We start from the raw sequence: 56,442 nt of genomic DNA, 5'->3' as shown, positions 1-56,442 counted from the left end.
AGCCATTAAATGAGCAACCGCCAAAAATAGCAACCATCAAAGCAAAAAATAAAATTTTAACCTTCATAAACAACCTTTTTTATGCTTTTATTTAAAATTTAACAGCAAATTTTATTCCAAAAGCCCCATATCTTCGCTTGGTGCTTCGTCCTCGTCCTCGCCGTCTTCAGCTTTAGGGCAGCTTGCGATACTTACAACATCATCGCCATCGACGTTTACGACGATCACGCCGCTTGTGTTACGTCCTGCTTTGCGGATGCTTTGCATATCAACTCTTATCATCTTGCCGCTTGATGTTAGAGCCATAAGGTCTTGCTCCTCATCAACCATCACAACGCCCACAAGATCGCCTGTTCTGTTTGTTAGCTTCATGCAGATGACGCCTTTGCCACCGCGGTTTGTCAAGCGGTACTCATCAGCGGTTGTGCGCTTGCCGATACCTTTTTGAGATATGCTTAAAATTTCTTGGTCATTGCTTTCGATGACCGCAGCACCTACGACCTCATCGCCTGGCTCTTTAAATTTGATACCAGTTACGCCGCGTGCAGTTCTTCCCATTTGGCGAACCTTGCTGATCTTAAATTTAAGACACATACCCTTTTTGGTAACTACAAACAGCATTGTCTCATCGCCTGAGTTTGCGTCCTCTTCGGCGTTTGCACTATCTTCATCGATCTCGTTTTGTATCTCTTCTATCTCAAGCACTTCGCTCTCTACGCTTAGCTCATTTTCAGGGTCGGTTACTGGCATATCATCGTATGTTTGAGCGATGAGTGCAGTTACTAGCTCGTCGTTCTCATCAAGACTGATCGCTCTTACGCCAACTGAGCGGATGTTTTTAAACTCGCTTAAATTTGTGCGTTTTACGATGCCGTTTTTAGTGAAAAACGCTAGCGATTTGCTCTCGTCAAAGTCAGTCGTTGGTATGATCGCTTTGATCTTCTCATCAGGCTGCAACTGGATCAAATTTACAACCGCCTTGCCCTTTGCCGTGCGGCTTCCCTCTGGGATCTTATAGACTTTTAGCCAGTAGAGCTGTCCGCGGTCAGTCACAAACATAAGTGTATCGTGAGTATTTGAAGTAAAGAAGCTCTCGATAAAGTCATCATCGTATGTTGTGACCGCTACTTTGCCCTTGCCGCCACGTTTTTGCTTCTCATACTGCTTGCTTGGCACACGCTTGATGTAGCCTCGGTGAGTTATGGTTACGACCATATTTTCATTTGGTATGAGGTCTTCGATGTCGATATCATCGTAGTCATCAACGATCTCAGTAACTCTTGGTACTTTAAATTTATTTTTGATCTCTAAAAGCTCTTCTTTGATCAAATTTTCAAGTAATGTTTCGCTCTTTAAAATTTCATCAAGTCTTGCGATCTCAGCCATAAGCTCGGCTAGCTCAGCCTCTAGTTTTTCTCTCTCTAGGCCTGTAAGCTTGCTTAGACGCATATCAAGGATAGCGTTTGCCTGAAGCTCTGAGAGGTTAAATTTACTCATCAAGCCTTCTCTAGCAACGGCTGTATCGGCACTATTTCTAATAAGCTCGATCACCTCGTCGATATTATCAAGTGCGATCTTTAGACCCTCTAAGATGTGGGCCCTTGCGCGCGCTTTTTCAAGCTCAAATATCGTTCTTCTAATGATAACTGTTTTTCTGTGATTTAAAAATAGCTTAAGTAGCTCGATAAGGTTAAATACCTTTGGCTCTTTGTTATTAATAGCAAGCATAATAACGCCAAAAGTACTCTCCATCGTGGTTGATTTAAATAGGTTATTTAGCACGATGTCGCTCATAGCGTCGCGTTTTAGCTCAATGACTACGCGAATGCCGTCCTTGTCAGACTCATCTCTAACCTCGCTAATGCCATCTATCTGCTTATCTTTTACAAGCTCAGCGATCTGCTCGATAAGCCTTGCTTTGTTTGTTTGATAAGGCAGCTCGTCGATAACGATGACATCTTTGTTTGGCTTTTTTTCTATGTGAGTTTTGGCTCTTAGTTTGACCCTGCCACGACCTGTGCGGTAGGCCTCTATGATGCCCTTTTTACCAAAGATGATACCACCTGTCGGGAAGTCTGGACCTTTTATAAATTCCATCACCTCTTCAAGTGTTGCTTCTTTGTTTTCAAGAAGGAGCAAAAGACCGTCTATTAGCTCATCAAGGCTGTGTGGCGGGATATTTGTCGCCATACCGACAGCGATACCGCTTGAGCCATTTAATAATAAATTTGGCACACGGCTAGGCAAAACATCTGGCTCGACCTCTCTATCATCGTAGTTTGGTACAAAATCAACCGTGTCTTTGTCGATATCTTTTAAAAGCTCTTCAGTAAGCATGGTCATTCTAGCTTCGGTATAACGCATCGCAGCTGCGCTGTCGCCATCAATAGAGCCAAAGTTTCCTTGTCCGTCAACGACTGGATAACGCATAGAAAATTTCTGAGCCATACGAACAAGTGCGTCATAAACCGCTGTGTCGCCGTGTGGGTGGTACTTACCGATGACTTCACCGACGATACGAGCTGACTTCATATAAGCACTTCTGCTGCCAACGCCTAGGTTATCCATAGCGTATAAAATTCTTCTATGAACTGGCTTTAGTCCGTCTCTAGCGTCAGGCAAAGCACGTCCAACGATGACGCTCATAGAGTAGTCAAGATAGCTATTTTTTATAGAATCTTCGATATCAACTGAAGCGATATCTTGAGTTAATTCAAGTAGATTGTCTTTCATTTTTATCCTTAAATTTAGCTTGAGGGATTTTAGCCAAAAATTGATAAAAACTTGCTAAGGGCAAAGCGGCCTGGGTTAAATTTAACCCTTAAGCACGCTCATAATATGTAGCTCCGTTTGAAAAACGCTTTGTATAAAGTGGGGTGTATGGCACAAGATCAGCGTGTCCTGCGTAGAGCCTGCCCTCTGGTTTAAGCATCCTATGCAGCCTCTCGACGCATTTTAGTCTAAATTCGTCGTCAAAATATATCATCATATTTCTTGAAAGGACGATGTCAAATTTACCAAGATTAAACATCGCATCGTCAAAGACATTTAAAATTTTAAACTCACACCTTGGCAAAATTTCTTTTTTGATGAAAAATTTGTCATCTTTTTTTGTAAAAAATCTCTCCTTTTGAAACTCGCTTAGCCTATGTAAGCTCCTCTTGCCATAGCTTCCCACACTACAAGCTTGTATGGCTTCTGAGTTTATGTCGATGCCAGTTAGCTGGATATCACTTTGTCTAAGGCCAAATTCATAAGCAAGCATAGCAAGCGAATAGGTCTCATCGCCAGTTGAGCAAGGCGCGCATAAAATTCTAGCCTCCCCAAGCTCTTTTGCGTAGTAGATCACGTCTTTTAGCTGTGCTAGCTCTCTATAAAAATATGTCTCATTCACGGTGACTAAATTTAAAAGATCTTGCCTAAGCAGCGTATCAAATCTTATCATCGAAACTAGATCTTTAAAGCTTTTTATCTGGCGATTTTTGGCAAATATACTAACTCTTTGCAGAGTGATGTCTCTCTTTGGCTCCAGATCAACCCCGCAAAGCGTCTTTATAGTGCTCATAAATTCGTTAAATCCATCCATGTCGCTTGGTGCTTTTGCCTCTAAAACTTCGCTTTGTTTATCCACTTTGTTAAAAAGCATTTAAAAACTCCTCAAGCTCTTTTCTTATCATCATTAAATTTAACGATTTTAAATTTTGATTTAGCTCTTTAGCACGCTTTGGCATGCCATAAACTATCGCGCTCTCTTCGTTTTCAGCTATGCATTTTGCACCTGCTTTATAGAGCTTATCAAGCCCAGCTGCGCCATCATCACCGATGCCAGTTAGCAAGATCGCAAGTAAATTTACATTTTTAGCGATCTGCGTGCCTGAGTTAAAAAGCACATCAACATTTGGCGTATATATCGTTTTTATCTCAGGTTGTGGCTTTGCACTAACTGGCAAAGTCGCTGAAATTTCAAAATTTTGATCACAGATATAGACGATATTTTCTCTTAAATTTGTCTTTTCGCTTAGAATTTCAACATTTATATTGCACTCCCTGCCCATTTGCGTGACAAATGAGTTTATAAACATCTTATTCATATGCTGAGCGATGACGACCATCGCACCATTTAAATTTATATCTTTTAATAGTTTTTTTATATGACCTGGGCCTCCTGTTGAAGCCCCTATTAAGACCAGTTTTTGAGCCACTAATTGCCTTTAAATTTAAAATTTACCACACAAATCAAGTTCTAAATTCGCCAAGTTTTGCATTTAGCGTATCTGTCATCTTGTTTAGATGCTCAGCAGCTGAAGCTATCTCTTCTACGCTTCTTGCACTTTGAGACGAAATTTGACTTATGCCCTCCATGCTTTTTACTATATCGTCAATATCCTTACCAGTCTTTATATAGTCCTCGATAGTTTTATCAGATAGTCCTATGGCTGATCTCATGATACCACTCATATCTCTTATGGTGTTTTGCGCGTTGTTTGCCACGCCTGTTAGCTCGCTTATTTGCCTTGAGTTTATACTCATTTGCTCGCTACTTTCATTTATCGCTTGAACGATGACGTTGATAGTTGCGTTTATCTCAGTGAGGCTCTTTTGAGTGCGCTCAGCTAGCTTTCTAACCTCATCTGCAACGACTGCAAAGCCACGTCCATGCTCACCTGCACGTGCTGCTTCGATGGCTGCATTAAGGGCTAGTAAATTTGTCTGATCTGCTATGTCATTGATAACCACAAGGACTGATTTTACCTGCTCGGCATCACGGCTAAGCTGCTCGATCTTGCCAGCCATTTGGTTTTCTATATCTGATGTCTGAGCGATCTCTGAAGATAAATTTGAGATGGTATTTAAGGTCTCATCAACGTAGGTTAGCGCCTTTTGAAGGTCATCTTTGCCGCCTTTTGCAACTTCGATTGACTCTTTCATATATGATTGTATCTCAGTGCAATCCTTCCCAGCGGCCTCAACTATCTTGCTTGAGTTTTCTACCCCGCGACCAGTTTGGACTGAGGTTGAGCTAAGCTCATTTGCGATGGAGCTATTTTCATTTGAGATATCTTTTGCCTCCGAGATTAAAACCCTTACTTTTTCTATAAATTTATTTATAGCTTCGCTTGCCTTTGCTATCTCATCTTTGCCTACAACTTCTAGTTTTCTTGTTAGATCGCCATCGCCGCTTGAGAGGTTTGTAGCTCGCAAGATTAGCTCATTTAGCGGTTTTGTGATAGAAATTTTAGAATAAAGCATGGCAACTATTAGTGAGATGATTAAAACTACTACGGCTATGACGATGAAATTTGTAGTGTTTGCATTGGCATCATTTTGCATAGTGGCTGAAATTTTATCTATCTCTTTATGCATACCCTCAAGATTAACAACAGACATCAGCACTACATCTTCATGAAAGAGGTTTAGTTTTAGCCCTTTTCCTATCTTTCTAGTCGTTGAGCCATCTTTTGCTTTAGCTACAAAATTTACAAAAGCGCCCTCGCTATTTTCTGAGGCTTTTTGCATAAGATCTTTTATGTATTTATAGCCATCTGCGTCAGTTGCTTCAAGTCTATCAAGACCGTTATACTCAGGCACCCCAGGACTAGAGATAACCACACCTTTTGTAGTGTAGATACTAAAGTATCCCTTTTTATCATCGCCAAATCTAGCCTTTGAGAGATAGTCGATGATATCTTCTTTTTGATCTTCTATAGTCTCGTTTGCGTCGTCATAGACCTCTTGAATTTTTAGCAAAATGTTTGAAACAATATCCATCTCTTCACTTAAAGCTGCCCTTTTGTCGGCCAAGATCGTTTCAGTCAGCTGTTTGGTGGAAAATTCTATCGCTTTGTTTTGCTCGTAAATGTTTAGAAATACTAAGATGGCTCCAAGCACCAGTAGGGACGAGACGATCATCATCGTCACTTTTGATGAAATTTTCATAATACCTCCTTTTTAATGTTTAAATTTCCTTAATTTTGAGATTATAGCACCATTAAAGTGCAATATTTACTTTTTATTTGTGATCTTATATAAAAAGCTAAATATCTCGGCCACCGCTTTATATAAATTTGGCGGTATCTCTTGATCGACCTCGACCTTGCTTAAAATTTCAATGAGATCAGGATCCTCTTTGATCGGTATGTCATGCTCTTTTGCAAGGCTTATTATCTTGTTTGCTATCTCGCCAGCGCCGCTTGCAAGCACCTTTGGAGCGTTATCTTGCGATCTGTTGTAGCCAAGAGCGACGGCTTTTTTCTTATTTACTTGCATCAAATTTTCTTATCAAAGCCCACATCAAGGCCGCCAAAATTTTTAAATCTATCGTTTAGCTTCACCTTTGGCAAGGTTTTGATGTTAAAATTTGAAACGATTAGTCCAAGCTTTGAGATCGCTTGCTTTAGCTCGCTTGAGCTAGATAAAATGAGCTCTTTAAACTCATTTGTCTGCGTTGCCACCGATAGATCGATATAACGTTTATCCACAAGCCCCACCATCACATTTATCTGGCCAAATTTCTTAAAATTTAGATCGATCTGGGCATAAAATTTATCCTTTTTGCCCTGTTTAAATGCGACATTTCCGCCCTCCACGCCGTCCCAGATGTATGGCATATAAGTTTGTATGCCTCCTTGCAAGCTTGAGACCATCTGATGCATCTCGATCTGCGAGATCATCTTGTTTGCAGCATTTACGGTTTGGGCGTTTTGGCTCTTTTCACTTATGTTTAAAAGCGTGCTTTTTACATCTTGATTTAGCACCTTTGAAATTTCACTCTGGCTCTTTGTCGTGATGTTATTTATATCATTTGTGGCTAGTTTTAGCTGCTTTAAAAGCGCCTTACTTTCGGCTAGATCACTTTTAGCTGTGCTTGCTTCTGGATCTGCTAGACTTAGGCTGTGAGCTAGGCGTCTAGCTGCACTTTGGAGCTTATCTTGCAAACTGCCCTCTTTTGAGACGTCGCTAACCTCATTAAACGCCTTTACAAGCCCAGCCTCATCGCCTATGTTATTTAGCATTTTTAGATCGTTTTTTAGGTTTTCAAGGATAGCTTTTAACTCTTTGTGGTTTGAGCTAAAAGCCACACTTTGATTTAGCTTTTCACTCGCTAAATTTGCTACCTTTTCGCTTAAATTTGAGATGAAATTCTCCATCTTGCCGATCTGGTTTTTTATCATATCTCCGCTTTGATCTTTTGAGAAGTTTTTATCTAGAAATTTAGCCACATTATCAAGCTTATCCACATCTTTCAAAAGCGTTTTTATGCTTGAGTTATCAAGGATGTTTTTAGCATCACCGCTCGCTTTTTCAAGCATCGAAGTAAGCTTCATAAATGAGTTTTGATTATCCAAGCTCTCATCATTTAGAGTTAAAATTTGACTAAGTAAATTTTGATTTGAGAGATTTTTTATATCGCTTAGTAGCTTTTGTATCGAGCTTGGCAGCTTCTCTGGAGTAAGCGCATCTTTTAAATTTGCTTCAAGCATGACGCCAGAGTTTTTGATCTGATCATTTAGCGAGCCAGCTTTGAGATCTGCTATTGGCTTTAGAAATTCTTTTAGTTTTAGCGCAAGGCTCTTTATCTCAGGGCTTTCATTTTGCGCAGCTTCTACCTCTAGGCTTTTTGCAAGGTCTGAGAGCTCGCTAGCTAAATTTGGAGCGATCTTAGTATCTTTTGCCTGAGATAAAATTTGCTCTGCTTTACTAAGGCTTGAAGCGCTTTTTAGATCATCAAGCACCCTTGCAACTAGCTTACCAACGTTATCAAGGGCGTTTGAAACGGTCTGCTCACTTGGCGTCCCAGCTGGCTGGTTTTTAAAAAGCGAGCCTTCATTTTTGCGGACAGGTGCGTTTTGGGCGGCATTTTGCCCAGTTTGAACCGAGGTGTTTGATATATTTAGAGAATTTGCTACGTCCATTTTCTACTTTTTATTTTCTCTATCGGCAAAATTGCCATTTTGCTGAATAGTCGCGATACCAGCCGTCCTTGCGACAAGCCTGTCGTTGTAGTCTTTTCTCATGTGCTGCGGTATAGTCTTTTGCGTTAGTGCAAATAAAATGAGCCCAACATAAAGCACCAAATAGACATAGATAAAGCCAAATGCACCAAAAATTTTCATCGCATAGCTCATAAGAAGCGGCGAGAAAAGCGATGCAAAAGAGTAGCTAAAAAGCAGCGCGCGTGCCACTTGGACGCTCTTTGTCTTGTCTGTGATCTCATCATTTGCCCTAGCAAGCGAAAGTCCGTATGTACAAAAAATGCCGCCGCCAAAGAAAAATGAAAGTATGTATTGAACGATCAAATTTGAGCCATTTAGCAAAAATAAAACCGCACTGATTAAAGATACAACGCTACAAAGCAAGAGCGCTGGGCGTCTGCCATATTTATCTGAAAAGCCTCCGATAAATGTTTGAGCCAAAAAGCCTCCAGCCATCGCTATAGTCATAAAAAATGACGCCTCTTTTGCGCTATATCCTTGAAGCAAGACAAAGAGGCTTGCCATAGAAAAAAAGCCATTTATCGCAAGCCCTGCAACGAGCGCTCCCACGAGTGCTAGCGGGACGATACCAAAAATTTTTGGGATGTTTATGGGTTGGCGCTGCGGGATTTGAGGCTGGTTGATGCGGATTAAATTTAAAGGTATGCTTGAGAGCATGATAAAGGCTGCACTGATGATGAAAATTTCAAATGCGCTAAGATCAAGCGCTAAGATCAAAATTCCAAGTCCAAAACTTGTGTAGAAAACGCACTCGTAAAAGGCGATGACGCGCGATCTTATCTTGTTTGGAATTTTAGCGTTTAGCCAGCTTTCTATAACCATCAAAAGTGCGTAGTAGCAATATCCCAAAAATGCTCGCAAAATCGCCCAAAAGATCAAATTTTCACTTATGGCGTGAAGCATGGCTGAGACTGCAAATATAGCTGAAAAGATAGCAAAAGCTCTGATGTGACCAGTGGTTGAGATGATCCTGTGCGCTGTGATCGTGCTAATTAACGCTCCTATAAAAAATCCAGTGTTAATTAGTCCAATCGCAAGCTCGCCTACGCCATTTTGCTTAAGAAGCGCACTACAAGATGCGATGACTAGGCCATTGCCTATAAAAAGCAGGCTCATGCCCAAAAATAGCGGCCCCATCGAGCGAATGATCCTAAAACTACTTGCCATCTGCGTCCTTTCTTAAATTATTTTGCATTATCCCAAAGATAAAAGCTCCAATAGGCATCGGAGCAAGCCCCACTAAAAAGCCAGGCACGTTTAGTAAATTTTCATTTTTTAAAAATATAAATCCAAAAAAAAGTATCGCATACGCAACCAAGCGATAAGGCATAAAAGCTGCTGCAAAGCTTCTATCTTTAAATGAAAATTTCTGCTTTTTTAGCCTTGCCTTTTCATCTTTTAGGCTAAACTCTTTTGCCTCATTTTGGGGCAAAATTTCATCATCCTCTTCGTCCTCTTCTTCTATATTGGCTAAAATTTCATCTCTTGCATTTTCTAGCCTTGAGTTTATGCGATTTTTATAGGCAAAAAAGCTAGCCGTTAGGATGATAAGCGAGGCAAAAAATGAAATTTGCGAGCTTATAAAAAATTGATTTGATATAAATTTGCCAACGACGCTAAGGGCTATCCAAAGCGCAAAGTAGCAAATAAAAAGCCTGCTAATCGTCCTCGTCATCATCGTCTTTTGTGTAGCCTTTATATCTAGCCTCGTCTTTTAGCTCATCTAAGCTTTTAACCTGCGCTTTGTAGGCTTTATAGACATTTAAAATGGCAGCTGCGATGCCAAAGGCAAGCCCTATCCAAAGCGCTGGCGTGAAATTTGTAGCCTTTTTTACAAGATATCCTAGCCCAGTGCCGATCACCACAGCCACGACCATAGATATACCAAGACTTAGCTGCTCAGCACCTGCTACGATATCTTTTATCTTAAATTTTGACATTAAGCTTTTATCTCCATAAATGCCTCTTTAGCTGCATTTACCGCTAGATCGATATCCGCTTCACTCATCGCATCGCAGATAAATCCCGTCTCAAACTGACTAGGTGCAAGATAAATTCCGCGTCTAAGCATCGCTTGGTGAAATTTAGCAAAGAGTTTTGTGTCGCTCTTTAGCGCATCGTCGTAGTTTTTCACAACGTGATCTGTAAAAAAGTAGCCAAACATCGAGCCACGAACCTCGGTTTGTATAGCGATACCAGCGCTCTTTGCTGCCTCTTTAAAGCCGTCCATTAGTTTTTTAGCTAATTTTTCAAGTCTAGCGTATAAATTTACATCGCTATTTATCTTAGAAATAGCCGCTATACCAGCGCTCATCGCCACTGGGTTGCCACTTAGCGTGCCCGCTTGATATACAGCGCCCTCTGGGCTTAGGCAGTCCATGATCTTAGCCTTACCGCCAAATGCAGCGACGTTCATGCCTCCGCCTATAACTTTGCCAAATGTGACAAGATCGGCATCCACTTCGTGAAATGGATATGAGCCAAGGCGAGAAGCCCTAAAACCGCTCATAACCTCATCAAGTATAAGCACTGCGCCAAATTTATCGCAAAGCGCCCTAAGCTCCTGCAAGAATTTCTTATCAGCTGGCACAAGCCCCATATTTCCAGCGATAGGCTCGATTATGACGACACCTATCTTATCTTTATTGTTCTCAAAGATGGCTTTTACACTCTCTATATCGTTGTAGATAGCTAAAAATGTGTTTTTCACAACATCTTGTGGCACGCCGCCGCTTGAAGCGTTGCCGTATGTCGTAGCGCCACTTCCTGCTTTGATAAGAAGTGCGTCGCTGTGTCCGTGGTAGCAGCCTTCAAATTTGATAAGTCCGTCTTTTTTAGCATATCCTCTAGCCACTCTGATAGCGCTCATGGTAGCCTCAGTGCCAGAGCTAACGAAGCGAATTTTATCTATTTGTTTAAACTCATCGCATATTAGCTTTGCTAGAGCGGTCTCTTTTGGAGAGGGAGCGCCGTAAGAAACGCCTTGTTTTACAGCAGAGATGATCGCTTCTTCTATGTCTTTGTCGCAGTGACCAAAGATGAGCGGACCCCAGCTTTGGATGAAGTCAAGGTACTTTTTGCCCTCGACGTCGTATAGATAAGCTCCCCTAGCATGATCTATCATCACAGGCTCGCCTCCAACACTGCCAAATGCACGAACAGGTGAATTTACGCCACCTGGGATATATTTTTTAGCTTCGCTAAATGCCTCTTTATTTGTCATTTTTTATCCTTTTGATTTTGTGTTTTTAAATTTGTCTTTTGATTATCTTTTTGATTTGTTACTGGCTTTGCTGGTGACTTTGGTGCCTGCGTGTTAGCTGGCTTTACAGGCTCAGCTGGTTTTGCAGGAGCGCTCTTGGCTGGCTCTGCAGTTTGTGCGCTTGGGGCAGCTTTGGCAGGTTCTGGCTGTTTTTGCGTAGTAGCAGGAGCGACTGGCTTAGCTAAATTTTTAGGTGCTACTTTTGCCGCTTTTGCAGGAGGTTTCATCTGATTTGTGATGTATTCATAAAGGATTGTTGTCTCCTCGTCTGTCAAAAAGTAGCTTGGCATGACGCCTTTTGGCTTTGTTAGAGCTGCTTTAAAGCTTTCAAAGTCTATATCATTTATCTTTGGCGCCCTAAGCTCATCATCGACCGTTTTGTTTGCTTTTTTGTCAAAGTGCTTGTATTTAGAGATTAGGCTGCCCTCGCCCTTTGCGCCGTGACATTTATCACAGCCTATGCCACGCGGATTTAGGTAGAGCATCTTGGCGTACTCGGTCTTTGTGATAAAATCAGCACCAAAAATCGCCACGCAAAAAAGCAAAATCAAAAAAACAGACCTCATAAACCTCTCTTTTAAAAATTTAATTTATTTTTAGGTATGATACCACCCTTGTGATTAAAAAAGCTTTTAAGTAAGGATCGAATATGAAAATTTTAGACGGAAAAGCCGTATCTTTAAAGGTCAAAGAAAGCGTAAAAGTAAGAGCTGATGAGCTAAAGAAATTTGGTGTCGAGCCAACCTTGGCCGTCGTCTTGGTCGGTGAAGATAAGGCATCTCAAACATACGTTAGAGCCAAAGAGAAAGCCTGCAACGAATACGGCATAAAAAGCGTGGCTCACCGTCTAAGTGAAAATACAACTCAAAACGAGCTACTTGCCCTTATAAACGTGCTAAATTTAGACGATAGCATCCATGGCATCTTGGTTCAGCTACCACTGCCAAAGCACATCGATACAAACGTCGTGCTCGCAGCGATCGATCCACGAAAAGATGTAGATGGTTTTCACGCTGTAAATGTTGGCAAACTTGTTAGCGGGCTTGATGGCTTCGTGCCTTGCACACCCCTTGGCGTGATGGAGATTTTAAAAGAGTATGGCATAGATGTAGCTGGGCTAAATTCAGTGGTGATTGGCAGAAGCAACATCGTTGGCAAACCTATGGCAAATTTGCTCCTAAATGCCTCTGCAACGGTTACAGTGACACATAGCAAGACTAAAAATTTAAAAGAAATTTGCAAAAATGCTGACCTCATCGTTGCTGCCATTGGCAAGCCATTTTTCTTAAAGGCTGATATGGTAAAAGATGGCGCAGTAGTCGTTGATGTGGGCATAAACAGACTTGATGATGGCAGGCTTGTGGGCGATGTGGATTTTGAAGAGATCGCACCAAAATGCTCATACATCACGCCTGTTCCTGGCGGCGTTGGTCCGATGACCATAGCCATGCTTTTAAACAACACCATCCTTGCTGCACAAGCAAAGATAGCTAAAAATTAAAGAGTGAGATAATGAAGAGAGCTTTTACTAAATTTTATGACTTTTGCTCGAGCTGGACAGGCACGGTTATCATCGTTTTGCTTGTCATTTTCTTTGTAGCTCAAGCCTTTGTGATCCCGTCTGGTTCGATGAAAAACACGCTTTTGGTTGGGGATTTTTTATTTGCTAAAAAGTATGTTTATGGCATACCAACACCAAGAATTCCATGGCTTGAGGTGAAAATTTTACCTGAGCTAAATGGCAATGGTCACCTCATCACAGGCGATGGTCCTGCAAGGGGCGATATAGTCGTATTTCGCTATCCAAACGATGAAAAAACTCACTTTGTAAAGCGCTGCTTTGCAACCAGCGAGGACGAGATCGTCTTTACTGAAAAAGCCCTCTATCTACGCCCAAAAGAGGGAGATAGCTTTATAAAGGCAAACTGCCGTGAAAATTTAAACGGCAAAGAGAGTAAATTTGGCTACTCATGTAGCGATGTTGTCGAGCTTGATGGCAAGCTTTTCATAAAAGAGCCATATAGATTTAGCGGCATCCACTACGATGAAAATGTAAATTTATTTGAGCAGATGGTTTTCATGCTAAATACAAACAAATCAAACGTTTTTATGAAGCCAGCGCTCATTAGCTCACTACCGCAAAATCCAAATTTTAACTTTAACGCTTTTTACGTCAAAGTGCCAAAAGATGAGTACTTTATGATAGGCGACAACCGCGACCACTCAAACGATAGCCGTTTTTGGGGAAGCGTGGCTTACAAAGATATAGTTGGACAGCCTTGGTTTATATATTTTAGCTGGGATAATAACTACAATGTTCGCTGGGAGCGTATCGGACGCTTTGTAGATACGATAGAAAATGATGAGTTTTTCACAAAACAAGCTTTAAAAGAAGGAGAAGTTGATGGACTTCACTAATTTTGACCCCATAAAAGTCGCCACTATCGTCATCTCTTTAATAATCGCCATCGTCGGTCACGAGATCGCGCACGGATATGTCGCTTATAAATTTGGCGACAACACAGCAAAAAATCTTGGCAGACTTAGCATAAATCCCATAAAACACATCGACCTTGTTGGCACTATCATCGTGCCACTGGTGCTTTATCTAAGCACTGGTATGATGTTTGGCTGGGCAAAACCAGTGCCTGTAAATACCTACACAGTCGTGCGAAATGGTGGCTACAAGGCAGCTATCTACGTAAGTCTAGCTGGCATTTGCTATAACATCATCCTAGGCATCTTGTCGCTTTTTGTGCTAAAGGCTCTATTAAATATAGAAACCTTTGAAATTTTACTTCAGTTTTTATTTACGCTTGCGCTTTTAAATTTGATGTTAGCTATATTTAACCTCTATCCGATCCCGCCACTTGATGGCTTTCACGCGACCCAGTACACGCTTAGAAATTTTGGCTTTCACGCACTAGCTGAGAAGCTTGAGGGCATCTCGCGATATGGCTTTGTCATCCTTATCATCATCCTCGTCTCGCCTTTAAAAGATACTATCTTTTATCCGACAAGATACGTTTTAGATATCGCAAGCGCCTTTATAAATGGCTAAATTTAGAGCAAATTTGCTCTAAATTTTTGGCTTTGTGATCTTATAAGAGTACTCTTTTTTAAATTCCTCTTTTGGTGCGAGGCTAAATTTAAGCTCCACCTTGCCATCCTTGCTGATATCTTTTTTATCAAATCCCTTTATCTCGACCTTTACAGCCTCATCAGCAGATACTGGCACGCGATCAACCAAAGTGACATCGACACTTTTACTTGAGTTATTTTTGACACTTATCTCATAGCCCTCTTCGCTTATTCGCTCTTTGCCAAGAAGCGAGCTCTTTTTAAATTTATTTAATCGCTCTTTTTTAAGCTCGATTAGCTCGTTTTGTCCCAAAAATAGCTGCACTGGCTCATCTTTAGCTTTCATCTCAAACTCACTTGGACTGCCAACACTCACACCATTAACGTAAAACTGCGTTTTAGCTGGCGTTAGATCATCATTTAGCTTAAAGCTAGCTACGTTATATGCCTTTAGCGAGCCGTAAAAATCAGCAAAAACGCTAAAATTTGCATCCATTTTTTGCGTGTCGTAAGTTATATATTTACTCTCGCCTTTTGCTAAATTTATCCCATCTATCTTCCAAATTTTGGCAAACTCATTCTCATCTCTTTGCACACGCATATCAGCGACCTCAGCGGTGACTTTTGCGGCTCTTAGCATATTTTTTGAAGCGCCGTAACCATCAGCCTCTGCCTCACTCTCCTCATACCAAGGGTAAAACTTGCTTGGAGCAAGCGCCTTTTGATATCTGGTTGGATAGATAGCGAGCTTTAAATTTTTAACATCACTGGCAAATGGGTTGGTGAGTAAAATTTCTTGTTTTATCAAGATATTTTTGTTTTTTGTATCTGCATAAATTTCATTTAGCGTCTTTGGTGCCTCATCATCCATGTATGATAGCGTCGCCTCTTTTGGACTGCAAGCAAATTTCATATCAAGCTGCAAAAATCCAGCCATCTCGCTCTTTGGCTCGTTTTCCTTAAGCGCTTCAAGCTCACTTTTAGCAGCTGAAATTTTCTCGATATTTTCTAGGCTAAATTTATAAAACTCATCAGCTCTTTTTGTCACATCGTTACTTTTGTTTTCTTCTACTAAAGCTTGCTCTATAAACCTACCTCTTGCATTTAGCGCCTCAAGCTTGTTATTTAAATTTGCAACTTCTTGCTTCCATTTTATGTAACTTGGGCTATTTTCTTCGCTGATCTTTTTTAGATAAGCATTCGCGTCACAATCTCCATTTATAGTGATGTTCTCACTCTGCACACCCTCTGGCACAAAGGCGCTAAAAGAGCTATTTGCGTCACTAAATTTTTGAGTGATGATGGTTTGATCTGTGTATATCTCTATCAAATTTTCATTTGCAAAGGCTAGCGTAGAAGCCACTAAAAAGAGTGCTTTTTTCATATTTTCTCCTTTAAATTTTTGGTAAATTATAGCTTCATTTTGGCTGAGAGTAAAATTTTATTTTAATGCAACTTTGACTATAATCAACAAAAAATTTAACGGACTTTTCATGAAGATAGACAAAGTTTTCTTAGCTAGCGATCACGCTGGTTTTGAGCTAAAAAACGAGCTTAAAGAGGCCATTAAAGGGCTTGGATACGAAGTGGTTGATCTTGGTACAAACGATAAAAATAGCGTTGATTACCCTGATTATGCGCATTTGTTAGCGAGCAAGCTTGAGCCTAACTGCTACGGCGTGCTAGTTTGTGGCACAGGCATTGGCATCTCAATCGCTGCAAACAGGCATGAAAACGTAAGGTGTGCCCTTTGTCACGACGAATTTACCGCAAGGCTTGCCAGAGAGCACAACGACGCAAATGTCATCGCTTTTGGCGCAAGGGTTATCGGCGCAGGCGTTGCTATCTCGGCGGCTGAAGCCTTTTTAAAGACTGAGTTTGCAGGTGGCAGACACGAAAGACGAGTCAAAAAAATAGAGCTTGAGGCAGGCAAATGATAGGCGAGTGGATCGTTTTTACTGCTCTTGTTTGTGCTGCGATCTACCTAACCGTCATGGTTTTTTACTTTAAAACGCTTCTAAAAAAAGAGCGTGCGACAAAAGATTTTATGAAAAACAACCTCCAAGACACCGAGGTCGTCATAAGAAAATTTCAGATCCAACTCCAACGAAGTCTAGGCAACATCGACATCTTGACAGACGAGCTAAACAAAACTAAAAACGACGTAACCTCACTTCGCACAAGAAATTCCCAGTACCGCCTAGAAAACGACAAGCTAAGACAACGCATTCGTGAGCTTGAAGGCAAGATCGAAGCGCTACTATAACCTCAAATTTAAGGAAATTTATGAAAATTTTAGATCAAAAAGGCAAAGAATTTTTACTAAACTCTATTCGCTGCATAAACGATTTTCCAAAGCCTGGCATAGTTTTTCGCGACATCACGACGCTACTAAATAACAAAGAGGCATTTAACTTTTTGATAGATCATTTGGTGGCTAGATATGAGGATGCAAATATCGACTATATCGCTGGTATCGAGTCACGAGGCTTTATCTTTGGCGCGGCGCTTGCAGCAAGACTAAGGCTACCTTTTGTGCCTATTCGCAAGCCAAAAAAACTACCTTTTATCACGCTTTCTCAAAAATATAGCCTAGAATACGGCGTAGATGAAGTGCAAATTCACATCGACGCCTTTGGCGAAAAAGTGGGTGCAAGAGTGCTTTTGATGGACGATCTCATAGCCACTGGAGGCACTGCAAAGGCTTCAGTTGAGCTTATCAATCAAACTAATGCAACCTGCGTAGAAGCGTGCTTTATAATAGATCTAGTCGATCTAAAAGGTAGCGAAAAGCTAAAGTCGCTTACTAAAATTTACAGTGTTTTAGAGGTTTAGAATGGAAGAGTTTTTTATAGAGCTGCTTAAAGAGTACGGCTACATCATACTTTTTGTCTGGTGTATCATGGAGGGCGAGATGGCCTTAATAATGGCTGGAATTCTCGCTCACACCACGCACATGCATATCGCGCTTGCTATCTTTGTGGCTGGACTTGGAGGCTTTGTCGGGGATCAAATTTACTTTTATTTAGGGCGTTACAATAAAAAATACATCGCAAAAAGGCTTCACACGCAGCGGAGAAAATTTGCAGTGGCGCACATAATGCTGAAAAAATACGGCTGGCCGATCATCTTTTTGCAACGCTATATGTATGGCTTTCGTGTCATCCTACCGCTTTGCATAGGACTTACTGGCTATGATGCTAAAAAATATGCCTTTATAAATTTGATCAGCGCTTGGTGCTGGGCGGCGATCACCACCATACCTGCTTGGATACTTGGCGAGCATATACTTGTGCTTTTGCAAAAAGCAAAAGAGCACTGGTATGTCGCTATCCCAGTGGTTGCCATATTTATGGGGCTTTTGATTTATACATTTAAGCGCATCGAAAATAAAATTTTAAACGAAAGGAGAGACAGAAGACATGCAGTTTCAAATAGTTGATAAAAAATTAAAAGACATAAAAGCTGATATTGAACTAATTTTCATAGTGGATAAGGACTTAAAACATAAATTTATAGGCGATAAAGAGGCTATTAAATTTAACAATTACAAAGGCGAGAGCGTCCTTATCCTAAGCGAGGCAAAAAAGGCTTACGTGCCACTTTCTAAGCTAGAATTTGACGAGCTAAGGCTTGCGGCTGCTAAAGCTTATAACGCGCTAAAATCGCTAAATATTAAGAGCATAAAACTAGCTTCTTACGTAGCGCAGTGCCAAAAACTAAGCTTTGAGGCGTTAGCTGAGGGCTTTTTGCTTGGAAGCTATGAATTTAACAAGTATAAAGAGAAAAAAGAGAGATACACCCTTAAAGAGATCATCTTTTCTACTGAAGAATTTGCTGGCAAAAAGGTCGATCTAAAGGCAGCAAACGAGGGCTTTAAAGAAGCAGTGATCATCGCTGAGGCTACAAATTTTGCAAAAGATATCGTAAATGAAATTCCAGAAATTTACACCCCACAAAAGATGGCGCAGGACGCGCAAAATTTAGCTAAAAGCCATGCGAGCATAAAGTGCGAGGTCTATGACGAGAAATTTCTAGCAAAAGAAAAAATGAACGCATTTTTGGCAGTAAACCGCGCAAGCGTGCATAAACCAAGGCTCATCCACCTAACCTACAAGCCTAAAAAGTCTAAAAAACGCATCATCTTTGTCGGCAAAGGTCTAACATACGATAGTGGCGGCCTTAGCTTGAAACCGGCTGATTATATGCTAACGATGAAGTCAGACAAAAGCGGCGCAGCAGCGGCTCTTGGCATCATAAAGGGTGCAGCGGAGCTAAATTTACCATTTGAAATTCACGCCATTTTAGGCGCAACTGAAAATATGATTGGTGGCAACGCTTATAAGCCTGATGACGTGCTAATTTCAAGAAGTGGTGTTAGCATAGAGGTGAGAAACACCGATGCAGAGGGACGTTTGGTCTTGGCTGACTGCCTAAGCTACGCACAAGACTTTAAGCCAGACATCCTAATCGACATGGCAACCCTAACTGGCGCTTGCGTGGTGGGGCTTGGCGAATACACAACAGGCATCATGGGTAACAGCGAGAGCCTAAAAAGCGAGTTTAAAAACAAGATAAAAGATAGCGGCGAGCTAGCGACTATACTTGATTTTAACCCTTATCTTAGCGAGCTTATCAAAAGCCAGATCGCAGACGTTAGCAACTGTGCCTCAAGTAGATATGGCGGCGCGATCACGGCTGGCATGTTTTTGGCTAAATTTATCAAAGATGAGTACAAAGATAAGTGGCTACACCTTGACATCGCAGGCCCAGCATACCGCGAAAAGGCTTGGGGATACAACCAAACAGGTGCGAGTGGAGCGGGTGTGAGGATGAATTTATACTTTTTACAAGCACTTAGCAAGGAGGATTGATGGGACTTTCAGTTGGAATAGTAGGCCTACCAAATGTGGGCAAATCAACTACATTTAACGCACTTACAAAGGCGCAAAACGCTGAGAGTGCGAACTATCCATTTTGCACTATCGAGCCAAACAAAGCCATCGTGCCAGTGCCTGATAAACGCCTAAACGAGCTTGCAAAGATCGTAAATCCAAATAAAATTCAATACTCAACCATCGAATTTGTCGATATCGCAGGCCTTGTAAAAGGGGCAAGCTCTGGCGAGGGACTTGGCAATAAATTTTTATCAAACATCAGAGAGACCGAGCTAATACTTCACATAGTTCGCTGCTTTGAGGATGAGAACATCACTCACGTCGAGGGTAGCGTCGATCCAGTAAGAGACATCGAGATCATCCAAACCGAGCTGATACTAGCTGACATCGAGCAGCTTAATAAAAAGATAGAAAAGCTCACAAGAGAGGCAAAAGCAAATGCAAAAGGCGCAAAAGAGGCGCTTGAGATAGCAAATTTGCTTCTAGCTCACCTAAACGATGGCAAAAGTGCAAGTAGCTTTGAGCAAAGAGATAGCGAGGCATTTTTGGCGCTAAACAAAGAGCTAAGACTTCTAAGCGCAAAAGAGGTAGTTTATGGCGCAAATGTCGATGAAGAGGGACTTAGCGAAGATAATAAATTTGTAAAAGCGCTAAAAGAGTACGCTAAAGCTTCAGACCACGAGGTGATCAAACTTTGCGCCAAAGTCGAAGAGGAGCTAATAGGTCTAAGCGACGAAGAAGCTCACGAGTTTTTGGCATCTCTTGGCACAAGTGAGAGCGGACTTGAGAAGATCATCAAAACGTCTTTTGCGAAGCTAAATTTAATAAGCTATTTCACAGCTGGCGTCGTTGAAGTTAGAGCTTGGACGATCACAAATGGCTGGAAAGCGCCAAAAGCAGCAAGCGTCATCCACAACGACTTTGAGAGAGGCTTTATCAGAGCTGAAGTGATAAGCTATGATGACTACATCGCACATGGCGGCGAAAATGGAGCCAAAGAGGCTGGCAAGATGAGACTTGAAGGCAAAGACTACGTCGTGCAAGATGGCGATGTGATGCACTTTAGGTTTAATGTCTAAATTTAGCCCTTTTTGGGCTAAATTTATCAAATTTCATGCTTATTGGATTTTAAAAATATTAAAGGAAAGTTTGTGCTCACAGCAGATAATGTCTCAGAAATTTTTTATCAAATTACAAATAAAAAAGCACAACATATAGTGGCACTAGGAGGAATGACTAACTCAAATTTTCTTATCACAACTTCAAATGTCGATGGGCCAGATAACCAATATGTTTTAAGAATCCCTGGATTAAATTCAAATAATATGATAAATAGACTTTGGGAAATAAAAAATCAAATTTTAGCTTCTGACTTCGGATTAAACGTACCAACTGTATATTTTAATGAAAATAATGGTATAAAAATAACTAAATTTTTAAAAGGAGCAGAAACACTTAAACCAAATACAATCAAAGACCATATAAAAGATATTGTAAAAAGGCTTCGTGAATTACATACAAGCAATTTAAAATTTCAAAACGAATTTAATCCTTTTTTAGAATTAGATAAATATTTGCGCTTAGTCAAAAAAGAAAACTTAAATGTTTTTAATGACGATTTAGAAAAAAGTATTATTTTTTTTAAAGAATTGGAAAAACATATATACAAAATAAACCAATCAAAGTATGGATCAAATTTATTTTTAAAACCGACACATGGTGACTTAGTATCAGAAAATATACTGTATGATAATGGTAAAATTTATATAATAGATTGGGAATATTCAGGGCTTAACGATCCTTTATGGGACATTGCATCACTATTTTTAGAAAACAATTTTACAAAAAAAGATGAAGAATATTTTATTGGTTTATATAGTGTAGATAAACAAGATAGGCAAAAAATAGGAATTTTTAAAAATGTCCAAGATATATTATGGACAGTTTGGACACTTGCAAAATTAGATAGCCAAAATAAAAAAGAGTACCTAGAGTATGCAAAAAATAGATTAGAAAGAGTTTTAAAATATAATATATGAATATAGGATATATTGCTGCGTTAGCAAGTGGACTTTTATGGGCTTTAGACGGCATATTCTTGTCCTTTTTGCAGGCCCCTAGTATTATTATTGCCATATTCCACGATGGCTTAAGTTTTGTTTTTATCCTATTTTATTTAATTATTTCTAGATCTTTTAAGAATATAACCAAAATCCCAAAAGATAGTATTAAAATTATAATAATTGCCTCCTTTTTTGGAGGTTTTATTGGCATGGGGTCTTTTATAGCTTCAATTTATTACTCTGGAGTCTCAACAGCTGCACTTTTTAGTTCATTATATCCTATTATAAGTATTGTTTTATCAAAATTTTTCCTTAAAGATAGACTAAAACCGATAGGCTACTTTGGTATCACGATTGCTGTTTTTGCAAGTATTTGTTTATGTTTTATCATGTATAAGCATTTTGAGTTTAATGCTCTTGGTACATTATTTGGATTTCTGTGTGCTATTGGTTGGGGAACCGAATGCGTGATAATAAATATTGCATTAAAAGGTAGTATCGATACAAAATTTGCTCTTTTCATAAGACAAGGAATAAGTTTTTCCTGCTTTTTAATTTGTATAGCTATTCTTTTTATGTTTTTTGATGATTTTTATTTAAGAAGAGACACAACTATTGACATAGAACTTAACAAAATTATATTGGCTTCATTTTTTGGTACAATTTCATATGTTTTATATTATATTGGCATACAAAAAATAGGGGCTCTCAGAGCTATGGGGTTAAATATCTCTTATAGTTTTTGGGCTATTTTGTTAAGCTATTTTTTTGGAGCCAAGATGGTTTTTGCAAAGACAATACTGTCAATAATTTTAATTTCTGGTTCATTATTAAGTAACTTATAGGGTAATTATGAATGCAATTATACTAGCAGCAGGGCTTGGGTCTAGGTTAAAAGAATTAACAAAAAATAAGCATAAAGCGCTTTTTGAAATAGAAGGCATACCAAATATTGAAAGAACCATAAATTTTTTAAATGAAATAAATATAAAAGAAATTTATATAATTACCGGATATTTAAGCGAGCAATTTGAATATCTAAAAGACAAATTCAATGTAGAACTAATTAAAAATAATAATTATGATAAGCTTAATAACCTATCATCTTTCTCGTTAGCTCTACCATATTTTGCAGATAGTTTTATAATAGATGCAGATGTTGTATTATTAAAAAATGTTCTTCATATTCCAACTACTTCAACTTATTTTACTACAATTAGAAAAAAGACCAACAAAAAAGAATGGGTTATAAAAAAGCATAATAACAGAGTTATAGGGGTTGAAATTTGCAATAAAGCAGAGTCATCTCTACTTGGTATAAGTTTTTTTTTAAAAAAAGATGCCGAAATCATAAAAAAACACATAGAGAGTTTAGGTGAAGAGTCTTTTTTGGACCCTAAAAAATACTATGACAATGCGATACTAGATACTCTTTGCAACATAAATATGGGATTTATAGATATAGATAATAATCTAGTTGCAGAGATTGATGATATGGATGATTTAAACGAATTAAATTTTAAAATAAAGACTTTAAAATGAGAGAGATTTCAATAAAAGAAGCAAAAAGCATAATGCTTGAAATGGCAAATTTTATTCATAAAATTTGCTTGGAAAATGACATAAAATATTCTCTTGCATATGGCACTCTAATAGGCGCAGTTAGACACAATGGCTTTATCCCATGGGACGATGATTTTGATATCTTTATGACAAGGGAAAACTATGAAAAATTAATAAAAATTCTAAAAAAATCTGATGACTACTATGTATTGGACTTTTACAAGGATGATTATATTTTTAATTTTGCAAAACTTTGTTCAAAAAGATTTATAGGAAAATTAACTTCAGATGATTTAAGACCTCACCCAAAAAGTTTTGGTATTTTTATAGATATTTTTCCACTAGATAATATAGTAGATTCACCTGACAATTGGATGAAAACACAAAAAAAACTAGTTCATGCACTTTCCTTTACAAGCTTTTATACATTTAACAAAGCTGGCAAAAAGAGTAGAAATTTTATAAAAGCTTTTACAAATTTTCCAAAACTTTTATTTTATAAATTTATAATTACTAAAAGTAGCATTTTGTCAAAAATAGAAACATTGATTGACGAAGCAAAAAAAAACAAAGATATTAACCTTATAGGAATTTATTCGAGCGGCTCAAAAGAGGTATATAGTAAAACCGACTTTAACGAATATGTGCTACACAAATTTGAAAATTATGAGCTAATGATCATAAAAAAATATGATCCTGTTTTGCGTTTATACTATGGCGACTATATGAGTCCACCAGAAGAGTCTAACCGGAAAGGTCACCATCCATATACTTATTTTGACACAAAATAAGTATATATTTTTAAGAATATTTCCTCAATATTCCGATAGCTTCAGCAAATTTTAGTTCTTTGTTTTCAAAGAGGTTGTATTCGATCGCATCTTTTTCGCTAAGTATGACGATAGTTGAGCCAAGCTCAAAATTTCCAAGGCGCTCACCCTTTTTGATATGTAAATTTTCATACTCATAAATTTGCGTAAAATTTGCCATAGCATTTGTTTGAATGCGTTCATCAAAGCAAAATTTCATCTTGCCAACGTTTAGCGCGCCCACAAAAACTAGCCAAAGTTTTTTGCCATTTTTCATCTCACAAAGTAGCGCCACACGCTCGTTTTTAGTATAAAGGCTATCGACCTTGCCAAGCCATTTTACCGCCACACTGTAAAGCTTACCAGGGATATAGACCGCTTTTTTTATCGTAATATCGCAAGGCGCATGATAGTGATGGTAGTCTTTTGGGCTAAGATAGATGTTTGCAAAGTCAAACTCGCCCTCAAGCTCGCCCTGCCCTAAAAGCTCCTTTAGACCGTAATTCATACCTTTTATACTAAAAGCTTCTAGCTCTTTTGTAGTGCCAAAGCTAAGGCAAGTGCCATCAACAGGACTTATAAATATCTCATCTGCTGCGTCAAATTCTCTTGGCTTTAAGAGCTCTCTGGTGAAAAGTTCGTTTAAATTTTTATACTCATTTGATGGCTTAAACTCGCTCATGTCGATCTTAAATAGCTTTACATAAAAGGAGTTGATAAGCTCTTGAAGCGGTTTGAAAAAATTTAATTTTGCAACTTTACCAAAAATTTGAGAGAAGAGATTGTCCTTGTTCATTTTATTCCTTACTTAAATTTAAAATAGCGATCTCACTAGGAGCAAATATCCTAACCGGAGGTCCCCAAAATCCTGCACCGCTACTAACATAAGCTTGCATTTTATCATTAATCTTATAAAGCCCATGTAAAAAACCCTGATCCAGCAAAACTAGGATACTAAAAGGGAAAATTTGTCCAGCATGCGTGTGACCGCAAAGGACTAGATCGACATCTTTTTGCATAGTTCTTATAAATTTTGGCTGATGAGAGAGTAGGATGGTCGGCAAATTTGGGTCGCGTCCAGCTAGTGCTTCGTCTAAATTTGGCTCTAAATTTTTAAATCTTATGCCAGCTAGATCATAGACCCCAGCTAAATTTATGCCAGCTATTTTTTCATTTTTATTGCCAAGCACCCTAATGCCTAGAGCGCGAATTTTTTCTAATATCCCATCAACTCCATGGTAGTATTCGTGATTGCCAGGGGCATAAAAGGTGCCATAGGTGCTTTTAAGGTTTTTTAATGGATCTAAAAAATCGCCGATAAGCTCAGCTCTCATATCAACCAAGTCGCCAACTATCACCACTAGGTCTGGCCTAGCCAAATTTATCTCTTTTACAAGCTCAGCAACAAAGTCCTTTTGCAAAAACTCACCAATATGCACATCTGTTATCATGGCTATTTTTAGATCGCTTTGTAAATTTTTTATTTTTATACTAATTTGTCTAATTTTTGGCGGAGTAAGTGCGTTAAAAATTCCTTTTAAAAAGCAAGCAACTATAAAAACAACAAATGTCACATCAAAGCAAAATTTAATAAATTTTCGTCTTGTGGGATTAAAATGAGCTTTTGAACAAATGCATCTAACAACATCATAAAATAAACTAACACCAAATAAAAATAGTGAAAAACCAATGAGAGTTCCTGCTATCAAATATAGCTCTATATTTAAAAAAGAAAATCTTAATTGAAGAACAAATACAAACTCAAGCGCGCTAATAATATAGAAAAATATGCGAATTTTTTTAAGATGTGGAGTAAAAAAAGATACCTTTTTTATAAAACGTTTGTATGAGTATAAATTTGTAAAAACACTAAAGATAAATGCCCCAATAATAATCCGAAAAAGTCCCAAAATATCTCCTTAAAAACAAAGATTATATTTTATATTTTTAAATTTACATTATAGATTTTATTAATTATTTAGAACAATTTGTAGTGCTAAGCCGTATGATTTTATGATTTAAATTTATAAAAATAATTGTTAAAAGGTATTTGCTTTAGGATAATAACTAAAAGATAAAATTTTGGAATTTAAAAATAAAAAGGTGGGAAAATCTCCCACCTTAAAAAGCATTACTCTACTTTACCAGATTCCATTCTTTTTTTGTAGATCTTGCGAAGTTTTCTTATATCATTTTTAACTTCGAATACACCATGCCAGTGTGAGTAGTCAGGGCCACCCATTAGAGCGCCTTGTCTCATACGACGACCTTCATGGTGCCACATATGATAATAGACATCTTGGAATTCATCTGACCAAGCATCTTCTAGTAGTAGGTTTTTAGCTTTCAACTCTTCAAGCATCTTAGTTGCTTCAGCGCTATAAACGTTATAAAGCTCTACTTGTTTATCACCCATAATGAAGAAGTTATCTGTGTGAGTTGTAGAGTGGCAAGCTTTACAAACTAGTTTCATCTCAGCACGTGCTTTTTCAGGATCGCCACTTGGGTGACCTGCTAGAGGTGTTCCTATGTTTAGTTTGCCAGTTTTTTCGTAAATAGCAGCAGCTTGTTCATCACCAGCTGTTCTTAGCTTACTGCTGATGCCCCATAGGTTCCATTTTAGTCTTCTTGAAACGTTGTGAGTTGTTGTTGTTTCACCAACACCACTCATGTGGCAAGCTGCACAAGTTGGAGCTCTAAAGTCTGGTACATCCCATGTATCAGGAGCAGCATCAAAGTTCCATTTGTGAGCTTCACTGTTATAGATATGTCCGTGCATTGAGTTGTTAAAGATCTCAATATCTGGGTGATCAGGTCCAAGGTGGCAAGATGCACAAGCAGCTGGTTTTCTAGCTTCAGCTACGCTAAATGTGTGCGCGCTGTGACATGATTTACAGTTACCTACGCCACCATCTGGATAAACATTGCCTATACCATAGTTTGGCCAAGTCTCTTTTGTAGGTTTGTGATCAGCGTCTAGTTTGATGACGGTTCCGTGGCACTGAGAACAACCAGTGGCATCTGGAGCCATTTTAAAGTCAGGATGATCTGCTCCCTCATAGTGATACATTAGTTTCACCATTGCAGGATTAGCATACATTTGCATAGCAGCTCTTGCGTGACCGCTCTTTACTAGTTCATCAACTTCGTTTTCGTGGCACTTAGCACAAGTTTTTGGGCTAACTAGCATTGAAACATGGTTGTTAGAATCTTTTGGATGCACCTTAACTGAAGCCATAGGATTATCTGCATTTACAGAGTGGCAATCCATACAACTTACGCCAACGTGAGCGTGGCGACTATTTTTCCAATCGGCAACTATGCCGGGTGTCTCTTTAGCGTGGCACTCAACACAGCTTTTTGATAAGTCTGACATTTTGTGAGCAACTTTAATGTTTTTTACAACATTAAGGTTTAAAGCGTCAGATTTATTTGCATCCATGTTTGCGGCAAAGCCAAAAGACATTAGACAGGCTAATAACATTAGCGACTTTTTAAACATCTCTCCTCCTTACTTGGTTTTATTGTTTTCTTGTTTTTTAATTGCTTCAAATTTATCCATTTGTAGTCCTAAATTTTTGTGACCAACATGCTCATGGCAATCAACACATGATTTTTTATTAGGATTTCCAAGAACGAAATAATCTCTATGTGGCAAAAATGATTTACCAGCTTGAATAACATTTTTTAAATTTGAGTGGCAAGTCATACAACCACTATCATAGACAAAGTGAGATGCATGCTCGCGTTTTTTACGCCAGTCGATCTTGTCTGTATCTGTAAAAAATGTCTTATAGCCATCATTTATCGATACTTTAAGTTTTGTAAGTACATAGGTATAGGCACTTGTATGATTTAGGTGACAGGCTGAACATTCAGCTTTTATGCCAAGCTTGTTATTGCCGCCGTGTACATCTTCATGATATGCAGCATTCATAGGATCCATCGTGTGACACATGGTACAGACAAATCCGCTACCAGTCGCATGAAGTGCATCAGCTATGCCCATAGAAGCGATAAGGCCGATTACGATGCCTATTATCACAGATGACCAAACAAAAAATTTCTTCTTAACTTCAGCCAAAATTTCCTCCTGAATTTATCAATATATCGTAAATTTTTACGAAAATTTTAGACGAATACTATCCAAAAATATATAAATTTTTTCTTTAAGTAAATGAAAATATTTATTTGATATTAACTTTCAATAAGAATAAATTTCTTGTAGCCCACCTACATTTTTCTCTAGAATTTGGTTCTTCTCATCAAGTTTTACCAAACCATTTGTTTTAAATTTATTTAAAATTCTCGAAAAAGTTTCTGGAGTCATATTGAGTATTAATGAAATTTTTGTATGCTTTAGTTCATTAAATAGATCTTCATGATCTAGAATGAACCTAGCCACCTTCTCTTCAGAGCTAAGTATTAGTTCTTGGTGGAGTAAATTTGTAGTGATCCTTATCTTTTGAGCCATTGATTTTAGAAATTTCATGCAAATTTCTGGCTTTGTTAAAAATTGTGCTTCAAATTTTTCATAATTTATCTTTAAAACCTCGCCAGAGATAGTAAAAATGGCGCTTGCTGGATAAGGGATATTTTCAAAATTTACGACTTCAGCTACAAAATTCATAGGTGCAAGCTGATGGATAAAAATTTCCTTGCCATTTGCCGTAGTTTTATAAAGCTTAACTGAGCCAGTTATCAAAAACGTAAGCCACTTTGGCTCCTCGCCTTCTATAAATAAAAACTCGCCTTTTTTATATTTTTTAACAACACTGATTGCTTCAAGTTTAGCTAGGTCCTCTGCGTCAAGGCCTTGGAAAAATGGGATTTGTTCTATCATATTTTACTCGCTTTTAAGATAAAAAAGCATTTTAGCATAAAAAATAGGACAAAATTTAACGGATTTCAAAGGGAGCTTTCTCCCTTTGATTAAAAAATTTATTTTTTTAGAAGATCTCTGATCTCAGTCAGAAGTGCTATATCAGCTGGAGTTTCAGGCTCTGCAGGAGCTGCCTCTTCTTCTTTTGGTAGTTTGTTTTTAAGTGTATTTAAAGCTTTGATGACGCAAAAAATACAAAACGCAATGATTAAAAAATCAACCATTGTTTGTATAAATGAGCCATAGTTTATCGTAACAGCTGGCGCACCTTCTGCAGCTTCTTTTAGTGTTAGCTTAAGATCAGTGAAATTTACACCGCCTGTTATAACGCCAACCACTGGCATGATAATATCGCCAACCAGTGATGAGACAATCTTTCCAAATGCTCCACCGATAACAACACCCACTGCCATATCTATGACATTTCCGCGCATCGCAAATTCTTTAAATTCGCTGATAAAACTCATTCTTTCTCCTGTTTATAGTTAAATTTTCGTGCGGATTTTATAAAAAATATGCTTTGCTTAGCCTAAAAATTTAAAATTACATAACTTTAAATTTATCAAGCTAGTGTTATAATCCAAACTTCAAATTTAACGTAAGGAATGAGCTTATGTATCGTTTTGCACCCTCTCCAACAGGAGATATGCACATAGGAAATTTACGTGCTGCTATTTTCAACTATATTTGTTCTTTGCAAGATAAAAGTGGCTTTATTTTACGCATAGAAGATACCGACAAAGAGCGAAATATCGAAGGAAAAGAGAAAGATATCTTAGAAATTTTGAGCAAATTTGGCATAAAACCAGAGCAAATTTACATCCAAAGTGAAAATTTAAAATTCCACAGACAGCTTGCATCAAAGCTACTCATCGACAAAAAGGCCTTTGCCTGCTTTTGCACAGAAGAAGAGCTCGAAGCTAAAAAGCAAAAAGCAAAAGAGCAAGGCGTGGCATATAGATATGACGGCACATGCGAGAGGCTAAGCGACGCTGAAGTTTTAAACTGCGAGAAGCCATTTGTCATCCGCATGAAAAAACCAACACGCACGATGAGCTTTACAGATGCGATCAAAGGCGAGCTAAGCTTCGAGCCAGACGCAGTTGATAGCTTTGTCATCATGAGAGCGGATAAGACTCCAACTTATAACTTCGCCTGCGCGGTTGATGATATGCTAGAAGGCGTCACCTTTGTCATACGCGGCGAGGATCACGTGAGCAACACACCAAAGCAAGACCTCATACGCGAGGGACTTGGCTACACCGGCAAGATGAACTATGCGCATTTGCCTATCCTTTTAAATATAGAGGGCAAAAAAATGAGCAAACGCGAGAACGAATCAAGCGTAAAATGGCTCTTTGAACAGGGATTTTTGCCTGAGGCGATCGCAAACTATCTGATACTTCTTGGCAACAAAACTCCAACTGAAATTTTTACGATAGAAGATGCAGTAAAGTGGTTTGATATAACCAAAATTTCACGCTCGCCCGCTAGATTTGACGTGAAAAAGCTTGAGCAGATAAATAGAGAGCACATCAAACTTGCCTCAAAAGAGCGCATAAGAGAGATCTTTGGCGTGGATGAGAGTAAGGTTGAGCTAGTTAAATTTTACACTCAAGAGAGCTCTCTAGTGCCTGAGATAAAGGCAAAAGTAGAGGCTATATACTCACCAAAAATAGCTCCAGATGAGTATAAAAACGAATTTGAGATCATAAAAGAAGCAGCTCGTAATTTAAAAGCGTGCGAAACATTTGATGAGTTTAAAAAAGAGCTTATGAGCGCTACAAATTTAAAAGGTAAAAACTTTTTCATGCCGCTACGTGCGCTGCTTACAAACGACCTTCATGGCCCTGAGCTAAGCGAGCTCTATCCGCTGATCAAAGATGATCTAGGCAAAATTTTAATCTAGGAGCAAAAATGATACTTTCGACACTATTTACAGCGATCGCAAACATCTTAAGCATCATCGTCAATGTCTATACGTGGATCATCATCGCAGCAGCGCTTGTTAGCTGGGTCAAGCCTGATCCTAGCTCGCCGATCGTGCAGCTACTTTACAGACTGACTGATCCTGTTTATAGCTTCATTAGACGCTATATAAAAACAGAATTTAACGGCATCGACTTTGCCCCACTCATCGTGCTTTTGGCACTTCAATTTTTAAGTCAATTTCTAATAAGGCTTTTATTTGTTTTTGCTGCGTCACTTTAGTATCCTCTCTTTAGCCTGCGTTGCTCTTTTAGCTAAAATTTACACCTACGAGGAGCTAAAAAACGAGCCAAAAAGCCTTGCAAAAGACTACTATATAAACCGCCTTATAAACGAGGGTAGCTACACAAAAGAGCAGATAGTTGAGCTTTCACGCGACATTTTTAGAAAAAGTGGCTTAGTTCAAAAATCAATCAACAAAATTTTACCTCCAAAAGCAGCCCCTAGCAAATGTCCTGGCATAAACGCAAGCAACATCACAAGTGCTAGCTTGGCTTGCCAAAATTTACTAACAACGATGAGCTTTTCTCTAAAGCTTGATAACCAAACTCGTGAAATTTTAGCGGCAAATCTTGCAAGCACAAATCCAGAAAAAGCCAAAATTTTACTTGCGTTGAATGAAGTAAATCCAGCTCAGGCATTTGTAAATTTAAACGATACAAAGAGCTTTTTAGAGCTTTTTAACGCTTCAAACCCACAAAGTAAAAATGCCCTTTTTAGCGCAAGCTTTGAAGCAAATTTTATGAACAAGCTCTACATGCAAAAGGGCTTTACAAATTTATTAAACGACGTCGTGTTTAATAAAAAATATGAAAGCTTTAGAAGAAATTTACTTAACATAGATCCAGCTGTCACTGAAAAAAGCGACGCATTTACGCTTGGGCTAAACGCTATCTTGCTTGGTCAAAATGACGTTGCATTTAGCTTTTTCACAAGAGCCAAAAGCACTTTTGATAGGGCTTGGCAAAGGGATAATGCGACCTTTTGGCTCTATCAGATAAGCAAAAATGAGAGCTTTTTAAAAGAGCTAAGTGCTAGCAAAGATGCAAATATCTACTCACTTTATGCAAGAGATTTGGTCGGTGGCGAGCCACTTGAGGTGATCGTGCCAAGGCCTAGCAAGCAAAATATCGAAAATTTTGATGTAAGCGATCCATTTTTATGGAACAAAACCGCAGCCCTTGCAAAGGATATGAACGGCACGCAGGCAAGCGAATTTGCGATGAGATTTTACACAAACGAGAGCATCGGCGCATACGCATACTTTATGCAAAAGGCGCATGGCTGGGAGAAGCAGTACTTTTTGATGCCAAACTCGCCTGAGCTCGAGGGCATAGAGTCACAGCGCAAAGCGATGATATACGCGCTAGCAAGGCAAGAGAGCCTCTTTATCCCAAGCGTCGTCTCGACCTCTTACGCCCTTGGCATGATGCAGTTTATGCCATTTCTTGCAAATGCGATCGGCAAAAAAGAGCTAAAAATTCCAAATTTTGACCAAGACGATCTTTTTAAAACTGATGTTGCATTTAAATTTGCAAATCACCACCTAAACTACCTTGATAAATTTCTTTTTCATCCGCTCTTTACAGCCTACGCATATAACGGCGGTATCGGATTTACCAAAAAGCTCATCACAAGAGATGATATGTTTAAAGAGGGAAAATTTGAGCCGTTTTTATCGCTAGAATTTGTCCCTGTTGCAGAGACTAGAAACTACGGCAAGAAGGTGCTTGCAAACTACGTGATCTATAGGGCGCTTACTGGTTCCAGTATAAAGATTTCGCAACTTTTCGAAAATTTAACAAAACCTGCTTTGACTGATAAATTTCGAAACTAAGCGCAAGGTCATCGCTTTGCTTACTTGGTGCGGTCACTTCATAATAGACCGCCCAAGGCATAGAAAATCCAGCAAATTTAAGCATCTCGTCATTGTCAGCAAGCAGCCTTGCATTTGTGGCATTTGAGTCGCCATTTACCTTTATGTTGGTTAAATTTTGTGCGTGCTCTTTTGGGTTTATGGCTACTAAAAAGTGCTCTTTGTTCTCGTCTAAATTTGAGTTATATATTGGATTTAGATAGGTTGCGATTATAAGCGTTCTATCGGTGCCATCGATGATCTCGCTCTTGCTTGTGTAGGCTAAGAGCTCATTTTTTAGTGGCTCATGCACAATCACTTTTTCGCTAGCGCAGCCAAATATCATCAAAATAAATGCAAAAAATAGTGTAAATTTTCTCATAAAAATCTCTTAAAAGGTTAAATTTTCTCGCATTTTAGCATTTTATTTTTTAAATTTCACTCATAAATTTTAAAGCCAATATGAGCTATAATCGCAAGAAATTTTAACGAAAAAGGCTCTTATGAAAAGACTTGCCATTGCTTTTTCTGGCCCTTCAAATAGTGGAAAAACGACGCTTATCTTAAAAGTCGCAAAAAAATTTATAGATGATGGGCTAAAGGTCGTTGTGGTCAAGCACGACCCAGGCGACAAGGCCAAATTTGATGTTGAAGGCAAGGATAGCTTTAAATTTTCCCAGGCAGGAGCCGACGTAGTCGTGATGAGTCCGACTAGAACGACTTATTTTTCGCAAAGCTCGCAAAGCATAGACGAGGTCATAAGGATGATCGGCGAGTTTGACATGCTCTTAGTCGAGGGGCTAAAGACGCTACCACTGCCAAGACTAAGCGTCTTTAAAGGCGAGATAGATGAAGCTTATCTTAGCTTTTCAGACGCGATCGCTACTTATAAAAAGCAGATCCCATACGAGATCACCAATCTAAATTTAGACGATGTAGACGCCATTTGTGCGTGGATAATCAAAAATGCAAAGGCTGTATAATGCAAGAACTAAACCAAATTTTTAACACAATTAAAGATATCGCAAAAGAGATAAGCGAGGTCATAAAATACGCCGATCTTGGCTACACAACTCACGAAAATGCAACAGGCGACACCCAGCTAAAGCTTGACGTCAAAAGCGACGAGATCATCACAGCTAAATTTAAGCAGCTTTCATGCGTAAAAGCGCTAATTAGCGAAGAAAAAGAGGACGAGCTTGAGATAAACAAAAATGCTAAATTTATCATCGCTTACGATCCACTTGATGGCTCAAGCTTAGTTGATGTAAATTTCGCCGTTGGCTCGATCTTTGGCATCTACGAAGACGAGGTAAAACCAGAAAATTTAATAGCCGCAGCTTACAGCATATATGGTCCAAGGCTTGAACTTGTAATTGCTGAGAAAAAGGGAGCTTTGCCTAAATTTTACAGGCTTGGTAAAGATGGCGAGTTTAAATTTGTAAAAGAGCTTGAGCTAAAAGAAAAAGGCAAGCTAAACGCCACAGGGGCTACGCAAAAAGGTTGGAGCCAAACACATAGAAATTTCATAAACGAGCTATTTAACGAGGGCTACAGGCTAAGATACTCTGGTGCGATGGTAAGCGACTTGCATCAAATTTTACTAAAAGGCGGCGGCCTTTTTAGCTATCCTGCAACGAGCGATCATCCAAACGGCAAGCTAAGGGTTGTCTTTGAGGTGCTCCCTTTTGCCTTTATATATGAAAACGCAAAGGGCGCAACCTCAAACGGCAAAAATCAAACACTTTTTGATATAAAAATAGAAAAAATTCACCAAACTACGCCTTGCTTCTTTGGCTCACGTGATGAAATTTCTCTTTTGCATAAATTTTACGAGCAAAAATAATGCAAGAAGCACAAGCAAACGAGCCACTTGACGCATTTGAGCTAGCCCTAAAACAAAAGGCTAAAATCATGCAAGAGTGCCAAGAGCAAAAAGGTCGCAAAAGCTGTTTTAACTGCGAGGCATTTTTTGACTGCGAGACGAGGATAGAGTATGTAAATAGCTGCTACAACTCGATGTCAAAAGGCAACACCGGCAGTGACGGCGGATTTGATTTTTAAATTTAAAGGAAAAATATGAAAGAAAAAGCTTATATAACCACTCCGATTTATTACGTAAATGACGTGCCACACATCGGCCACGCCTACACGACCATCATCGCTGATACGTTAGCTAGATTTAACCGCTTGCAAGGCAAAGAGACCTACTTTATGACTGGCACAGACGAGCATGGTCAAAAGATCGAGCAAGCAGCTCGCGCTAGAGGCAAGACGCCAAAAGAGTACGCAGACGAGATCAGTGCGAAATTTAGATCGCTTTGGGATGAATTTGAGATAAGTTACGACCATTTTATAAGGACAACCGACGAAGAGCACAAGCAAACCGTGCAAAATGTCTTTGAAAAGATGCAAGCAAACGGCGATATATACAAGGGCGAGTACGAGGGCTTTTACTGCGTTAGCTGCGAGACATTTTTTAACCAAAGAGACCTACTTGAGGACAACCGCTGTCCAGACTGCGGCCGCGTGACATCTTTAGTTAAAGAAGAGAGCTACTTTTTCAAGCTTTCAAAATACGAAGACGCGCTTTTAAAATGGTACGAAAACGACGAGCTTTGCGTCATCCCAAAGGGCAAGAAAAACGAGGTCGTAAGCTTTGTAAAGGGCGGACTAAAAGACCTCTCTGTGACAAGAACGAGCTTTGACTGGGGTATAAAGCTACCAAAGAGCGCAAACGATGACAAGCACGTTATGTACGTCTGGCTTGACGCACTCATAAACTACTTAACAACACTAGGATACTCAAGAGATAACGCTAGAATGGACTTTTGGCCGCATACGACACACATCGTCGGCAAGGATATTTTGCGTTTTCACGCAGTTTATTGGCCGGCATTTTTGATGAGCCTTGGCTTGCCACTACCAAAACACGTCGCAGCGCACGGCTGGTGGACGATAGATGGCGAAAAGATGAGTAAAAGCAAGGGCAACGTCATCAACCCAAGAGAGGTTGCAAACGCTTATGGACTTGAAAATTTCAGATACTTTTTGCTTAGAGAGGTGCCGTTTGGACAAGATGGCGACTACAGCCAAAAAGCCTTGATCGAGCGCATAAACTCAGAGCTTGGCAACGGACTTGGCAACCTGCTAAGCCGTATAGTAGGCATGAGCGCAAAGTATAGCGACTATAAAATTGACTCAAAAGATGTGATCAAATTTCATAAAGCCGAGCTTGATGAGGCGAAGAGCTATCTTGATGAGGCGATTAAAAATTTAGAAAATTTAGCGACAAACCGCTACTTAGAGGATCTTTGGAAGGTTGTAACTCTGGCAAACGCAGCCGTTGCGAAGTATGAGCCATGGTCACTTGTAAAAGCCGGCAAAAGTGACGAAGCAAACGCGCTTGTGGCACTTTGCGCAAATTTACTTGCAAAAGTGGCGATACTGCTTAGCCCAGCTATGCCAAAAACTTGCGCCAAGATAGCTGACACGCTTGGCTTTAGCATAGATACGGCTTCTTACGATAGCCTTGTATTAAAAAATGAAATTTCAAATTTTGTGGCAAAAGCCACTGAGCCACTCTTCCCAAGGATAGAAAAAGAGCTAATGGGCGAGGCTAGCAAGCCAAAAGTAGAGCCAAAAAAAGAGGCAAAAGCTGAGCCAAAAGAGGAGAAAAAAGAAGAAGGTATCATTAGCATCGATGACTTTGCCAAAATTGTGATAAAAGTAGGCGAAGTGCTTGAGTGTGAGAGGGTTGAGGGTAGCGAGAAGCTGCTTAAATTTAAGATAGATCTTGGCGAGGAGCAGCCACGTCAAATTTTATCAGGCATCGCCAAATACTACGAGCCTAGCTCGCTTGTGGGCAAGCAAGTTTGCGTTTTAGCAAATTTAAAAGAGCGAACGATGATGAAAAAATATGTCTCACAAGGCATGATCCTAAGCGCATCAGACGGCTCGCTAACGCTTCTTGGCACGCAGGGCAAGGTCAAAAACGGCGCGATCGTTGGCTAAATGACGATAGAAAATTTAACCCACATAATAAATGGGCAAATTTTAAACAACCCAAGCATCTCAAGCGTGACTAGCTTCGCGTTTGAGGCTAAAAATATAAAACGAGGCTACGCTCTCATCGCCACGCAAAGCGATCAGATCGCACCTGCGATAAAGCAAGGTGCCTATGCTATCATCAGTGAAGATGACATCACGCCAAGCGACGATGAGATAGCCTTTATCAAGGTAGCAAGCCTGCAAACGGCTATCATCAAGCTCATGCGCTTTGAGGCGATCCACAAAAATATCAAATTTTGCGCGGTCAATCCCTTTATAAAAGCGCTTTTAGAGAAGTCGCACCTTGAAAAAAACGCCCATGTCATACCTGAAAATTTAACCGAGCTTTTTTATAAAATTTTCCATGCAAATTTGTTTGACACATTTTTTAGCGACGATACGAGGATACTTCAAAGGCTCTCGCTTCTTTACGAGACGGCCTGGACTGACACAAACATAAGCGTGCTAAATCCAAGCTCGATCTTTTTTACAACGCTCATTTACGATGACAAATACTATCAAAATTTAAGCATTCCAAGGGTTTTTGCTGGGATGTTTTGCGGACTTCTTGGCTATCTTAAGAAAAATAATATCGGCTTTAAAGTGACAGAGAGCAGAATTTCATCGCACTTTGACCCAGTCTTTATCGACAAAGACTTTAAGCCAGTTGGTTTTGGAAGTAGCTTTAGAGCGGTGATAGCTGAAGAAGACGAGGAGCTATTTTTAACTGAAAGTATATTTCTAAGGCGAAATTTCAGCGAAAGCGAGCTTAAATTTTGCCTGCCAAAAGATAGCACGCTAAAGGTTGAAAACGCCATTTTTTATGAAAATTTGGACGAAATAAAAGAGCTGCAAAATTTCGTCTATGCCCTTGTGCTTTGCAAAAAAGAGGATCTGCTTGATAGCTTAAGTCAAAGCAAAGAGCAAAGCGGACTCTTTTAAATTTAGAGCCAGAGCCTAAGCCCTGGCAGTTTTTTTACTCACCTAAGAAATATTTTAGATCAGCTTGCGCGTCGCCACTAATTGGTCTAACGTTAAATTTATCCACTAAGAAATTTATGATCTCTTCATTGAAAAATTTAGGTAAGCTAGGTCCTACGTTGATATTTTTGATACCAAGGCTAAATAGCGCTAGCAAGATGATGACCGCTTTTTGCTCCATCCACATTAGCACGATAGAAACTGGTAGGTCATTTACTGCGATGCCTGTTGCCTCGCTAAGCGCAAGGGCGATTTTTACCGCGCCGTTGCTGTCGTTGCACTGACCAAGGTCGATGTAGCGTGGTAGCTCGGTGCCTGGGACGTTGCCAAAGTCAATGTCGTTAAATCTAAATTTACCACAGCTTGAAGTAAGTATCACGCAGTCTTTTGGAAGGCTAGCAGCTAGCTCTCTATAGTACTCACGTCCCTTGCCAGGCGCGTCACAGCCAGCGATCACGAAAAATCTGCGGATCTTGCCAGTCTTGATCGCGTCTAGAATTTGAGGGGCTAAAGTTAGGATAGTCTTGTAGTGGCCGCCAGTTACTAGGCTCTCGTCGCTATCAAAGCCGCTAACGTCGCCACAGGCTAGTGCGCACTCGATAAGTGGTGTGAAGTCGTCGTTTTCGATGTGTTTTACGCCATTTGTGCCTGCGATCGAGTAGCCAAATAGCCTATCAGCGTATGTGCAGTTTGAGCGTAGTGGCACGATGCAGTTTGTGGTCATTAGTATCGCGCCTTTAAATTCGTTAAATAGCTTAGTTTGGTCAAACCACGCCTTGCCGACGTTGCCTTTTAGGTGGCTGTACTTGCGTAGTTCTGGGTATCCGTGAGCTGGAAGCATCTCTGAGTGAGTGTAGATGTTGATGCCCTTATCTTTTGTCGCTTCAAGTAGTGCTTTTAGAGCGTGCAAATTGTGTCCGCTTACTAAGATCGCCTTGCCCTCGACCTTGTTTTGGCTCACTTTTACTGGTGTTGGGATGCCAAATTTAGCCGTGTGAGCCTCGCTTAGTAGGTTCATCACCTCAACGCCAGCACCGCCTACTTCAAGAAGCTGCTTGATGTGCTCATTGAAGTTGAAATTTGAGTTTGTAAGCGTGAAATAAAGCGTATCAGCCATAACGCGATCAACGTTGCTAGTATCAGCGCCAAGCTCGTGTGCGTGGTGGCGGTATGCGCTAAGGCCTTTTAAGCCAAAAACCATCGTATCTTGCAAAAGTGCTAGTGTGTCACTCTTGCCACAGGTGCCCATAGGCTGGCCCTTTGCACCGCATCCATCCTCAGCGCTCATCTCGCACTGATGGCAAAACATCTTCATATCTTTCATTGTTTCTCCTTGTAAATTTAAAAATTTAAGCGGATTTTATCCTAGGTGGCTAGCCATTTTGGTTGATAGCAGTCAAGAAAAGTTAAATTTAAATTTTAGTTATTAAATTTAAGGTTTTATGATTATGGATATCAAAATATAAATTTGAAATTTTGTCACAAAGAGTTAATAAAATTTAAAAAAAACGATTTACATTTAAATTTTATTTAAAGGATGAAAATGAAAAATTTATTACTAGTGGTATTTGCTGCCTTTATGCTTTGTGGCTGCGCTCCAAAGGGGATATTTGTGAGCTTACCAGACGAGCAAGCACCTTCAAGCATTAGCAAAAAGACAAAAATTTACATCGAAAGCGTCAAAGATGTGAGAGCCTTTGAAAACGACCCAAAACAAGCAAGCACCCCATCTTTATACAAGCACAATGTAAATGAAGTTAGCGCAAAAGAGAAACAAAAATACATCGGCAGAACTAGAAACAGCTATGGCAAAGGGCTATGGAACGTCATTTTAGAAAATAAACAAAGGACAACTAGCGTAGTAAGGGCGCACATCGAGGATGCCTTTAGAAGCAATGGCTACCAGGTCATAAAAAATGAAAACGAAATAGACAAGGATACGATAAGTGTCAATGCAAAGATAGAAAAACTTTGGACTTACTTAACGCTTGGTGCGGTAAAAGTTGGTCTAAATGCCGATATAAGCACCACTTTAAGCGTAAATAACAAGGAGCTAAGCACGGTTGTAAAACGCAAAGAGGAGTATCTTTTGGTAAATCAAAATGACTATGCAAATATCATAAAAAGCTCTCTAGCTGAGTACAAAGAGAAGCTTGCTAAGCAGATAAGCGAGCTAAATTTAGAATAAATTTTAGGCTAGCTACTAAATTTATAGTGGCTAGCTTTTAAATTTCAAGGCAAATTTCACTTTTTATAAGGGATTTTATCAACGGCGTTTGCTTTTTTAAAGCCATTTAGCCTTAGCCTGCAACTATCACAAAGCCCGCAAGCCTCGTCCTCGCTCTCGTAGCAGCTCCATGTAAGCTCTATTGGTGAGCCAAGCTCAAGCGACTTTGAGACGATATCAGCCTTGCTTAAATTTACAAGCGGTGTGACGATCTCGCAAGAAAAATCAGCCGACGTGCCTAAATTTATCGCCTCGTTTATGCTTTTTATAAAGCTCTCTTTGCAGTCAGGATACCCAGAGCTATCCTCCTCGACCACGCCTATGTAGATCGCCTGCGCCCCCTCTTTTTCGGCAAGCGCAGCAGCGATAGAGATAAATACGCCATTTCTAAACGGCACGTAGGTGTTTGGCACGTCCTTGCTAACGCCATCTTTTCTTATCTGCAGACTCTTATCCGTTAGCGAATTTCCGCCTATTTGAGCGATGAAGCTAACGTCTAAATTTATCTTTTTAACCACACCAAGACGCTCACATATCTCGTCAAACGCGCGCTTTTCTCGCTTCATTGTTCTTTGTCCGTAATCAAAATGAAGTGCGACTACATCATATCCAGCCCTTTTTGCCATCACAGCGCAAAGCGTGCTATCCATACCGCCGCTCATTATACAAACTGCTTTTTTCATATTTTGCCCTTTAAATTTGCTAAAATTATACAAAAATTTACTAAGGACAAGCCAAAAATGATACTTTGCGAAGAGAGTTATCCTGAAATTTTAGATCAAATTTGCTCATATCTAACACCTGGTGAAGTTGAGTTAATTTTTATCAACAAAGATGAGATGAGAGAGCTAAATAGATCTGAGCGTGGTATAGACAAAACCACCGACGTCTTAAGCTTTCCCCTTGAGCTCATCGTCCACGCCCCACTTGGCTCAATCGTCATAAACAAAGATATGGTAAAAGAAAAAGCCACCGAGCTAAATCACAGCGAAGATGCCGAAACTGCGCTACTTTTTACACATGGCTTGCTACATATCTTAGGCTTCGATCACGAAAAAGACGATGGGCAGATGAGAGAGAAAGAGTGCGAGGTAATAGCTAAATTTAACTTACCAAAAAGCCTAATCGTAAGAAGCGAAGATGTTAGGCTCATTGATCTTATAAACAAAAAGGGCTGATAAAGCCCCCTACATTAAAGAGCCTCTTTTTTTGTCTCTAAATTTTCAACTTTTGGCGCAAAAGCCTTATTTATCTTTCTTATCCAGATAACAAGCGAGATAAATAAGATAAAGTAAAGTACGTAGCTAGCGATAGGCCAGCTGGTGTTTGTGCCGCTATCTTTTATCGAGATCGCGTTTCTAAACTCGTTTAGCATAGAAATTCTATATCCATAGTATTTGATAGTGACGTTTTTATCGCTATTTGTAAAGCCTTGAGCCTTGGCTTGGATGTCGGCTGAGTTAAATTTAAAATAAAATGGAAAGCCCCACGCCGTATCTTCGTTTCTATATGCCATAACTTTTTCAGCGTTTTTCGCATCTTTTGTGTAGATAAAATAGACATCTCTTACAGGCCCATCGGCTGGGTTTTTAGCGTCTATTATACCATCTTTATCCATGCGTTTTACGTCGCCGCCAGTTATCTGCACGCTTGCGTAGTGCGGAAATGAAAAATCAACCAAAAACGCCAAAAATAGGTGCAAAAGCACGACAAATGTAACGCAAATTCTCTTTAAAAATGTCATCATTTCTATCCTTTAAATTTGCACTATTTTATGAAAAGATAGCTTAAATAAAGGGGCAAAGCGCCCCCATAAATTTAAGCCTTTTTATTAAGCATAAATTTTAAAAGCTGAGCAAAGAAGCAGATGCCGCCGATTATTAAAATCGTATCGCCAAGCATCCTTAACCATCTTAAATTTTGCAAGTGTGACTGTTGTAAAAGCTCAGCACTTCTTGCATACCACATGCCCTGCTCCAAGCTTGCAAATGCTTGATAAATTCCTATTGGAAGTAGTGAAAGCACGATCATTAGCATAAGTCCTACATTTAGTCCCCAAAAGCCAACTTTCATCAGATTTTCATCAAATTCTTGCCCTTTAAATAAATAAGTAGCCACAAGCCAAACAAAGCCAAGTGCCAAAAATCCATAAACACCAAATAGTGCCGTGTGTGCGTGAACTGGCGTTGTATTTAGTCCTTGGATGTAAAATAGTGAAATCGGAGGATTTATCAAAAATCCAAAGACGCCAGCGCCTAGCATATTCCAAAAGGCAACTGCGATAAAGCAGTAAAGTGGCCACTTAAGCGTTTTAGCCCAGCTTTGAGCAAACTGGAGTTTGTAGTGTTCATACGCCTCAGCTCCAAGTAAGACCAAAGGCACGACCTCAAGCGCTGAAAAGCTTGCACCAATAGCCATTATAGGCGTTGTAGTGCCTGCAAAGTAGAGGTGATGGAAGGTGCCTGGGATCCCACCTATCATAAAGAGTGACGCACTTGCAAGCGTTGAAAATGTCGCAAATCTTTTTGAGACAAGACCCAAAGAAACAAAGACAAAGGCAAGTGATGCTGTCGCAAATACCTCAAAAAAGCCCTCAACCCAAAGGTGTACAACCCACCAGCGCCAATACTCCATCACTGGAAGCGGGCTTCTTTGACCATAAAATAGCCCTGCTCCGTAAAATAAGCCAACCGCAACCGCTGACATAGCAAAGATAGTTAGTAAATTTTTATCGCCTTTGTTTTTAAACCCACCTGCAAATCCACGAAGAAGCAGAAGCATCCAGATGACAAGACCGACAAACAAAATGATCTGCCAAACTCGTCCAAGATCGATATATTCATATCCTTGATGTCCAAGCCAGAAGCTTAAATTTATAGGCATGATGTTTGCGATAGCTAAATATTCACCCACAAAACTGCCAACTACAAGGAAAAGTAGCGCGTAAAAGAGCAGATCAACGCCAAGCTTTTGAAACTTTGGATCCTTGCCGCCATTTATGATAGGAGCTAAAAATAGTCCAGCTGCTAAAAATCCGGTCGCTATCCAGAAGATACTAGCTTGTATATGCCACGTTCTAGCAAGCGAATAAGGAATGTAGGCTGATAAATTTATGCCATAAAATTCTTGTCCTTCGACTGTGTAGTGAGCTGTAAAGCCGCCTATTAAAATTTGAAATACAAATAGCGCTAGCGTGACAAATAGATACTTTTTAAGCGCCTTTTGTGACGGAGTTAAATTTAGCTTTTTAAGTGGATCTTCGCTGATAGGCTCAAGCTTTTCATCGTCTTTTTTGCCATAAAATGAGCTAAACCAAACAAGGAAGCCAACGCCAGCTAGAAGTATCACGACGCTTGCAATCGACCAAAAGACATTCTCACTTGTTGGCACGTTATCGATTAGTGGTTCGTGCGGCCAGTTGTTTGTATAGGTTGCCTCGCTACCAGGTCTGTTTGTCGCTGTTGCCCAGGCTGACCAGAAGAAGAAGTTATTTAGATCAGCTCTGTCGCTAGCATTTGGAAGCGTATTTTCTTTCATCGCATAAGCTTCTCTTAAAGGCTTAAATTTAGGGTCATTACCAAAAAGCGCAGCATACTCGCTAGCTACTTGACTTATTGCCTTTAGCCTATCAGCGCTTAGCACAAATTTATCGTCCTTTACGCTATTTTCTCTATACTCTTTTTTGAGCAAAACCTTTAAATTTGCTTTTTGCTCGTCATTTAGATCAGCGTATTTTATATGATAAATTTCATCAGCTTTGATCTCTAAAAAGGCAACTAGCTCTTTGTGAAGCCAGTCCGCACTCCAATCAGGCGCTTGATATGCCCCGTGTCCCCAAACAGAGCCAACCTGCATACCGCCTATGCTTTGCCAAGCCTCTTGACCTTTATAGATACTCTCTTTGTCGATTACGACCTTGCCATTTTCGTCAGTAAAATTTACAACTGGAGGCGAATTTCTATAAACCTCAACGCCATAGTAGCCTAAAATACTAAAGCAAACTACCATCACAGCAACAAGTGCGAGCCAGTATCTTTTGTATTCACGCATTGATTCTCCTTTTTTAAAATTTAGGAGAAAGTTTATCTCATTTCAAAATAGTGACTAATGACATATATCAATAAAAGGAGAATATTTATCCTATTAGTTTTATAGAAATTTACAAAAATATGCAAATTTTTCACAATGTATATGCAAATTTTACATAATATTAATGTAAATAGCGGTAACATATCAATCAAACTATTTCACACGAAAAAAGGAAAAAATATGCAAATGAATTTCATGCACAAAGTGGCTAAAATAGGTCTTGTTGCTTCACTTTTTGCGGCTCTTAGTCTAAGCGCTGCTGACTCTGCAAGAAGCATAACCGATATGCAAGGCGTAAAAGTAAGCGTCCCAGAAAAAGTTGAGAAGATCGCAGCACTGTGGAATGCAAACAACGAGATCATCCTAGCACTTGGCGGTATGGATAAGGTTGTAGCCACAACTGATCTGATCAAAACCAACAAGTGGTTTGAGCACATCTATCCAAAACTTAAAAATTTACCAGCTGCACTAAACGGCAAAGACCTTCAGATCGAAGAGCTAGTTAAGCTTGCCCCTGATGTTATCATAGTTTCTAACAAAAACTACCAAGACGAGCTTATCAAAAACGGCTTTAGCGCGGTAAATTTGATCTTTAGAGACTACCCAGATATGGAAAAAAGCATCTACGCAACAGCTGAAGTTATAGGCACTGATGACGCTAGAAAAAAAGCTGAAAAACTTGCTAGTAAAATCCACGATAACTCTGAGTTTGTAACAGCAAGAACAAAAAGCATCCCTGATGCTAAACGTCCAAAAATACTTCACCTTCTTGGTGGTGCAAATTTGCTAAAAGTTGATGGTACAAACACCATCCAAAACACTTGGATAAAGCTAGGTGGCGGTGTAAATGCTATCAATACTGAGGGTTCAATGATCGAAGTTAGCGCTGAAGAGATCATCAATGCAAACCCTGATATCATCATCGTTGGCGGCAATGACACAGACGCACAGATCAAAAAGATAAAAGAGCACCCTGCATTCTCTGGCTCAAACGCTGTTAAAAAAGGCAAAATTTACGGCAACCCAAAAGGTGTATTTAGCTGGGATAGATATGGTGCTGAAAACGTACTTCAAATTTTATGGGCAGCAAAAACTATCCAACCAGATCTATTTAAAGATGTCGATATGAAAGTAAAAACAAAAGAGTTTTATAAAGAGTTCTTAGGTCACGAGCTTACCGACACAGAGTATGGCTATATCTTAAAAGGCCTAAATCCAGACGGTAGCAGCAAGTAAGATTATGAAAAACGCAAATTTTTCAATAGTTGTTATCTTTTTAGCTCTACTAACGCTTGTTTGCGCCTTTGTCGCACTTGGCGTTGGTAGATTTTACATACCATTTAACGACGTCTTTAGCGTGCTAGCTCACAGCTTTGGCTACGGCGAGGGTGCAGCTAGCAACATCACAAACGTGATAGAAAATTTACGCATCCCGCGTATCATCGCAGCCATCCTTGTTGGAGCTGCTCTTAGCGTGAGTGGTGCAGCCTATCAAGGCGTCTTTAAAAACCAGCTAGTAAGCCCTGATCTTCTAGGCGTCTCGGCTGGTGCTTGCGTGGGAGCTGCAACTGCCATTATCTTTGATCTATCGCTATTTTGGGTGCAGGCTTTTGCATTTGGCTTTGGCCTAGCAGCCGTTGCTATCACTCTAGCCATACCTAAGATGATGGGGCGCGCGAGCACGCTTATGCTGGTTCTTTCTGGTATCATCGTAAGTGGCCTCATGGGCTCAATAATCGGCTTTTTAAAATATGTCGCAGACCCTGAGACAAAGCTACCTGACATCGTTTATTGGCAGCTTGGTAGCCTTGCTAAGCTTGATAGCGATAACTTAATATACGTAGCTCCAGTGATGATCATCTGCGCCATTTTGCTAATAGCCATGAGCTGGCGTATAAATTTGCTCTCTCTTGGCGACGAGAGTGCGGCAAGACTGGGCGTAAATGTGGCTTTTGAGCGCGCTGTCATCATCATCTGCGCTACGCTTCTTACAGCGTGCAGTGTCTGCATAAGCGGTATAGTCGCTTGGGTGGGGCTTCTCATGCCTCACTTAGCGCGCATGCTAGTTGGCGCAAATAACATAAAAAGCATGCCTGCAAGCATATTTATGGGTGCGATATTTTTGCTTTTTGTTGATACTTTAGCGCGCAGCATAAGCGTGAGCGAAGTGCCTCTTGGCGTACTTACTGGCTTTATCGGCACGGTATTTTTCGTCTGGGTCTTGTGGCGAAATAAAAAGGTTGCGTGATGCTTGAAGTTAGAAATTTAAACTTTAGCTACCCAAATGGGGCTGGCAAACTAGAAAATGTAAATTTAAAGATAGGCGCTGGGGAAATTTTAACCATACTTGGTCGAAACGGAGCTGGCAAATCAACTACTTTAGGCTTAATAAGCGGCTCACTAAAGCCAGTTTCTGGAGAAATTTTCCTTGATGGCAAAAACGTAGATAGCCTAAGCAACAAAGAGCGCGCTAAGATCATGGCGTACGTGGCGCAAAGCGAGGTTACTGAGTACGACTACACAGGGCTTGAGTTTATCACGATGGGCCGTGCGGCGCACCTTGGTATCTTTGCAAGACCTAGCCAAGAGGACGAAGAGATCGCTAGAATTTACACCAAAAAGCTTGAGATCGAGTATCTCGAAGAGCGCTTCATCACGCAGATGAGTGGCGGTCAAAAGCAGATGTGTATGATCGCTCGTGCGATGGCTGCGCAGCCAAAGATGATCATATTTGACGAGCCAACGAGCGCGCTTGATTTTGGCAACCAGTATAAATTCCTACGCACCGTAAAATGGCTAAAAGAGCTTGGCTACTCGGTCGTGCTAACTACTCACAACCCTGACTTTGCCGTGCTTCTTGGCGGATATGTCGCTCTTGTAAAAGGTGATGGCGAGGTTGGATTTGGCACGGTTGATGAGATAATTAGAAGTGAGAATTTAAGCCAGCTTTACGGACTAAATTTAAACGTAAGCTACATCGACGAAGTAAAAAGAAACTGCTGCCTCACCTATCCACTCTAAATTTATCTGCTCTTAAATTTTTAAGGGCAGATAGTCGTTTTATCTAAAAATTTCTACTTAAATTTACTAACCATAAATGCTAAAATGCAAAATAAATTTAAAGGAAAAACAATGGCTTACCCACTATTAGGCACAAAGATCGTGATCGATGAAGAAAAGGTTTTAAGAGAGAAAAAGTATAAGCTAGACGTGATCTATGAGTATTTAGACAAACTTGCTAAGCAGTGCGACTTGATCAAGATTGACAAAAATACTTTTCACGCAAAAGGTAATGAAAATGACTTGGCAAATTTGGGTCTGTTTGTTTATAAACACGCCATTAAAAACGAGTGGATAACTAAAAATGTCAAAGAGTGGGTTTGGATTAGTCAAAAAGAGGGCAACAGCGATATAATTGGTGATGATATGGGAGTTTGGAAGTGAGCGATAAAAAGGATAAATTTATCCCGCCATATCAAATTTCATATAAATTTTAAAAAGAGCCTGCGAAAGATTAAATTTTGCTAGGCAAGATAAATTTAGATATGGTAGCTCTAGACCGATTTGTTAGCAACCTTTTTATTAATAGCAATATTGGAAAAAACAAGATCGATCGCGATAAAGCTAAATTAACCACGTAATAGTTGCCATTTTCTATCAAATTTAAAACTAGCCATGAAAGTTTGCGCCCTCATCTTAAATTTGACGCAAATTTATATCCTCCTAGCCAAAAGCAATCATCTACCATAAATTTAATACAACCCATAAGATCAAATTTGAGCGTTATTTTTAAGCTCAGCCACTCTAGCCTTTGCAGCCTGCGTGATATCATCCTCGTAGTCATAGAAGTTAAATGTCGCTCCGTGCTGAAAAAAACCATTTAGTATATCGCCGCTTTGGCGGTTTTTCAGATCAAGCTCGGCCACCTTAAAGCCGTCATTTGTCGCGCAAAACTCCTTTAGCCTAGCAGGCGCCTCTTTTAGCTTGGTAAATAAAAAGCAGTATCCATCGCCGCCGTTTCGCCCCACCCTGCCTCGCAGCTGATGAAGCGTGGCAAGCCCCAGCCTCTCAGCACCCACGATCACTATTGTATTTAGTCTTGGTAGCGAGATACCCACCTCAACAACCGTAGTTGAGAGCAAAATTTCGCCCTCTTCTCTAAACCTCCTTAAAATTTCCTCTTTCTCTTTGTCCTTGCCATGCGTGACGAAGACATTTTTGAAATTCTTTAGCCAAAAGCCCTGCGCCTCGCTTAGACTTTGGTAGTTTGAGCTCTCACTACTCTCAACTAGCGGGTAGATGATGGCTACTTGAAAGCCGCCCGCAAGCTGCTTTTTGATGTGAGCGAGCAAAAAGCCAAACTCGCTAGCGCCTAAAATTTGGCTCATTATATTTTTCTTAAACGGCATCTGCTTTAAAAAACTAAAATTTACGATCTCGGACTGAATAAGACTAAGCGTCCTTGGTATGGGCGTAGCTGAAAACTGCACGAAATTTGCTCGCTCGTCCTCGCTTGAGGCAAGCTCTTCTATCTTTTTGCGTTGATTTGAGCCAAAGCGGTGCTGCTCATCGACCATGACAAGCGGCGAGTTTGGCAGCTCGTGAAAGAGCAGCGCATGCGTGCCAACGATCAAATTTGCCCCGCTAAAGTCTATCTTTTTCTCCCCACTTCGCACCAACATCACATTCATAAAAGGCGGCAAAAGCCTCTTTGCTTCGCTATAAATTTGCTCGCTTAAGATGCTTGTTGGCGCCATCAAAATGGCACTTTGCGGATAGACGCTAAGAGCAGCCGCTAGGATAACAAGTGTCTTGCCGCTTCCCACGTCACCCATTATTACGCGCCTTTTTGCCTGCGTGGCAGCAAGGTCGTCTCTGATGTCATTTACCGCGTTTAGCTGGTCGTTTGTCGGCGTAAATGGCAGGCTCTTAAGCCAAGAGTCTATATCAAAAAGCTTGATTTTAGGGCTTTTAAAGTAGGTTTTTTTCGCACTTAGCTTTTTTATGTAGTTAAAAATTTCTACAAATTTTAAAATTTCTAAGCCTTCATTATCATTTTTTAGGCGGTATAAAATTTGCACGCTTTGCTCATCTAGCCGCTGCAAATCAGCTAGAAATTTAGCTTCTTTTTCATTTAAGCCCTCGGACATTAAATTTTGTAAATTTAGATATTTTAAGATGAGTTTTTTTAGCTCTTCGTCTTTTAGCTCGGTCTTAAATTTAGGCACGATCTGGCCTATTTTTGTGGTGATTTTTGGATTTACTATCTGCCACGAGCCAAAGGCGTAGGAGCAAAGCCCATATATCGCCATCTCTTTGCCGACCTTAAAAGCGCCGTAATGCCAAGACTTTGCGTTAAAAATGACGATCTTTACGCTACTTTGCCACTGCTCGCAAAAGGCAAGTGCTGTCAGCATGCCAGGACGCGAGGCGAGCGAAGTGATCTTTACATTTATGCAGACCTGCCCTTCTCTTGGGCTCTTAGCGATAGTCGTATCCTCAAAGCCCTTTGGCAGCACAAGAGCAAGGTCAAGTAGGCTAAGCACGCCTATTTTCAGAAGTTTTGCTCTGTCGCTTGCTTCAAATTTCATTTTTTAAAACGCAAAAACTTAGCTCGTTTATCTCTGTGTGGGATTTTATGAAGCTATTTAGCTCGTTTAGCGAAAGGCTTGAAATTTTATCAAGGTCCTTTAAAAATGCCCCAAGCTCGCCATGCTCATAAAACTCGCCTTGCGCGATGTCAAGGCGCTTAAATAGCGTCTCAAGTCTAAGCGGCAACGAACCAAGTAAAAATTTCTTCGCCTGCTCAAGCTCCGCCTTGCTAACGCCTTTTTTACTAAATTTTAAAATTTCATCTTTTATAACGGCGATGGCCTCGTCTTTTTTCTCATTTTTTGTCTGCATGTAGCCGTAAAGCTGGCTGTAAGAGAGATTTAGCAAATTTCTAGCGTAGGCGCTGTACGCAAGGCCTCTTTTCACGCGGATTTCCTCCATGAGCCTCGAGCCAAAGCCACCCTCACCTAAAATAAATGTCGCCACTGCAGCCTTGTATTTCTCTTCAGGTTTTACATTAAACGGCGCACCAAAGTAGATGTATGCCTGCTCGCTTTGTCTGATGATCTCGCTGCTTTCGCACTTGTTGCTTGGGCTAAAGCGCTCTAGTTTTCGCACCTTGCCAGGTTTTAAAATTTCTAAAACGCCAGCTAGCTCTTTTGTCTGCTTCTCGTCTATGTCGCCACCAAGCACGCAGAGCAAATTTGAAAGGTCTAAATGCTCGTTTAAAAATTTCCTCACATCTTCAAGCGTGATCGCTTTTACGCTCTTTTTAGTACCGATACTTGGCTGTGAAAGGACGCTTTTTGGGTATAAAAGCTCAAAAAGACCTTGCCTTGCCACGTAGTCAAAGTCGTTTTCATTTGCTGCGATCTCGCCAAGAGTGACGGTTTTGCACCTATTTAGTATCTCATCTGTTAAATTTGGAGCGAGTAGTAGCTCTTTTAGCTTGCCACACGCAAAGGCAAAGTGCTCTTTTAGACAGTTTAGGTCTATGCAAAATGTCTCAAAGCCGCAGCTTGCGTTTAGACTGATCGCCCGCACTTCAAGCTCTTTGGCAAATTTAGCCGAGCCTAGCTTCATATCGCCTTCGTTTAGCAAATTTGCACTTAGTCTTGCAAGGCCTGCTAGTTTGCCATTTTGCGAGCTACCAGCTGCTTTGAAAACTAGTTTTAGGCTCACTACTGGCATCGCTTTTGAGCTTTCAAAAACGACTGGGATTTTTACATTTTTTACATTGATATCTAAAATTTTCATCTAAAATTTCTCCAAAATATCATAGTTTGTGTTGCGCTTAGCTGGAATTTCTCCGACATCTTTTATAAGCTCGATCATCTGATCTTGATTCATCCTAAAGCTAGCCCCTGCGGCCTTTACGACGTTTTCTTCCATCATCGTGCTACCAAGGTCGTTTGCGCCAAAAAGAAGTGCTAGCTGGCCTACGTAGCTGCCCTGCGTGACCCAGCTGCTTTGGATATTTTTAAAGTTATCTAAAAAGAGCCTTGAAACCGCAAGTAGCCTTAGATAGACGTTTGAGCTTTGCTTTTTTATCTCTGGGAATTCTTGCATGAGCTTTGTATTTAGCCCTTGAAAGCTCCAAAGTATAAATGCTCTAAATCCAGCCGTTTCATCTTGTAAATTTCTGATGTGCTCCCAGTGCTCCACGATCTCGCGGGTGCTCTCAACCGTGCCAAACATCATCGTAGCAGTCGTCTTCATGCCAAGCTCGTGCGCCTCTTTGTGTATGCGAAGCCAGTCTGCGGTGTCGCACTTTTTAGGGGCGATGATGTCACGCACTCTGTCACTTAATATCTCCGCTCCAGCCCCTGGCATCGAGTATAAGCCCTTTTGGTTTAGGCGTCTTAAAACCTCTTTTGTAGAAATTTTTGAAACTCTTGCGATATAGTCGATCTCAACGGCTGAGAAGCCATGTATCGTGATGCTTGGATAGTGCTTGCTGATGTAGCCCACAAGCTCCTCGTACCACTCGATCTTTAGCTTTGGATGAACGCCACCTTGAAATAAAATTTGAGTGCCGCCGATGGCTATTAGCTCCTCGATCTTCTTGCCGATCTCCTCAAAGCTTAGCACATAAGCGTCTTCTTCTTTTGCGTGGCGGTAAAATGCGCAAAATTTACAATCCACCCAGCAGACATTCGTATAGTTTATGTTGCGATCTACGATGAAGGTTGTGATGCCCTCTGGATGAAGCTCTTTTTTTCTAGCTAGCGCCATCTTGCCAAGCTCGTAAAGCGGTGCATTTTCTATAAGATCGATGGCTTCATTTACACTAAGTCTTTTCAAATTTAACCTTTTATTTTGCTTATTTTTGGGCGAAAGTTTAGCCAAAAATGCTTTTAAATATGATAAATCAGGCGTTATGAAAAATTAATTTTTAAAGGCTAAAATGTGAGAAATTCTTTAAAGGAGAGAGTTATGAAAAAAGTGATATTTGCCGTTATCTGCGGATTATTTTTGGTTGGTTGTGCTAAAAATGAGCCAAAACCAGCTGAGCCACAAGGTGCAAGTTGCGGATGTGCTCATCATCAAAAAATGATGCAAGAAAATATGCCAAGCTGCCCTCATCACGGCATGCAAGGGGCGATGCATGGGCAAATGCCAGCAGGCTGCCCAGCCCACGCAAAATAGATAAAGTGCCAAATGGCACTTTATTTTAATATAACTTTGTCGCCTTTAGTGCCTAAAACCTGCACTTTTTCGCCATTTTTTAGCGCTCCGTCATACTTCCAAAGAGTGCCTTTAAAATAGACCATATTTTCCCTGATCTCGCCAACGCCAGCTTCGTCTAGAAATTCCTCATTAAAGCTCTCTTTTTTAGCCATAAATTTGCTCTTTAACGGCGCTTTTAAGAGCACAAGCAAGATAAAGGCAAGCACTAGGACAGCTAAAATTTGAAAGCTCCACTCAAAATTAAAGCCAAAATTTACAGCCCCAACGATGATAAAAGCGACGCCAAAAAAGAGCAGATAAAATGAAAATAGCATAAATTCAAGGGCGCATAAAACTGCGCCTATGGCTATCATTATAAAAGGACTTATCACGCCTTATCCTTAGCTAAGAAATTTTTTAAAACGCTAAGCGAGCCGATGAGTTCAGCCGCCTCATAAGGGACTAAAATTTTATCTTTTGAGCTATTTTTAGCTAGCTCGCTAAATGCCCCGACCCTGTCACGCGCAAGCAAAAATTCAGCCGCATTTGCGTTTTTGCTCATGCTGTCATTTATCATATCCATAGCCTCTTTTTGAGCCGTTGCGATGGCGATTTGCTCGTATTTTTTCGCATCAGCCATACGCTCTATAGCCTCTGCTTGAAGCACTTTTTCTTGTTTTAGTGCCTCTGCGTTGCGGATGAGTGCCTCTTTTTCAGCCAAGGCTTTTAGCTCGATCGCACGTTTTTCGCGCTCAGCTTTCATCTGCATATTCATCGCCTCTTCGATGCCAAGTGGGACAGAAATTTCAGAAATTTCAACCCTCATGATCTTTACGCCCCAGTTGCCAGCTGCATCGCCAAGAGCCACTTGAAGTGCGGCATTTAGGCGGTCACGTGAGCTTAGTGTATCATCAAGGTTCATCGCGCCTATCTCGCCACGAAGCGTTGTCATGGCTAAATTTGCAATGGCGCGCTTGTAGTTATCTACGTTATAAACCGCCATTTTTGCGTCAAATACCTTTAAAAAAACGATGCCATCAACGCTAATATTAACATTATCTTTTGTGATGACTTGCTGTTTTGTGATATCAACAAGTTGCTCTTTTATAGTTATGATCGCTCTTATCTGATCGACAAATGGGATGATGATATGAAATCCCCCGTCAAGCACCTTGTGAAATTTACCAAGTCGCTCGATCAGCAAGTTATCTGCTTGCGAAACGATCTTGATACCAGCTTTTAAAAACAAAAATGCAAAAATAACCAAAACAACGACTAAAACGCCAAATGTCTCAACTTGCATCTTCTCTCCTTTAATTTATAATTTGTTATTTTCTTAAGTATTATAATACATTTTAAATTTTATTTTCAAAAAGGATCAGCATGAAAAATTTTATCTTTGCACTAAGTGCGGCTCTACTTTTAGCAGGTTGCGCTACGTCAAACCAAAGCGCAAGCGTCCCACAAGGCAAATGTGAAGTAAAAGGTAGCTGCATGGCTCCAGTAAGCAGCATCGAGGGCACTTACAAGGCGTTTTTACCTTGCGCTAGCTGCATGGGCATAGACTCAACCCTTACGCTTAAAAAAGACGGCACATTTGAAAGTGTGATGAACTACAAGTCAAAAGACAACTACAAAGCCGTTAGCAAGGGCAAATACTCAGTTAAAAATGGCGTTATCACAACGGTTGATGAGTATAAAGAGAAGAGCTTTTATAAGATCGAGGGTGAAAATCTAAAGATGCTTGACATGGATCAAAAAGAGGTCACTGGCGAGCTAAAAGACAAATACATCTTCAAACGCGTAAAATAAATTTTAAAGGCAAAATGATATAATTTTGCAATTTTTAAGGAGTTGCAAATGAAATATCTTTTTGCCATACTTATCTCATTTTTCATCATCGGCTGCGCGAAAAATGAAAATTTAAAGCCACAAAATCAAGAACAAACACAAAAACCAAAAGAAGAAAAACCTCTTCTTAGAGATGAAAAACCCAAAAAACTAGAAAAGCTAATACTTTCAAACTCTATCTACACGAGCTACTACACGACCTTGCCATGCTCAAACTGCGAGGGCGTGAAGACTATCTTAACTCTAAATAAAGACAAAACCTACACAAAAACTATGCTTACGATGGATAAGGCTGCTACTTTGGTAGAAAAAGGTGGTACATTTGATGTCGATGAGAGCGCTATCGTGCTAAAAGATGAAAGTGGCGCACTTAGCTACTTTGTGCCAAACAAAAACTCACTTCTTCAGCTTGATGATAAGAAAAACAAGCGAGTTGGCGTGCTAGCTCAAATTTATAATTACGAGCCAGTAAATAAGGCATATAAAGATAGTTTTTTTGCTAGATTTTCTAAATTTAAAGATAAAAATGGCTTTTTAGAGCTTGTGCTTGTGCCTAGCAAAAATGGCGCAAAGATAAGCTTTTACTCATCGCTAAAAGATGGCTCACCACTTTGTAAATTTAGCTCAGAGCTGCTTTATGACAAGGGCATTTTTTACCTTTTGGATGAAAAAGGCGTGGCTCTAAGCGTGCATAAAACTGCTAACGACATCTTCATAATCGCAAACGATAAAATTTGCAAAAATGCTCACATAAGCGGACATTACAAAAGAGAAAAAGGCAGATCCAGCCTCTTTGGCAAGGGCTTTTTTGCGAAACTTACAAACGAGTCAGCAAACGCTGATGTGATGAAATTTTATGGTGCAAAAAACATAAAAAGAGACAATACTAAAAAAGAAAATAGCTACATCGTCACAAGCAAAAACGAGAGAATTTTTGAGTACACCTTGCTAAATGGCATCATCACAAGCATTGAAATTTACTCAAATGAGTTTAAAACTCCAGAAAACATTAGCCTAAAATCAAATTTCAAAGATATAAAAAACGCTCTTGTTATCTCTAAATTTAATAGCGACGCAAACAATATCTATCTAAAAATAGATAGCCACGACATGCTAATAAAGCTTAAAAATCCGCTCGCACAAGAGATAACAAGCTTAAGCCAGATCCCAGATGAGGCGCAAATAGAGCAGATAACTCTGATGTGGAACCAGTAGCTTGAAAGAGTATCTTAAGCTTTTAAAGGATGAGAGAAATTTCCGCCTTTTAAGCACCATCCAGCTCATGTGCTACTTTGGTGTGTGGTTCTCGCACACTGGCATCTTTACACTACTTATCTCGCTTGATGCTCCTGTGTGGGCGCTTACACTAAGTGCGGCGATGGCATTTATCCCAGGCGTCGTCATCGCTCCGTTTAGTGGCATTTTGGTTGATAAATTTAGCCCAAAACCTATGCTTGTGATCATGATGGCGGTTGAGACCATAAGCGTTTTTATGCTACTTTTTATAAATTCGCTTGATTTTTTATGGCTGCTTTTGCTTATCATTTTTGTTAGAAACGGCGTTGGCGGGATGTATTTTCAAGTAGAGATGAGCGTGCTACCAAAAATTTTAAGCAAAGAGAGCTTGAAGCTCGCAAACGAGATCCACTCTATCATCTGGGCGGTCTCATACACCGCTGGCATGGGGCTTGCTGGCGTTTATATACACTTTTTTGGCATCAAAAGCGCCTTTTTGCTTGACGGAGCTCTTTATCTTTGCAGTTTTGGCTTTTTATATCTTTTAAAGCTAGATGAGCTAAAGCCAGAATTTATAGAAAAACCTCTAAAAATGCTAAAAAACGGGCTTAAATACCTAAAAGAAAATAGGCTCATAGTCCATCTTATATTTTTGCACGCCTTTGTTGGTATCACAGCTTATGACGCGTTGATCGCGCTTTTGGCTGACTATAGATACGCAAATTTACTCTCAACTTCACTAGTTATTGGCCTGCTAAACGCCTCAAGATCGATCTCACTTATGTTTGCACCGGCCATGCTTAGTAAATTTATGAACAAAAAAACGCTCATCTACATCTATATCGGTCAAGGAGCTGGCATCATCATCTGGGCGCTATCTTTGCAGAATTTTTATCTTTCACTTATTGGCATCATCTTTGCTGGTTTTTGCACCTCAAGCCTTTGGAGCTACACCTACACACTGCTTCAGCAAAACTGCCAAAAAGAGTTTTACGGCAGAGTGATCGCGTATAATGATATGGTTTTTCTTGGATTTAGCGCACTTATCTCATTTGCGATCGGCTTTTTATACGAGCTTGGACTAAGCGTGGAGATGATCGCAGCCTTTATGGGAAGCCTCTTTTTCGTTGGAGCCTTTTACTACCACGTAGTTTCAAAAAGGTATGAGATAAGGTAATAATATTTATTTTTAATTAAAATTTTCAAAAACATTAAATTTCTTAAAAACTAATATTCAATTATTTTATAATTGACCGATATAAAATCCAAATCATTATGTAAAGGAATTCGTGTGAAGTCAATCACCAATAAAATAGCACTAATGCTAATAGTTGCTCTATGTCTCTCGTTTGTGGCTATGTCAGCCGCTAGTTACTACACTGCCCAGAG

Annotated in this window: 59 protein-coding genes and 1 pseudogene (1 of these 60 only partly in view); 31 read left to right on the top strand and 29 right to left on the bottom strand. The window is 39.9% G+C overall.

What is annotated here, in order from left to right:
• The 12 genes and pseudogenes from CYP26_RS00545 to CYP26_RS10205 all read right to left on the bottom strand — a co-directional run.
• Positions 1-67, bottom strand: partial view of an LPP20 family lipoprotein gene (locus CYP26_RS00545; protein ID WP_103629978.1) — the 5' portion only. 434 nt of this gene lie to the left of the window's left edge; only the first 67 of its 501 coding nucleotides appear in the window; its start codon is at positions 65-67; its stop codon lies beyond the left edge, outside the window.
• 44 nt (positions 68-111) lie between these two features.
• Positions 112-2,733: a DNA gyrase subunit A gene (gene gyrA / locus CYP26_RS00540; protein ID WP_103629977.1), complete on the bottom strand. Its 2,622-nt coding sequence runs from the start codon at positions 2,731-2,733 to the stop codon at positions 112-114.
• Positions 2,734-2,821: 88 nt separating this feature from the next.
• Positions 2,822-3,646 carry a CheR family methyltransferase gene (locus CYP26_RS00535; RefSeq protein ID WP_103629976.1) on the bottom strand — a complete coding sequence of 275 codons (825 nt, stop codon included), beginning with the start codon at positions 3,644-3,646 and terminating at the stop codon, positions 2,822-2,824.
• A complete protein-coding gene (locus tag CYP26_RS00530; RefSeq protein ID WP_021092891.1) occupies positions 3,636-4,202 on the bottom strand; it encodes a CheB methylesterase domain-containing protein in 567 nt (188 codons plus the stop codon). Before CYP26_RS00530 ends, CYP26_RS00535 begins: the two co-directional genes overlap by 11 nt.
• A gap of 34 nt (positions 4,203-4,236) precedes the next feature.
• Positions 4,237-5,937 carry a methyl-accepting chemotaxis protein gene (locus CYP26_RS00525; RefSeq protein WP_103629975.1) on the bottom strand — a complete coding sequence of 567 codons (1,701 nt, stop codon included), beginning with the start codon at positions 5,935-5,937 and terminating at the stop codon, positions 4,237-4,239.
• Between the two features lie 66 nt (positions 5,938-6,003).
• Positions 6,004-6,270 (bottom strand): FlhB-like flagellar biosynthesis protein, encoded by a 267-nt coding sequence (locus CYP26_RS00520; RefSeq protein ID WP_223227339.1) that lies wholly within the window; start codon positions 6,268-6,270, stop codon positions 6,004-6,006.
• Positions 6,267-7,913, bottom strand: coding sequence for a flagellar hook-length control protein FliK (locus CYP26_RS00515; RefSeq protein WP_103629974.1), 1,647 nt, complete (start codon positions 7,911-7,913; stop codon positions 6,267-6,269). Before CYP26_RS00515 ends, CYP26_RS00520 begins: the two co-directional genes overlap by 4 nt.
• Before the next feature lie 3 nt (positions 7,914-7,916).
• Positions 7,917-9,161 (bottom strand): MFS transporter, encoded by a 1,245-nt coding sequence (locus tag CYP26_RS00510; RefSeq protein ID WP_103629973.1) that lies wholly within the window; start codon positions 9,159-9,161, stop codon positions 7,917-7,919.
• Positions 9,151-9,669 (bottom strand): hypothetical protein, encoded by a 519-nt coding sequence (locus CYP26_RS00505; RefSeq protein WP_258031350.1) that lies wholly within the window; start codon positions 9,667-9,669, stop codon positions 9,151-9,153. The genes CYP26_RS00510 and CYP26_RS00505 overlap by 11 nt, the downstream gene beginning before the upstream one ends.
• Entirely contained in the window at positions 9,653-9,934 is a 282-nt protein-coding gene (locus CYP26_RS00500) for an AtpZ/AtpI family protein (protein ID WP_103629971.1), read from the bottom strand. The genes CYP26_RS00505 and CYP26_RS00500 overlap by 17 nt, the downstream gene beginning before the upstream one ends.
• Positions 9,934-11,217 carry a glutamate-1-semialdehyde 2,1-aminomutase gene (hemL, locus tag CYP26_RS00495; RefSeq protein ID WP_103629970.1) on the bottom strand — a complete coding sequence of 428 codons (1,284 nt, stop codon included), beginning with the start codon at positions 11,215-11,217 and terminating at the stop codon, positions 9,934-9,936. The genes CYP26_RS00500 and hemL overlap by 1 nt, the downstream gene beginning before the upstream one ends.
• A gap of 269 nt (positions 11,218-11,486) precedes the next feature.
• Positions 11,487-11,822: pseudogene (locus CYP26_RS10205) on the bottom strand (c-type cytochrome); the annotation flags it as partial.
• A gap of 83 nt (positions 11,823-11,905) precedes the next feature.
• Between CYP26_RS10205 and folD the strand changes: the two are divergent.
• From folD to CYP26_RS00475, 3 genes are read left to right on the top strand one after another with little or no spacing between them, the layout of a single operon-like run.
• Entirely contained in the window at positions 11,906-12,757 is an 852-nt protein-coding gene (gene folD, locus CYP26_RS00485) for a bifunctional methylenetetrahydrofolate dehydrogenase/methenyltetrahydrofolate cyclohydrolase FolD (protein WP_103629968.1), read from the top strand.
• 11 nt (positions 12,758-12,768) lie between these two features.
• Positions 12,769-13,674 carry a signal peptidase I gene (gene lepB, locus CYP26_RS00480; RefSeq protein WP_103629967.1) on the top strand — a complete coding sequence of 302 codons (906 nt, stop codon included), beginning with the start codon at positions 12,769-12,771 and terminating at the stop codon, positions 13,672-13,674.
• Positions 13,661-14,317 carry a site-2 protease family protein gene (locus CYP26_RS00475; RefSeq protein ID WP_103629966.1) on the top strand — a complete coding sequence of 219 codons (657 nt, stop codon included), beginning with the start codon at positions 13,661-13,663 and terminating at the stop codon, positions 14,315-14,317. Before lepB ends, CYP26_RS00475 begins: the two co-directional genes overlap by 14 nt.
• Before the next feature lie 18 nt (positions 14,318-14,335).
• Here the strand turns inward: CYP26_RS00475 and CYP26_RS00470 are convergent, their stop codons facing one another.
• Entirely contained in the window at positions 14,336-15,721 is a 1,386-nt protein-coding gene (locus CYP26_RS00470; RefSeq protein WP_103629965.1) for a DUF4139 domain-containing protein, read from the bottom strand.
• A gap of 109 nt (positions 15,722-15,830) precedes the next feature.
• On the opposite strand from CYP26_RS00470, the gene rpiB reads away from it, so the two are divergent.
• The 10 genes from rpiB (at position 15,831) to CYP26_RS00420 (ending at position 23,652) form a co-directional block, all read left to right on the top strand.
• A complete protein-coding gene (gene rpiB, locus CYP26_RS00465; protein ID WP_103612325.1) occupies positions 15,831-16,274 on the top strand; it encodes a ribose 5-phosphate isomerase B in 444 nt (147 codons plus the stop codon).
• Positions 16,271-16,603: a hypothetical protein gene (locus CYP26_RS00460; protein WP_002939538.1), complete on the top strand. Its 333-nt coding sequence runs from the start codon at positions 16,271-16,273 to the stop codon at positions 16,601-16,603. The genes rpiB and CYP26_RS00460 overlap by 4 nt, the downstream gene beginning before the upstream one ends.
• A 20-nt stretch (positions 16,604-16,623) precedes the next feature.
• Complete coding sequence (gene apt, locus CYP26_RS00455; protein WP_103629964.1) at positions 16,624-17,172, top strand: adenine phosphoribosyltransferase; 549 nt, start codon at positions 16,624-16,626, stop codon at positions 17,170-17,172.
• A 1-nt stretch (position 17,173) separates the two neighbouring features.
• Positions 17,174-17,779 carry a DedA family protein gene (locus tag CYP26_RS00450; RefSeq protein ID WP_103629963.1) on the top strand — a complete coding sequence of 202 codons (606 nt, stop codon included), beginning with the start codon at positions 17,174-17,176 and terminating at the stop codon, positions 17,777-17,779.
• Entirely contained in the window at positions 17,760-19,211 is a 1,452-nt protein-coding gene (locus tag CYP26_RS00445) for a leucyl aminopeptidase (protein WP_103629962.1), read from the top strand. The genes CYP26_RS00450 and CYP26_RS00445 overlap by 20 nt, the downstream gene beginning before the upstream one ends.
• Complete coding sequence (gene ychF, locus CYP26_RS00440) at positions 19,211-20,314, top strand: redox-regulated ATPase YchF (protein ID WP_103567280.1); 1,104 nt, start codon at positions 19,211-19,213, stop codon at positions 20,312-20,314. Before CYP26_RS00445 ends, ychF begins: the two co-directional genes overlap by 1 nt.
• Positions 20,315-20,386: 72 nt before the next feature.
• Complete coding sequence (locus CYP26_RS00435) at positions 20,387-21,274, top strand: choline kinase family protein (protein WP_103629961.1); 888 nt, start codon at positions 20,387-20,389, stop codon at positions 21,272-21,274.
• Entirely contained in the window at positions 21,271-22,143 is an 873-nt protein-coding gene (locus CYP26_RS00430; protein WP_103629960.1) for a DMT family transporter, read from the top strand. The genes CYP26_RS00435 and CYP26_RS00430 overlap by 4 nt, the downstream gene beginning before the upstream one ends.
• Positions 22,144-22,150: 7 nt before the next feature.
• Positions 22,151-22,840 (top strand): NTP transferase domain-containing protein, encoded by a 690-nt coding sequence (locus CYP26_RS00425; protein WP_181000827.1) that lies wholly within the window; start codon positions 22,151-22,153, stop codon positions 22,838-22,840.
• Entirely contained in the window at positions 22,837-23,652 is an 816-nt protein-coding gene (locus tag CYP26_RS00420) for a LicD family protein (RefSeq protein WP_103629958.1), read from the top strand. The genes CYP26_RS00425 and CYP26_RS00420 overlap by 4 nt, the downstream gene beginning before the upstream one ends.
• Positions 23,653-23,662: 10 nt before the next feature.
• On the opposite strand, the gene CYP26_RS00415 is transcribed toward CYP26_RS00420, so the two are convergent.
• The 6 genes from CYP26_RS00415 to mscL all read right to left on the bottom strand — a co-directional run bounded on the left by CYP26_RS00415 (position 23,663) and on the right by mscL (position 29,019).
• Entirely contained in the window at positions 23,663-24,466 is an 804-nt protein-coding gene (locus CYP26_RS00415) for a phosphatidylserine decarboxylase (protein WP_103629957.1), read from the bottom strand.
• Between the two features lies 1 nt (position 24,467).
• A complete protein-coding gene (locus tag CYP26_RS00410; RefSeq protein ID WP_103629956.1) occupies positions 24,468-25,580 on the bottom strand; it encodes a metallophosphoesterase in 1,113 nt (370 codons plus the stop codon).
• A 221-nt stretch (positions 25,581-25,801) separates the two neighbouring features.
• Positions 25,802-27,172: a multiheme c-type cytochrome gene (locus tag CYP26_RS00405; protein ID WP_009294579.1), complete on the bottom strand. Its 1,371-nt coding sequence runs from the start codon at positions 27,170-27,172 to the stop codon at positions 25,802-25,804.
• Between the two features lie 9 nt (positions 27,173-27,181).
• Positions 27,182-27,754, bottom strand: a complete 573-nt coding sequence (locus CYP26_RS00400) for a cytochrome c3 family protein (RefSeq protein WP_103629955.1) — start codon at positions 27,752-27,754, stop codon at positions 27,182-27,184.
• A gap of 120 nt (positions 27,755-27,874) precedes the next feature.
• Positions 27,875-28,513, bottom strand: a complete 639-nt coding sequence (locus CYP26_RS00395) for a Crp/Fnr family transcriptional regulator (RefSeq protein ID WP_103629954.1) — start codon at positions 28,511-28,513, stop codon at positions 27,875-27,877.
• Positions 28,514-28,611: 98 nt separating this feature from the next.
• Positions 28,612-29,019 (bottom strand): large-conductance mechanosensitive channel protein MscL, encoded by a 408-nt coding sequence (gene mscL / locus CYP26_RS00390; protein ID WP_009294582.1) that lies wholly within the window; start codon positions 29,017-29,019, stop codon positions 28,612-28,614.
• Between the two features lie 146 nt (positions 29,020-29,165).
• Between mscL and gltX the strand changes: the two genes are divergently transcribed.
• Genes gltX through CYP26_RS00375 form a run of 3 tightly spaced genes read left to right on the top strand, consistent with a single transcriptional unit; the run spans position 29,166 to position 32,378 of the window.
• A complete protein-coding gene (gene gltX / locus CYP26_RS00385; protein WP_103629953.1) occupies positions 29,166-30,461 on the top strand; it encodes a glutamate--tRNA ligase in 1,296 nt (431 codons plus the stop codon).
• Between the two features lie 8 nt (positions 30,462-30,469).
• Complete coding sequence (locus CYP26_RS00380; RefSeq protein WP_103629952.1) at positions 30,470-30,763, top strand: YggT family protein; 294 nt, start codon at positions 30,470-30,472, stop codon at positions 30,761-30,763.
• Entirely contained in the window at positions 30,741-32,378 is a 1,638-nt protein-coding gene (locus CYP26_RS00375; RefSeq protein WP_103629951.1) for a lytic transglycosylase domain-containing protein, read from the top strand. Before CYP26_RS00380 ends, CYP26_RS00375 begins: the two co-directional genes overlap by 23 nt.
• Here the strand turns inward: CYP26_RS00375 and CYP26_RS00370 are convergent.
• Positions 32,299-32,778, bottom strand: coding sequence for a hypothetical protein (locus tag CYP26_RS00370; protein ID WP_103629950.1), 480 nt, complete (start codon positions 32,776-32,778; stop codon positions 32,299-32,301). The two genes, CYP26_RS00375 and CYP26_RS00370, sit on opposite strands and share 80 nt — an antisense overlap.
• 121 nt (positions 32,779-32,899) lie before the next feature.
• Here CYP26_RS00370 and mobB point away from each other — a divergent pair, with 121 nt between their 5' ends.
• The 5 genes from mobB to CYP26_RS00345 are packed head-to-tail and all read left to right on the top strand — an operon-like array spanning position 32,900 to position 37,388.
• A complete protein-coding gene (gene mobB / locus CYP26_RS00365; RefSeq protein ID WP_103629949.1) occupies positions 32,900-33,379 on the top strand; it encodes a molybdopterin-guanine dinucleotide biosynthesis protein B in 480 nt (159 codons plus the stop codon).
• Positions 33,379-34,242 carry a class 1 fructose-bisphosphatase gene (locus tag CYP26_RS00360; protein ID WP_002940090.1) on the top strand — a complete coding sequence of 288 codons (864 nt, stop codon included), beginning with the start codon at positions 33,379-33,381 and terminating at the stop codon, positions 34,240-34,242. Before mobB ends, CYP26_RS00360 begins: the two co-directional genes overlap by 1 nt.
• Complete coding sequence (locus CYP26_RS00355) at positions 34,242-34,460, top strand: hypothetical protein (RefSeq protein ID WP_002940116.1); 219 nt, start codon at positions 34,242-34,244, stop codon at positions 34,458-34,460. Before CYP26_RS00360 ends, CYP26_RS00355 begins: the two co-directional genes overlap by 1 nt.
• A 15-nt stretch (positions 34,461-34,475) precedes the next feature.
• The gene (gene metG, locus CYP26_RS00350; RefSeq protein WP_103629948.1) at positions 34,476-36,410 is read left to right on the top strand and encodes a methionine--tRNA ligase; all 1,935 of its coding nucleotides are present in this window, start codon (positions 34,476-34,478) and stop codon (positions 36,408-36,410) included.
• Positions 36,411-37,388, top strand: coding sequence for a ferrochelatase (locus tag CYP26_RS00345; protein WP_103629947.1), 978 nt, complete (start codon positions 36,411-36,413; stop codon positions 37,386-37,388).
• A 34-nt stretch (positions 37,389-37,422) separates the two neighbouring features.
• On the opposite strand, the gene hcp is transcribed toward CYP26_RS00345, so the two are convergent.
• Positions 37,423-38,751 carry a hydroxylamine reductase gene (gene hcp, locus CYP26_RS00340; protein ID WP_103629946.1) on the bottom strand — a complete coding sequence of 443 codons (1,329 nt, stop codon included), beginning with the start codon at positions 38,749-38,751 and terminating at the stop codon, positions 37,423-37,425.
• Positions 38,752-38,970: 219 nt separating this feature from the next.
• Here hcp and CYP26_RS00335 point away from each other — a divergent pair, with 219 nt between their 5' ends.
• Complete coding sequence (locus CYP26_RS00335) at positions 38,971-39,615, top strand: flagellar biosynthesis protein (protein WP_103629945.1); 645 nt, start codon at positions 38,971-38,973, stop codon at positions 39,613-39,615.
• A 56-nt stretch (positions 39,616-39,671) separates the two neighbouring features.
• Here the strand turns inward: CYP26_RS00335 and queC are convergent, their stop codons facing one another.
• Entirely contained in the window at positions 39,672-40,370 is a 699-nt protein-coding gene (gene queC, locus CYP26_RS00330; RefSeq protein ID WP_141090069.1) for a 7-cyano-7-deazaguanine synthase QueC, read from the bottom strand.
• Between the two features lie 24 nt (positions 40,371-40,394).
• On the opposite strand from queC, the gene ybeY reads away from it, so the two are divergent.
• On the top strand, positions 40,395-40,832 hold the full coding sequence (gene ybeY / locus CYP26_RS00325; protein ID WP_103629943.1) for an rRNA maturation RNase YbeY: 438 nt from the start codon (positions 40,395-40,397) through the stop codon (positions 40,830-40,832).
• Positions 40,833-40,846: 14 nt separating this feature from the next.
• Here the strand turns inward: ybeY and CYP26_RS00320 are convergent, their stop codons facing one another.
• On the bottom strand, positions 40,847-41,401 hold the full coding sequence (locus CYP26_RS00320) for a DUF1523 family protein (RefSeq protein ID WP_103567656.1): 555 nt from the start codon (positions 41,399-41,401) through the stop codon (positions 40,847-40,849).
• Between the two features lie 71 nt (positions 41,402-41,472).
• The gene (locus CYP26_RS00315) at positions 41,473-43,704 is read right to left on the bottom strand and encodes a nitric-oxide reductase large subunit (protein ID WP_103629942.1); all 2,232 of its coding nucleotides are present in this window, start codon (positions 43,702-43,704) and stop codon (positions 41,473-41,475) included.
• Between the two features lie 219 nt (positions 43,705-43,923).
• Here CYP26_RS00315 and CYP26_RS00310 point away from each other — a divergent pair, with 219 nt between their 5' ends.
• The 4 genes from CYP26_RS00310 to CYP26_RS00295 all read left to right on the top strand — a co-directional run bounded on the left by CYP26_RS00310 (position 43,924) and on the right by CYP26_RS00295 (position 47,187).
• A complete protein-coding gene (locus CYP26_RS00310; RefSeq protein ID WP_103629941.1) occupies positions 43,924-44,979 on the top strand; it encodes an ABC transporter substrate-binding protein in 1,056 nt (351 codons plus the stop codon).
• A gap of 4 nt (positions 44,980-44,983) precedes the next feature.
• Positions 44,984-45,991, top strand: coding sequence for a FecCD family ABC transporter permease (locus CYP26_RS00305; protein WP_103629940.1), 1,008 nt, complete (start codon positions 44,984-44,986; stop codon positions 45,989-45,991).
• Entirely contained in the window at positions 45,991-46,764 is a 774-nt protein-coding gene (locus CYP26_RS00300; protein ID WP_103629939.1) for an ABC transporter ATP-binding protein, read from the top strand. Before CYP26_RS00305 ends, CYP26_RS00300 begins: the two co-directional genes overlap by 1 nt.
• A gap of 111 nt (positions 46,765-46,875) precedes the next feature.
• The gene (locus tag CYP26_RS00295; protein ID WP_103629938.1) at positions 46,876-47,187 is read left to right on the top strand and encodes a hypothetical protein; all 312 of its coding nucleotides are present in this window, start codon (positions 46,876-46,878) and stop codon (positions 47,185-47,187) included.
• A gap of 326 nt (positions 47,188-47,513) precedes the next feature.
• Here CYP26_RS00295 and recG read toward each other — a convergent pair whose 3' ends face one another.
• The 3 genes from recG to CYP26_RS00280 are packed head-to-tail and all read right to left on the bottom strand — an operon-like array spanning position 47,514 to position 51,600.
• Complete coding sequence (gene recG / locus CYP26_RS00290) at positions 47,514-49,334, bottom strand: ATP-dependent DNA helicase RecG (RefSeq protein WP_103629937.1); 1,821 nt, start codon at positions 49,332-49,334, stop codon at positions 47,514-47,516.
• On the bottom strand, positions 49,324-50,553 hold the full coding sequence (locus CYP26_RS00285) for a M16 family metallopeptidase (protein WP_103629936.1): 1,230 nt from the start codon (positions 50,551-50,553) through the stop codon (positions 49,324-49,326). The genes recG and CYP26_RS00285 overlap by 11 nt, the downstream gene beginning before the upstream one ends.
• The gene (locus tag CYP26_RS00280) at positions 50,554-51,600 is read right to left on the bottom strand and encodes a dehypoxanthine futalosine cyclase (protein WP_103629935.1); all 1,047 of its coding nucleotides are present in this window, start codon (positions 51,598-51,600) and stop codon (positions 50,554-50,556) included.
• Between the two features lie 132 nt (positions 51,601-51,732).
• Here CYP26_RS00280 and CYP26_RS00275 point away from each other — a divergent pair, with 132 nt between their 5' ends.
• Positions 51,733-51,945 carry a hypothetical protein gene (locus CYP26_RS00275; RefSeq protein WP_103617023.1) on the top strand — a complete coding sequence of 71 codons (213 nt, stop codon included), beginning with the start codon at positions 51,733-51,735 and terminating at the stop codon, positions 51,943-51,945.
• 20 nt (positions 51,946-51,965) lie between these two features.
• Here CYP26_RS00275 and CYP26_RS00270 read toward each other — a convergent pair whose 3' ends face one another.
• Positions 51,966-52,358, bottom strand: a complete 393-nt coding sequence (locus CYP26_RS00270; protein ID WP_103629934.1) for an NfeD family protein — start codon at positions 52,356-52,358, stop codon at positions 51,966-51,968.
• Positions 52,355-53,269, bottom strand: coding sequence for an SPFH domain-containing protein (locus CYP26_RS00265; RefSeq protein ID WP_021089647.1), 915 nt, complete (start codon positions 53,267-53,269; stop codon positions 52,355-52,357). The genes CYP26_RS00270 and CYP26_RS00265 overlap by 4 nt, the downstream gene beginning before the upstream one ends.
• Before the next feature lie 80 nt (positions 53,270-53,349).
• Here CYP26_RS00265 and CYP26_RS00260 point away from each other — a divergent pair, with 80 nt between their 5' ends.
• Genes CYP26_RS00260 through CYP26_RS00250 form a run of 3 tightly spaced genes read left to right on the top strand, consistent with a single transcriptional unit; the run spans position 53,350 to position 56,230 of the window.
• Complete coding sequence (locus tag CYP26_RS00260) at positions 53,350-53,778, top strand: copper resistance protein NlpE (RefSeq protein WP_103629933.1); 429 nt, start codon at positions 53,350-53,352, stop codon at positions 53,776-53,778.
• A gap of 48 nt (positions 53,779-53,826) precedes the next feature.
• A complete protein-coding gene (locus CYP26_RS00255; protein ID WP_103629932.1) occupies positions 53,827-55,032 on the top strand; it encodes a copper resistance protein NlpE in 1,206 nt (401 codons plus the stop codon).
• 1 nt (position 55,033) lies between these two features.
• Entirely contained in the window at positions 55,034-56,230 is a 1,197-nt protein-coding gene (locus CYP26_RS00250) for an MFS transporter (protein ID WP_103629931.1), read from the top strand.
• Positions 56,231-56,442: the final 212 nt, after the last annotated feature.

The sequence above is a fragment of the Campylobacter concisus genome (assembly GCF_002913225.1).
Taxonomy (GTDB): domain Bacteria; phylum Campylobacterota; class Campylobacteria; order Campylobacterales; family Campylobacteraceae; genus Campylobacter_A; species Campylobacter_A concisus_J.
The sequence above is the reverse complement of the archived record's forward strand: the minus strand, read 5'-3'. Positions and strand labels throughout refer to the sequence as shown.

Excerpts from the sequence above, each read along its gene's own strand:
- gyrA (WP_103629977.1), bottom strand. The coding sequence starts at position 2,733 with ATGAAAGACAATCTACTTGAATTAACTCAAGATATCGCTTCAGTTGAT.
- CYP26_RS00535 (WP_103629976.1), bottom strand. The coding sequence starts at position 3,646 with ATGCTTTTTAACAAAGTGGATAAACAAAGCGAAGTTTTAGAGGCAAAA.
- CYP26_RS00525 (WP_103629975.1), bottom strand. The coding sequence starts at position 5,937 with ATGAAAATTTCATCAAAAGTGACGATGATGATCGTCTCGTCCCTACTG.
- CYP26_RS00515 (WP_103629974.1), bottom strand. The coding sequence starts at position 7,913 with ATGGACGTAGCAAATTCTCTAAATATATCAAACACCTCGGTTCAAACT.
- CYP26_RS00510 (WP_103629973.1), bottom strand. The coding sequence starts at position 9,161 with ATGGCAAGTAGTTTTAGGATCATTCGCTCGATGGGGCCGCTATTTTTG.
- CYP26_RS00505 (WP_258031350.1), bottom strand. The coding sequence starts at position 9,669 with ATGACGAGGACGATTAGCAGGCTTTTTATTTGCTACTTTGCGCTTTGG.
- CYP26_RS00500 (WP_103629971.1), bottom strand. The coding sequence starts at position 9,934 with ATGTCAAAATTTAAGATAAAAGATATCGTAGCAGGTGCTGAGCAGCTA.
- hemL (WP_103629970.1), bottom strand. The coding sequence starts at position 11,217 with ATGACAAATAAAGAGGCATTTAGCGAAGCTAAAAAATATATCCCAGGT.
- folD (WP_103629968.1), top strand. The coding sequence starts at position 11,906 with ATGAAAATTTTAGACGGAAAAGCCGTATCTTTAAAGGTCAAAGAAAGC.
- lepB (WP_103629967.1), top strand. The coding sequence starts at position 12,769 with ATGAAGAGAGCTTTTACTAAATTTTATGACTTTTGCTCGAGCTGGACA.
- CYP26_RS00475 (WP_103629966.1), top strand. The coding sequence starts at position 13,661 with ATGGACTTCACTAATTTTGACCCCATAAAAGTCGCCACTATCGTCATC.
- CYP26_RS00470 (WP_103629965.1), bottom strand. The coding sequence starts at position 15,721 with ATGAAAAAAGCACTCTTTTTAGTGGCTTCTACGCTAGCCTTTGCAAAT.
- rpiB (WP_103612325.1), top strand. The coding sequence starts at position 15,831 with ATGAAGATAGACAAAGTTTTCTTAGCTAGCGATCACGCTGGTTTTGAG.
- CYP26_RS00460 (WP_002939538.1), top strand. The coding sequence starts at position 16,271 with ATGATAGGCGAGTGGATCGTTTTTACTGCTCTTGTTTGTGCTGCGATC.
- apt (WP_103629964.1), top strand. The coding sequence starts at position 16,624 with ATGAAAATTTTAGATCAAAAAGGCAAAGAATTTTTACTAAACTCTATT.
- CYP26_RS00450 (WP_103629963.1), top strand. The coding sequence starts at position 17,174 with ATGGAAGAGTTTTTTATAGAGCTGCTTAAAGAGTACGGCTACATCATA.
- CYP26_RS00445 (WP_103629962.1), top strand. The coding sequence starts at position 17,760 with ATGCAGTTTCAAATAGTTGATAAAAAATTAAAAGACATAAAAGCTGAT.
- ychF (WP_103567280.1), top strand. The coding sequence starts at position 19,211 with ATGGGACTTTCAGTTGGAATAGTAGGCCTACCAAATGTGGGCAAATCA.
- CYP26_RS00430 (WP_103629960.1), top strand. The coding sequence starts at position 21,271 with ATGAATATAGGATATATTGCTGCGTTAGCAAGTGGACTTTTATGGGCT.
- CYP26_RS00425 (WP_181000827.1), top strand. The coding sequence starts at position 22,151 with ATGAATGCAATTATACTAGCAGCAGGGCTTGGGTCTAGGTTAAAAGAA.
- CYP26_RS00420 (WP_103629958.1), top strand. The coding sequence starts at position 22,837 with ATGAGAGAGATTTCAATAAAAGAAGCAAAAAGCATAATGCTTGAAATG.
- CYP26_RS00415 (WP_103629957.1), bottom strand. The coding sequence starts at position 24,466 with ATGAACAAGGACAATCTCTTCTCTCAAATTTTTGGTAAAGTTGCAAAA.
- CYP26_RS00405 (WP_009294579.1), bottom strand. The coding sequence starts at position 27,172 with ATGTTTAAAAAGTCGCTAATGTTATTAGCCTGTCTAATGTCTTTTGGC.
- CYP26_RS00395 (WP_103629954.1), bottom strand. The coding sequence starts at position 28,513 with ATGATAGAACAAATCCCATTTTTCCAAGGCCTTGACGCAGAGGACCTA.
- mscL (WP_009294582.1), bottom strand. The coding sequence starts at position 29,019 with ATGAGTTTTATCAGCGAATTTAAAGAATTTGCGATGCGCGGAAATGTC.
- gltX (WP_103629953.1), top strand. The coding sequence starts at position 29,166 with ATGTATCGTTTTGCACCCTCTCCAACAGGAGATATGCACATAGGAAAT.
- CYP26_RS00380 (WP_103629952.1), top strand. The coding sequence starts at position 30,470 with ATGATACTTTCGACACTATTTACAGCGATCGCAAACATCTTAAGCATC.
- CYP26_RS00370 (WP_103629950.1), bottom strand. The coding sequence starts at position 32,778 with ATGAGAAAATTTACACTATTTTTTGCATTTATTTTGATGATATTTGGC.
- mobB (WP_103629949.1), top strand. The coding sequence starts at position 32,900 with ATGAAAAGACTTGCCATTGCTTTTTCTGGCCCTTCAAATAGTGGAAAA.
- CYP26_RS00360 (WP_002940090.1), top strand. The coding sequence starts at position 33,379 with ATGCAAGAACTAAACCAAATTTTTAACACAATTAAAGATATCGCAAAA.
- CYP26_RS00355 (WP_002940116.1), top strand. The coding sequence starts at position 34,242 with ATGCAAGAAGCACAAGCAAACGAGCCACTTGACGCATTTGAGCTAGCC.
- metG (WP_103629948.1), top strand. The coding sequence starts at position 34,476 with ATGAAAGAAAAAGCTTATATAACCACTCCGATTTATTACGTAAATGAC.
- CYP26_RS00345 (WP_103629947.1), top strand. The coding sequence starts at position 36,411 with ATGACGATAGAAAATTTAACCCACATAATAAATGGGCAAATTTTAAAC.
- hcp (WP_103629946.1), bottom strand. The coding sequence starts at position 38,751 with ATGAAAGATATGAAGATGTTTTGCCATCAGTGCGAGATGAGCGCTGAG.
- CYP26_RS00335 (WP_103629945.1), top strand. The coding sequence starts at position 38,971 with ATGAAAAATTTATTACTAGTGGTATTTGCTGCCTTTATGCTTTGTGGC.
- ybeY (WP_103629943.1), top strand. The coding sequence starts at position 40,395 with ATGATACTTTGCGAAGAGAGTTATCCTGAAATTTTAGATCAAATTTGC.
- CYP26_RS00320 (WP_103567656.1), bottom strand. The coding sequence starts at position 41,401 with ATGATGACATTTTTAAAGAGAATTTGCGTTACATTTGTCGTGCTTTTG.
- CYP26_RS00315 (WP_103629942.1), bottom strand. The coding sequence starts at position 43,704 with ATGCGTGAATACAAAAGATACTGGCTCGCACTTGTTGCTGTGATGGTA.
- CYP26_RS00310 (WP_103629941.1), top strand. The coding sequence starts at position 43,924 with ATGCAAATGAATTTCATGCACAAAGTGGCTAAAATAGGTCTTGTTGCT.
- CYP26_RS00305 (WP_103629940.1), top strand. The coding sequence starts at position 44,984 with ATGAAAAACGCAAATTTTTCAATAGTTGTTATCTTTTTAGCTCTACTA.
- CYP26_RS00300 (WP_103629939.1), top strand. The coding sequence starts at position 45,991 with ATGCTTGAAGTTAGAAATTTAAACTTTAGCTACCCAAATGGGGCTGGC.
- CYP26_RS00295 (WP_103629938.1), top strand. The coding sequence starts at position 46,876 with ATGGCTTACCCACTATTAGGCACAAAGATCGTGATCGATGAAGAAAAG.
- recG (WP_103629937.1), bottom strand. The coding sequence starts at position 49,334 with ATGAAATTTGAAGCAAGCGACAGAGCAAAACTTCTGAAAATAGGCGTG.
- CYP26_RS00285 (WP_103629936.1), bottom strand. The coding sequence starts at position 50,553 with ATGAAAATTTTAGATATCAATGTAAAAAATGTAAAAATCCCAGTCGTT.
- CYP26_RS00275 (WP_103617023.1), top strand. The coding sequence starts at position 51,733 with ATGAAAAAAGTGATATTTGCCGTTATCTGCGGATTATTTTTGGTTGGT.
- CYP26_RS00265 (WP_021089647.1), bottom strand. The coding sequence starts at position 53,269 with ATGCAAGTTGAGACATTTGGCGTTTTAGTCGTTGTTTTGGTTATTTTT.
- CYP26_RS00260 (WP_103629933.1), top strand. The coding sequence starts at position 53,350 with ATGAAAAATTTTATCTTTGCACTAAGTGCGGCTCTACTTTTAGCAGGT.
- CYP26_RS00255 (WP_103629932.1), top strand. The coding sequence starts at position 53,827 with ATGAAATATCTTTTTGCCATACTTATCTCATTTTTCATCATCGGCTGC.